This is a genomic window from Rhizobium rhizogenes NBRC 13257 (assembly GCF_000696095.1).
Classification (GTDB): Bacteria; Pseudomonadota; Alphaproteobacteria; order Rhizobiales; family Rhizobiaceae; genus Rhizobium; species Rhizobium rhizogenes.
In genome coordinates, this window is sequence record NZ_BAYX01000003.1 from 461,373 (window position 1) to 518,043 (window position 56,671).

The following is a 56,671-nucleotide window of genomic DNA, read 5'->3' on the forward strand; positions in this document are numbered from 1 at the left end:
TCCATCGTCGATGGTCCGATCATGAGATTATCGTCGTCCATCGTGACACCGGCTGCCGTAAGCGCGCTGCGCACGCCGTCCAATCTTGCCTTCACACGGTCGTTCTCCGTTTCCGGCTGGAATATCCCGGCAAACCGTTGGTGTCCGAGCGACAGGAGATGTTCGACAATTTGTTGGAACGCCGCTCCATTGTCGAAACCGATGCATGGATGCGGCGATGAGGGTCGGTAGGAATAGGTCAGGATATAGGGAACTTTTCGCTGCTGGAGCGCCGCGAATAATTCAGGGGGATGGTTCTCACCGACGATTGCCAGCGCCTCGACACCGCGCGCAAGCATGGCCTGGACCTGCTTTAGTCCCTCGTCCGGATCGTAGTTGGAGCAGCCAAGGAAAAGCGTAAAACCGCGTTCGGCGAAAACGCTCTGCATGCCGCTGATCTGGTGGGCGAAAATCTCATTGTCCAGGGTCGGGATGATGGCGCCGGCGATGTGCGTCCGACTGGATGCCAGCGCCCGTCCGGCGGCATTTGGGATCCAGTTTAGTGCCCGGGCAGCCTCCAGCACGCGTTCCCGCACGCTCTGAGATACTTTTTCCGGCTCGTTGAAGGCGCGTGAAACCGTTGCTGTCGAAACGCCCGCCCTTTGGGCCACTTCCTCAAGCTTCACACGGCCGCTGTTGCCGCGCGCGCGGCGCGCACCCAATTTCTGCGAGCTTTCAATCGGTTCGTTCATCTCTGCCCCTTCGCCATCTCTCTTATGGCTGCGGAAATTCTCGATGAAAAGTCATTTCGCATGCTTGACATGCAAACATGCTTTCTACATGTAAGCGCTTACATTTGTGGGCGTGGAAGAGCCCGCGATAAAACAGCAGGCCTTGAATAGGGCCGGTGGGATGGAGAATCGATTGAGCAAGACTGACAACACGACCGGCCCAACCCGAGGGCAGAAGACCGATCCGGCAGTCCTCGCCCGCGCGGTGTCGCGCGCAAAATGGCGTATCCTGCCGTTCCTGATCCTAATGTACATGCTGGCCTATCTCGACCGCGTGAACATCGGTTTCGCCAAGCAGTCCTATCAGGCGACGACCGGGGTGACGGAAGCCGCTTTTGCCTTCGGCGCCGGCGTGTTCTTCCTGACCTATGCCCTGTTCGAGCTGCCCAGCAACCTGATGCTGCACCGGGTCGGCGCCCGCAAATGGCTGGCCCGTATCATGGTCACCTGGGGCCTGATCTCCGCCCTGATGATGTTTGCGTATGACGACACGACCTTCTCGCTGATCCGGGTGGTGCTCGGCGCTGCGGAAGCCGGCCTTTTCCCCGGTGCGATCATGTATCTGACGCTGTGGTTCCCGCGCGAGGCGCGCGGCAAGATCCTGGCGATCTTCTACTTCGGCTCGCCATTGGCGTTGATCTTCGGCGGCCCGATCTCCGGAATGTTTCTCGATCTTGATGGATTGTTCGGCCTGCACGGCTGGCAATTGATGTTCCTGATTGAAGGCGGCATTACCGTTCTGGTCGGAATCTGGGCTTATTTCTATCTGACCGACAGCCCGCAGGAAGCCAAGTGGATGCCGGCGGACGAGCGGCAGGCGCTGGCCGCGACGCTTGCCGCCGAACAGGCCGAGAAGGCGCGAACAGGCGAAGTGAAGTTCGGCAAGGCGATCCGCAATCCGAGGCTGTTCTATTTTGCCGCGATCTATTTCCTTATCCAGATCACCGGTCTGGGCGTTGCCTTCTACCTGCCGACGCAGGTCGCAGCCCTGCTTGGCGTCAAGGTCGGCCTGCTCGTCGGCTTCGTCTCGGCCATTCCGTGGATCTGCGCGCTGATCGCAGGCTTCTTCTATCCGGACTGGGCCGTCCGTACTGGTCGGCGCCACATCTGCTTCCTGTTTTCGCTGGCAGCCATCGGCCTCGGCCTCATCGCCTCGGCTCACGCAAGCCCGGCGCTGGCGATTGTTGCCCTGTGCTTTGTCACCATGGGCATCATGACGGCGCAGCCGATCTTCTGGACCTTCCCGACGCAATATCTCGGTGGCGCCGCGGCGGCCGGCGGTTTTGCGGTGATCAACTCGCTTGGCGCTCTCGGTGGTTTCGTCGCTCCCAACGTCCGGGCCATGGCCGTCAGTTGGTCCGGCTTCGAACAGTATGGGATATACGCCATCGTTCTGGCGGCATTCCTTGCCTTCATCCTCGTCCTCTTCATCACCAAGGTCGGGAGAAAACAATTGGAAAATACGGTTTCAACCACCGCCGTCCGGACCTGATCCGGCGGCATCCCTCTGATATCGGTAAGATACGACATGACAAAAGCACGAAAGATCCTGGTCAACACCGAGCAGTTCAAGAACGGTGATGCGCTGTTCGAACCGCTGATTGCCGCTGGCTACAGCGTCGAGGTCAACGAGACCTTCCGCTTGCCGAGCGAAGCCGAACTGATCGAAAAGCTGAAGGACGGCGTCGTCGCCACTATCGCCGGCGGCGAACCCTACACGGCGCGGGTGCTGGAAACCGCGCCGGATCTGAAGATCGTCGCTCGCTGGGGCGTCGGCTATGACAAGGTTGACGTCGCCGCCGCCACCAAGGCCGGCATTCCCGTGGCGATGGCCTTCGGCGCCAATCATGAGAGCGTCGCCGAATATGCTTATGCGCTGGCGCTGGCGCTCGCCTGCCGCATCGGTCCGCGCGACGCGATGGTCAAGAGCGGCAAATGGTTCTTCGACGGCTTCCACCCGGGTCTCTGGGGCCGCACGGCGGGCATTATCGGTCTCGGCCGCATCGGTGGCGCCATGGCGCGCCGTTGCGTCGCGGGCGGCATGACGGTTCTCGTCTACGATCCCTTCGCCTCCGACGAGCAGCTTGCGAGCCTGGGTGCTCAGCGCGCCGAACTGAATGAGGTTTTCTCGAGAGCCGACCTGATTTCGGTTCATGCGCCCTCGACGCCCGAAACGCGCCATCTCGTCAATGCGGAGCGCCTAGCCTTGATCAAGCCGACCGCGATCCTCGTCAATACGTCACGCGGGCCATTGATCGACGAAACTGCGCTGGTAGCGGCCATCGATGCCGGCCGCATCGGCGGCGTCGGTCTCGACGTATTCGAAATCGAGCCGCTGCCGGAAGCCTCGAAGCTGCGCAGTTTCGACAATGTACTGTTCTCTCCGCATGTTTCCGGCATGGATCGCATGGCCGAACGTCTTGTCACAGAGCGCTGCGTCAGCAATATCCTCGAATATCTTGGCGGCCGCCCGCAGGCGATCGTCCCCTATGTCGTTAATCCGCAAGTACTGGCAGGCTGACACTATGCTCAAGAAGATCGAAGGTATCGTTCCCGTCATGATCACGCCGTTCACCGAGAGCGGCAAGATCGATTATCCCGGCGTCGCAAGGCTGGTGGAATGGTATATCGCCAACGGCTCCGATGCGCTCTTTGCCGTCTGCCAGTCCAGCGAGATGCAGTTTCTCAGCCTCGAAGAGCGCGTCGAGCTTGCCGCTTTCGTGAAGACAGCGGCAGCCGGCCGTGTGCCGGTCATCGCCTCCGGCCATGTGAGCGAGAGCCTGGAAGACCAGTGTGCCGAGCTGAGCGCGATCGCCGCCACCGGCGTCGACGGCATGGTGCTCGTCACCAACCGTCTTGATGCCAAGAAGGAGGGCGGCACGAAGTTCATCGACGATCTGAACTGGCTCCTTGAGCGCCTGCCGAAGGATCTGACGCTCGGCCTTTACGAGTGCCCGGCGCCCTATCGTCGCCTGTTGACGGACGATGAGTTGTTGTTCTGCGCCAGCAGCGGCCGCTTCGCCATCCTCAAGGACGTGTCCTGCGACCTCGAAACGGTCAAGCGCCGCGTGGCGCTGACCAAGGATACGCCGCTTGCCATCGTCAACGCCAATGCGGCGATCGCCTATGACGCCATGAAGGCGGGATCGCGCGGCTTCACCGGTGTGTTCACCAATTTCCACCCGGATCTCTACAAGTGGATGCTGACGAAAAGCGCCTCCAATCCGGCGCTGGCGGACGAGCTCTCTGTCTATCTCGCTCTCTCCGCCATGGCCGAGCCGATGGGATATCCGAAGCTCGCGAAGCTCTATCATCAGCGTCTCGGCACATTCTCTTGCGCCGATAGCCGCGTGATCAACTTCGATATCCGGGAGCGGTTCTGGGCGCTCGACGCGCTGATGGACAAGATCGTCGAGGGCACAGAGCATTTCCGTCGCCGGATCGCCGCCGGCTAAAGGCCTGACCAATCTGATCGACTTGCCTCCCGGCAGCTTGTAACCTGCCGGGAGCTGTTGTGCCTTTAGTTGCCGCGCTTGGCCGTTCAGGCTTCGAAATAGGCCGGATGATCGATATCGGCGATAAGTCCAGGCTGTGTCGGCTCCCAGCCAAGCAGTTGGCGTGTTCGCGCGCTCGACGCCGGAGCGTCCCTCCCCACAAAATGCCCGATCCAGCCGAAATGATCTAGCGCTTCCTCGGCGGTCTTGCTGACGACGGGTACGTTCAGGCGCCGGCCGATCACCTCGGCGATGTCCTTGAACGGCACGTCTTCTTCGGCGGTTGCGTGATAGGGGCCGTCTGCCGCGCCGCGTTCAAGCGCAAGCCGATAGATACGGGCGGCATCCAGCCGGTGTACGCCCGGCCAACGGTTCAGCCCTTCGCCAATATAGGCCGAAACGCCTTTCTCCCTGGCCGCACGGATCAGGATCGGCACAAAACCATGATCGCCGTGACCATGAACCGATGGCGGAAGACGCACGACTGCGGTGCGAATTCCGCGCAGCGCCAGAGCGAGCGCGGTCGCTTCGGAAGCGCGGGGGAAATTGTCGGATGGCTGAACAGCCGGATCGCTCTCGACCGAGGTGCGGCCCGGCGCCACCAATGCCGTTCCCGAGGTGACGATCAATGGACGGTCCGTTCCCTCCAGCGCGGCGCCAAGCGTTTCGATGGCGCGGCGATCCAACTCGCAATTTGCCGCGAATTTTGAAAAGTCGTGATTGAAGGCGGTATGGATGACGCTGTCGGCGGCGGTGGCACCCCTGCGCAGGCTCTCCAGATCCTCGAGCGAACCATGATGGACCTCGGCGCCTGCCGTGGCGAGGGCCGCAGCTCCCGCATCCGAGCGGGTAAGACCGAGCACCTCATGCCCGGCGGCAAGCAGCTCCTTGACGACAGCAAAGCCGACCCATCCGGTGGCGCCGGTGACAAAGACACGCATGATGATTTCTCCTGATTTTGGTCGATGACCGCGTTCGCAGCCAGCACGAGCCAAGCTAGGAGATTGAAGAAGAACGATCTATGCTATAAAGTTCGTATTATCTTCGCGATCGTTCGGAAAAACCATGGATCCGCTTTCAGATGTTCTGTCGCTCCTGAAACCGCGTAGCTATATGTTCGGTGGCTTCGATGCGGGTGGCGACTGGTCTATCCGGTTCGGCCAGCATGAAGGCATCAAATGTTATGCTGTTGTTTCCGGCCAGGGCTGGCTCCTGGTTGAAAGCGTTTCCGATGCGGTGCGGCTGACAACGGGAGACTGTTTTGTTCTGCCGCGCGGATGGCCCTTCGTTCTGACAAGCAATCCGTCTTTGTCGCCTATCGACTATCGCCAACTCTTTCCGACGCGACCGAACGGCAGCATGCGCGTCCTCAACAACGGCGGCGATTTCTCGATCGTTGGCGGGCACTTTACGCTGACCGGCGGGCATGTTGGTGTCCTCTTGGCGATGCTGCCGCCGATCGTCCATATCCGGACGGAGGCGGATAGGGAGTCTTTGCGCTGGTGCATGGAGCGCATGCGGCAGGAATTGCGTGAACGACAGCCGGGCGGATTCCTGATCGCACAACAGCTTGCCTACACGATGCTGGTGCAGGCGCTGCGGCTGCACCTGGCGGAGGGAGTGACGGGTGGCGTCGGCTGGCTCTTCGCGCTGGCGGACCGGCAGATGGCGGTGGCGATCACCGCGATGCACGAAGATCCGGCGCATCGCTGGACACTGGCGTCCCTGGCCGAGCGCGCCGGCATGTCACGAACGACTTTCACCCTGAAATTCAAGGAGACGGTCGGGACGTCGCCGATGGACTATCTGACGCGCTGGCGCATGATGGTGGCCGGCGAAAGGCTGACGCATTCCAGCGATTCCATTTCCGTTATCGCCTTGTCGCTCGGCTATGAATCCGAGAGTGCCTTCAGCACGGCTTTCAAGCGGATGATGGGCTGTTCGCCACGCCAATATGGCCGCGGTGCAGATCCTGCGGCCTCATTTCATGATCGGAGTGAGACCGTCGGTGCCGATCGCCGTGAAGCCATGGCGAGCTAGCTGAACTACAGCGCAAGCTTGTAGCCGATATGGCTGCCGACGAATCCCAATGTCTCGTAGAAGCGATGGGCATCGGGCCGTTCCTTGTCCGTTGTCAACTGGACAAGATTGCAGCCTTTGGCCCTGCATTGACCGATGGCCCATTCGAACATCTGCTGCCCCACGCCGGATCCCCGGTGCGCTACCGAGACCCTTACTCCCTCGATCTGGCCGCGCCAGGCGCCTTTGCGCGCCAATCCGGGGATGAAGGTGAGTTGAAGAGTGCCGATCACCTCTTCGCGCAGGATTGCAACCGCCTGAAGCTGGTTGGGGTCAACAAGAATGGCCTGGAAGGCGTCGACATAGCGCGGGTTCGGCGGTGAGCCGGGATCCTCCCGTTGCTGCCCCAGGACGTCATCGGAAAGGAGAGCAATGATCGCCGGAAGATCGGCGGCTTGCGCAGGGCGAAAAGTAACGTCTGTCATCGAGATCATCTCCACATGGGGATGGTCGCAGATATCATATCTTGAGCGCATCGCGCCAATGGTGGACGCCGGTTAACTCGACTTGCAGGTTGGCCCGCGACGAGATCGCGCAGGCGACCATCTGGCACCTTCAGGCAATCATGATCGCCCTGACATCGTTGACATTGGTGAGCGTCGGGCCGGTTTTGACGAGATCGCCGAGTTCCGCGAAATAGCGGTAGCTGTCATGAGCGGCAAGGTAAGCGCGCGTGTCCAGGCCAAGCAGTCGGGCGCGGACGAGCGTATCGGGTGTTACGATCGCGCCGGCGGCATCCTCCGTGCCGTCGATGCCATCGCTGTCGCCGGCGATTGCGTAGATGCCCTCCATGCCGGCAAGCCCGACCGCAAGGCCAAGCAGGAATTCCGTATTGCGCCCACCGGCGCCGGCCGGCCCCTTGCCGATCGACACCGTCGTCTCTCCGCCCGAAAGCAGCACCGCGGGAGCGCGGATCGGGAGTCCCTTTGTTTTCGCGGAGCGAGCGATGCCGGCCATGACAATGCCGGCCTCCCTTGCTTCGCCTTCTATGGCGTCGCCAAGGATGAGCGGCGCAAGGCCGTTTCGCCTGGCCTCTTCAGCGGCGGCAGTAAGAGCGAGGGAAGGGGCTGCAATGATCGTGATCTCGTTTGGCAGGGCCTCGCGTTTCGGCGCTTCATCGCCGGCCTCGATCACCGCGCGCGCTGCCGGGGGTAGATCGAGACCGTAGCGGCGGATGATATCGCGCACATCGGCCATGGTGCTGGCATCGCTGACCGTCGGGCCTGAGGCGATGGCGGCGGGATCGTCGCCAGGCACGTCGGAGATCACCAACGTCACGACGTGGGCAGGCTGCGCGGCTTGCGCCAATCGTCCGCCCTTGATGGCGGATAGATGCTTTCGCAGGGCGTTCATTTCGCCGATGGTCGCCCCACTCGCCAGCAGGGCGCGATTGACGGTCTGCTTGTCGGCAAGCGTCATGTTGCCGGCCGGCGCGACCATGAGCGCCGAGCCACCGCCGGAGATGAGCGCGACCACGAGGTCATCCGGCGTCAGGCCTCTGACCGCTGCGAGAATGTAGCGGGCGGCCGTCTCGCTCATCGTGTCCGGCACCGGATGTGATGCTTCCAGGATGCGGATGCGTCCGGCCGGAACGGCATGGCCGTAACGGGTGACGACGACGCCCGAGACATCGACCTCGGGCCATGCCGCATCAAGTGCCGCCGCCATGGCGGCCGACGCTTTTCCCGCTCCCACCACCACGCAGCGCCCCCTGGGCTTCTCCGGCAGGTGCCGCAGCACCGCGGCGGCGGGATCGGCACTTGCCACGGCGGCATCGAAGAGGCGGCGCAGGACCGCGCGGCTCTCTGCATCTGTCCAGCGCATATTCCTGCCCGCTAGACGTTCGAGGAGTAGATTGCGTCCACCACCGCGTCGGTGACGTCCTTGGTGGTTGCGGTTCCGCCGACATCCGGGGTCAGGATGCCCGCGCCCGTGACACGCTCGACAGCGCGCATCAGGCGGGCGGAAGCGTCCTGTTCGCCGAGATGATCGAGCATTTGTGCGGCAGTCCAGAAGGTTGCGACCGGATTGGCAATGCCCTTACCGGTGATGTCGAAGGCAGAGCCGTGGATCGGTTCGAACATGGAGGGAAAGCGGCGCTCCGGATCGATATTGGCCGTCGGCGCTACGCCGAGCGATCCGGCCAGCGCGCCGGCGAGATCCGACAGGATGTCGGCATGCAGGTTGGTGGCGACGATGGTGTCGAGGCTCTGCGGCTTCAGCGTCATGCGAACGGTCATGGCGTCGACCAGCATCTTGTCCCAGGTGACGTCGGGGAATTCTTCCGCGACCTCTGCGGCGATCTCGTCCCACATGACCATGCCGTGTCGTTGCGCATTGGATTTGGTCACGACTGTCAGGAACTTGCGCGGGCGCGATTGGGCGAGCTTGAAGGCATAGCGCATGATGCGCGTGACGCCGACACGGGTAAAGATGGCGACCTCGGTGCCGACCTCTTCGGGCAGGCCGCGATGCGCGCGGCCGCCATGGCCGGAATATTCGCCTTCCGAATTCTCGCGCACGATGACCCAATCGAGATCGCCGGGGCCGCAATTGCGCAGCGGTGGCGTGATGCCGGGCAGGATCTTCGTCGGACGGACATTGGCATACTGATCGAAGCCCTGGCAGATCGGCAGGCGTAGCCCCCAGAGGGTGATGTGGTCGGGGACATCGGGCGCCCCGACAGCACCGAAGTAGATCGCGTCGAACTTCTTCAGCTGGGAAAGACCGTCCGCGGGCATCATCACGCCATGCTTCTTATAGTAGTCGGAGCCCCAATCGAAGTTTTCGACGTTGAACCTGATGCCACCGTCACGCTTTTCGAGCGCGGCAAGAACGGTGGTGCCGGCGGCGATGACTTCCGGGCCGATACCGTCGGCGGGGATGGTTGCAATTGCATATTCGCGCATTTTTCTCTCCGTGAGATATGAAGTTTAGGACTGCTGGCCCGCAGCCTGGATTGCTGATGCTTTGGCCGCGGCGCGAGACAGGATGAGTGTGAGTGCCGCCGAGAGAACCAGGAGACCTGCGACGAAGCAGAGCCCGCCGGCAAAGCCGCCCGTCAGATCCTTGATCCAGCCGATCATCGAGGGGCCGACGAAGCCGCCGAGATTGCCGATGGAGTTGATGGTGGCGATGCCCGCTGCCGCAGCCGGCCCGGACAGGAACAGGGTCGGCATGCTCCACAGCGGCGGCTTCGAGCAGCTGATGCCGATATTAACGAGGGTAAGCGCGACGAGGACCGCAAGCACGCCGGTTGCCCTGGCGGCAAAGGCAAGCCCTGCTGCCGCCAGCAGGCAGGCGAGCACCACATGCCATGTGCGCTCGCCTGTCCTGTCGGAATGCCGCGCCCAGAGGACCATGGCGACGACCGCAAAGGTCGCGGGGATGGCGTTCAGGAAACCAACATCGAGCGAGGAAAGGCCGAATTCCTTAATGATCTGCGGCGCCCAGATGCCGAGCGTATAAAGACCCGCCGACGTGCCGAAATAGACCAGGGCGAGCGCAAGGACGCGTATGTCGACGAGGCCTGCCCAAATGCTGTGGCTTGCCTTGACGCCTCTGCTCTTCTGCTCGTCTTCCATTGTCTTCACCAGCCAGTTGCGCTCTTCGTCGGACAGCCATTTTGCCTTGGCCGGGCGGTCGGTCAGGTAGAACAGTACGACGACGCCAAAGATGAGGGCCGGAGCCGCCTCGATCAGGAACATCCACTGCCAGCCGGCCAGACCCATCAACCCGTGCATCTGCATCAGCGCGCCGGAGATCGGCGAGCCCAGCACCGTCGAAAGCGGCGCCGCGGCCATGAATAGCGCGGTGACCGCAGCGCGGCGGCGCGCCGGGAACCAGAAGCTCAGATAGAGGATGATGCCCGGAAAGAAACCGGCTTCGGCAACGCCGAGCAGAAAACGCAGGACATAGAAGCTGGTTGCTCCCTGGACGAAGGCCATCAGGCCCGAAACGATGCCCCAGGTGATCATCACCCTGGCGATCCAGATGCGGGCGCCGACCTTGTTGAGGATGAGATTGGAGGGCACTTCGAACAGGAAATAGCCGAGAAAGAAGATGCCGGCGCCGAAGCCGAAGACGGTCGATGAGAAGCCGAGATCCTTGTTCATCTCGAGTGCTGCGAAGCCGATGTTCACGCGGTCGAGGAACGCGATGAGATAGAGCAGCATGATGAAGGGAACGATGCGAATTGTTATCTTGCGCAGAACGCGTGTTTCCAGCTCATTGGTCACGGCCATTTCCTCCCAGAACGATGACATTGGCGCACCTCCTGCGCCGTCACCCAACGATGGGAGAGAAACCGCTCGTGGACAATGAAACTAAAATTATATAAATTATCGATATAATATGAGGGTAAATCTTTGGAATTGCAGCAGTTACGCTGTTTCGTTGCGGTAGCGCAGGAACTGCATTTCGGACGGGCAGCGCGCATGCTGGGCATCCTGCCGGCCTCGCTCGGGCGGCAGATCCGGCTGCTCGAGGATTTTCTTGGCACGCGCCTCATGGAGCGGACGACCCGCAACGTCATGCTCACGCGGGACGGAACGGAGCTTTTGAAGGAGGCGAAGCAGGTTCTTGCGCAGGCCGATGCGATGACCGAGCGTTTTCGTCATCGCCGGCATCTTCCGCGCACGGGGATCAGGATCGGCGCGATCGACAGTGCGGCGGCTGGGCTCATCCCACAGCTCCTTCATGATCTGAAGCTGGAACATCCCGAAATCTCCGTGCAGATTTCGGAGGAAAAGACCGTTCGCCTGCTCCCGAAATTGATATCTGGCCGGCTCGACCTCGTATTCATCAGGCCTCCCGAAATTGTGGACAGGAAGATAAAGCTGCTGCGGCTTTTCAACGAAACGGCCGTTGTCGCGATCTCCGACCGTCATCGGCTTGCCGATCGCAAGAACATTGCTGTCGAGGAACTGGAGGATGAACCGCTCATCGTCCCCGATCGCCGCTCGAGGCCGCATAGCCATGACATGACGATCAAGCTCTTCACCGAGGCTGGATTGACGGTCAGGATTGCGCAGATGGCCGACGAGAAGCAGACGATCGTCAATCTGGTGGCGGCCGAGATCGGCCTGGCGATCGTCCCCCAATGGACATCGCGGCTTGCGGTCTCGGGTGTCCGTTACATTCCGCTTCGCCCCGGTCGGGAACGGACGACGGGGCAGCTTCCCCTCTATGCGGCCTGGTTGAAGGGGGTGCGCGATCCCCTGCGCGATAGTCTGATCAGTATTCTTATGAAGCATCTGGCGGTCTATTCGGAAAACGCCTGATGAGCGCATGCATCATCTCGTGCCGCTCGCGATGCCCGCGCATTTGTTCTGCTCCTTTCCCCGATTGAAGACGTTGCAAGCCGGCTCGACATGGGGTAGTCAAAACATGATAATTAAACTCAAGAAATATGAGGGGTGCAGCGCGCGTGCCGCAAGCTTCAGGCGGATGCGGCGGATGCAGGACCCGATATGAGCTGTTGGATCACCAGGATCAGGACTTGAACATGTGATGACCGATATGTTGCATTCCCTTCACGCAGGCGAGGAAAAACGGCTTCATCGCTTTTTCCATCGACGGCTGAAGAACAGGGATGATGTTGCGGATGCGACGCAGGAAACATTCCTGCGGATGCTGGAAGCCTCGCATGCGACACTCATCGAGAATCCGCAGGCCTATCTTTTCCAGGTGGCACGGTCGGTGGCGCGGGTCATCCTGACCCGGCAGACCAGGGAGCAGGCGATGTTTGCCCCCGACGACGCGGGCATGGAAGAGCCGGACGATTTCCCCCTGCCGGACCGGATCGTCAATGCCCGGCAATGCCTGCTGATCATGGCAAAGGCGATCGAGGCGCTGCCGACGCGCTGCCAGCAGGTCTTCATTCTCAGCCGTCTGCGCGGACTTTCCAATGGCGAAATCGCCGCCGAGCTCGGCATATCCCGCAACATGGTCGAGAAGCATATCATCAAGGCGCTGCTGCATTGCCGGAAGGTCCGCGCCGAAATATTTTTCTGAACCGACGTCAGGAGACGGGCATCGTTTTGGCTCTTAGGAAGAGAGCCTGAACTGATGCACGCTTTTGTTGAGCCGAAGACAGGCCGATGGAACCATGAGCCGCAGTTACGACGAAGAAATCGACGACCGGTTGGCGGAAGCCGCAGCCGGCTGGGTCGCGCGGCTGCAATCCGCCGACGCGACGGATCTGGACAGGGCCGATTTCCAGTGTTGGCTGCATGCCGATCCCTCCCATGCGGCTGCCTATGATGAAATGAACGCGCTGTGGGGCAGCCTCAGGGATGCGCCGGTCTCTCTCGACAGCTTGAAGGCGCGGCGCTCGTCCGGGGCGAGGGCGGTCGGGTTGGCAGTGATGCTGGGCGTGATCGCGGCTTCGTCCTATACGATCCAACAGCTGGGCCTGATCGATCGCTGGCGCGCCGACTATTATACCGATGTCGGAGAGGTGCGATCAGTCGTGCTGGAGGATGGCACGCAGGTGGACCTCGATACCGACACGGCGATTGCCGTTCGCTATACGGCGGGGGAACGGCGTGTCGAACTGTTGCGCGGTCAGGCTTTCTTTGACGTCACCAAGAATCCGGCGCGACCGTTCGTCGTCGACGAAGGCCAGCTGAGCGCGACCGCACTCGGCACGCATTATTCCGTCCAGGCCCCGACCGGTTCGCTGCCTCAAATGGTCCAAGTCGAGGAGGGCATCGTCGAGGTCAAGACAGGCGACAACGATACGGTCCTCAGGGCCGGCGACGCCATGACGGTCGATGCTTCCGGCAAGGCGACGCTCGCAAAGGCGGATGTGGCGAATGAAACGGCCTGGCGACAGGGCAAGCTGGTGTTTTCAGCGACGCCGCTGAGCAAGGTGGCGGAAACGCTCGCCCGATATCGTCGCGGACGCGTCCTCGTCGTCGACGCACAGGCGGCGGACCGAAAGGTCTCCGGGGTCTTCGACCTGTCCAATACCGATGAGGCTCTTGCCATCATAGAAAGCAATCTGCCGGTATCCGTGACCCGGGTCACGGACGCGCTGGTGTTCATTCGTTCGAAATAATCGAGATTTTTTCAAACGCGACGTCAGGAGGTCCCGGCCGTTTTCACTCTTTGTAAAGGAATGGCGTGTCCGGGCGGCGCGGCGTTGTTTAAGCGTAGGGATGATCAAGGGGGCCCGTGTGGCATCGATGAATTGGAAAGTGAAACGCGGCGCGTTCGCGGCGACGGTTTTTGTGGGCATTTCGGCATTTGCGGGCGCCGCCCTGGCGCAGACAGCCAATAAACCCGAGGCGAATGCCGGACAGACGACCGTCAACGTCTCCATAGCGGCAGGATCGCTGGAAAGTGCCATTCTGGCCTTTGGACGCCAGGCGAATATCCGGCTGCTCTATCCGACGGCGCTCACCGTTGGAAAGACCACGCGCGGGGTGAGCGGAAATCTCCCTGCCAAGGCTGCGGTCGCGCAATTGCTTGCCGGTTCGGGACTTGTCTACAGCTTCACCGGCCCGAATACCGTCCGCATCTACGACCGTGCCGATCAATCGGCTCGGGCCGGTGGTGTTGCGGCGGATGGATCGACCGTGCTTGAGCCGCTGGTCATCCAGGGCCAGGATCAGGGCATTAAAGGTGTTCTCGAGACGGACGGCTACGTCGGGAAATCCGGCCGATCGGCGACGAAGACCGATACGCCGATCGCCGAGACGCCCCAGTCCATCTCCACGGTCTCGCAGAAGCAGCTGCAGGATCTGCGGCCGCAAAACCTCTCCGAGGCGCTGAACTATACGCCCGGCGCGCGCCTGGGCCAGTATGGCGCCGAGCCGCGATATGACGCGTTCAAGGTCCGCGGCATCGACCTCACCTATACCGGTATCTTCCGCGATGGGCTGCGTCAGATCGCCAGCCCCAACGGCCTGTTCCGATTGGAGCCTTACGGTGTCGAAGCGATTGCCACGCTACGCGGTCCTTCGGCCTCCGTCTATGGCGCCAGCAGCTCCGGCGGCATCGTCGACATCATTTCCAAGCGGCCGACGGAAGAAAAGCTGCGCGAAATCGAGGTCCAGTACGGCTCCTATGGCCGGCTTCAATCTGCCTTCGATTTCTCCGGTCCGGTCACGGACGACAATACGCTGCTCTATCGCGTGACGGGCCTGGTGCGCGACGGGCGCAACCAGATCGCGGCGATCAAGGACGATCGGCAGTACATCGCGCCGGCTCTTACATGGCAGCCTGACGAAGACACCAAGCTGACGCTGCTCGGCGAATACATGAACTCCACGATTGGCGGGACCTGGGGTTACATCAACAAATACGGGCTTGCCGGCACCTCGATCGGCGCGACGTCTGAATATGGTGGCGATGCCCGCTTTAACGATTTCAAGCAGAAGCAATGGCGGATCGGCTACGAGCTGGAGCAGGCGCTGAGTGATTCAGTCACGCTCTATCACAAGCTGCGCTATTCCGACATTTCCGCCAGGCAGGAGTGGGTCTTCGCTGATTACCCCGGCATCGTCCGCGAGGACAATAGCGGGCTTGCGACCGACACCTACCTGAAGACCGATTTCGACACCGGGCCGCTTCAGCATCAGCTGATCACCGGCATCGATTACAGCTACATGAAATACACCTCGCGCCAGGGCAGCGGTCCGGACCTGTTTACCGACAGCTACTCCTACATGCCGAATATCAACTACAGCGAAACCCAGAAGCAGAATTCGCTCGGTATCTATGTGCAGGATCAGATCGAATATGATGCCTGGCGGTTTACCGCCGGCCTTCGTCACGACTGGCACAAGAGCGATTACACGCCCGGCGGCACGAGTTATTCCCGCGACGATAGCGAAACGACGTTCCGCGTCGGCCTCGGCTACGTCACGCCATGGAACGTCATGCCCTATGTCAGCTATGGCACGTCCTACGTTGCCAATCCCGGCGTGATCCAGACCTTCAACAGCGTTGCGCAGCAGGCAGATCCCACGCTCGGCAAGCAGATCGAAGTCGGCGTCAAATACCAGATCCCCGACCGGAACGTTTCCATCACCGCGGCATTGTTCAATATCGATCAGGAGAACGCCACCGTTTACGAGACCTCTTCCGGCCTCAACCTGCTGCGGCAGCTCGATCTGAAATCCCGCGGCTTCGAACTTGAGGCAACGGCATCGCTGGACAACGGCCTGAAGCTGATTGCTGCCTATTCCTATAACGACGTCGAAATCACCAAGCTGACCTCGGAAACCAAGGGCAATACGCTCAATTCCTCGCCCTACCACATGTTCTCGCTGTGGGCCGATTACGAGGTGCAGAGCGGTGCGTTGGAGGGGCTGGGTATCGGCGCCGGGCTTCGCTATGTCGGTTCGAGCTTCGGCGACAACGTTCACACGCCGGTCCTCGACAACAAGGCGCGCACCTTCGTCGATGCCTCGCTTCGCTATGATCTCGGCAAGATCAATCCCTCGTTCGAGGGCGTGCGGCTGCAGGTCAATGCGACGAACCTGCTGAACGAAGTCAAGCAGGTTTGCACCACGGGCTTTTGCTACTGGGATGAAGGTCGCAAGGTTGTCGCCAGCGTGCGGTATCGCTTCTGATGACGACGGTTCCGTCCGTTTTGCGCTTTCCGTCTCCGGCCGCGGTCTTCATCGCGGTCGGGGGCCTCTATATCGCCCAAAGTGTCATCGGCGGCGTGATCATGCTCGGCCTGCCGGCGGTCTTGCGCGCGCAAGGACTGCCGCTGGACCAGATCGGCCTGCTCTATCTCACCGTCATTCCATGGGCGCTGAAATTTCTCTGGTCGCCCTATGTCGAGCGCTTCCGCCTGCCGGCGCAGGGGCACAACCGGTCCCGGTTGATCGTATTTGCCGGCGGATTGCTGTGTGCCGCCGGTCTCGCCGCCATCGGCCTCACTGGTCCTTATCCGCTGGCGCCGGTGCTGTGCGTGCTCTTGCTGGTCGCGCTGGTGACGTCGACGGTGGATATCGCCTGCGATGGTTATGCGGTCGAGACGCTTGCCAAGGAGCATCACGGTTGGGGAAACACCGCGCAGGTCGGCGGCTCCTATCTCGGCTCGGCGATCGGCGCGGGCCTGTTTCTCGTGTTGGTGGATAGCATAGGCTGGAGCTACGCAGCCTTTGCCATGGCATCCCTCGTCATCATCCTGGGACTGCCGTTCGTATTCGGGCCGGCAACCCGCGGCACGATTGAGACGCGGCCACACGCACCGTCGCTGCTTCTGGCTCTCAAGCGTCCGCAAGTACAGAAAGGCCTGATGATCGCCGCGATCTACGTGGCTGGCCAAAAATGGGGGCTCTCCATGCTCGGCCCCTTCCTGATCGATCGCGGTCTCGATCTGGCCACCATCGGTGCCCTGAACGGCATCGGCAGCATGGTCGTCGGCTTTAGCGGCGCGCTCTTGGGCGGCCTGCTGGTGCGGCTCTGGGGTGCCACCGCGGTGCTGATCCTTGCTATCCTGTTGCAGGCAGCACTTCTCGCGGGCCTGGCGCTCTTCAGTTTCGACGACAGCTTGCCGAGGGTGTTCATCATGCCGATAGCCATTGCCAGCTCGTCGGGGGTGATGTCGGTCGGCTTCGTTGCGCTCTATTCCCAGTTCATGGGTTGGTCGGATCCGAAGCAGGCCGGGGTCGATTTTACGCTTTTCCAGTGTGCCGATGGTCTGATCAGTATGGCTGGCGGTCTTGGCGCCGGCTGGATTGCCGAACATCTCGGCTACGCCGTCTTTTTCACCGTGGCTGCCATCATCGCGGTCCTCGCCGTGCCGGCTATCGGCCTGCTGATGCGAGGCGCCAACGGCAACGCTGTTGCGATAGTGCGACCTGCGGATGGCCTTTAGGAACAGAACCGGAGAACGAATTGCAAGCCAGCACCATCATCAGGAGTGACCGGGCAGGGGCACTTGTCACGGATTTCGCAGAGCGCTTTCGCGATGTCGCCAATGTCGAGGCTGAGGGCGGAAAAGCTACACTCATTTCCCGCTATGGCCGCGCCGATCTCACAGCGCAAGGCGACGCAATCTCGATTGCCGTTGCCGCAAAGGATCAAATCGATCTTTGCTATATCAAGATGGTCGTGGCGGAATATTTCTCTTCGGCCGCGGCCCCTGATGCGGTGCGCTGGTCCGGCGATGGCGAAGCCGAGAGCAGCCTGCCGCCGTTTTTCCGCGAGATGAGGGTCATTTCAGCGGAGAACGTGACGCCGCAAATGCGCCGGCTGCGTTTAAGCGGGGCGGAGCTGAACCGCTTCGCCGCCGATGGGCTGCATGTTCGTCTGCTGTTTCCCCCGAGAGGAGCCAAGCCGGTATGGCCGGCCTTGGGCGCGGACGGCAGGATCGTCTGGCCGGGCGGAGACGACAGGCTTGTGTCGCGTGTCTATACCATCCGCTCGCGGGACAGCGAGCGTGGCGAAATCGAGATCGATTTTGCCCTGCACCATCATGAAGACGGTAGAAGCCCCGGCGCCTCCTTTGCGGTGCACGCGCAACCCGGCGACCTTGTCGGATTGTTCGCGCCGGCCGGTGACGAGATCCCGAAGGCGCAGTCGCTCGTTCTCTGCGGCGACGATACCGCCCTGCCAGCGATCGCGCGGATATTGGAGGAAATTCCGTCGTCGGTCAGCGCCAGATTGTTCATCGAGATCGACAATCCGGATTGCCGATATGAATTGCGCAGCGGCGATAATATCGAGCTCAACTATCTCTACCGGCAAGGTCGGCCGGCGGGAACGACCGGTCTGCTGCCCGAGGCGCTGAGCCACCTCGATGCCGATAGTCTGGGAGAGGATACGTATTTCTGGGCCGGCTGCGAGTTCGGCGACTTCGTCGAGCTGCGCAAGCTCGCGCGGCGGACCTGGAAGCTGCCACGCGAGCGGCATCTGGTCGTCGCCTTCTGGCGACGGGGTTTTGCGGAAGGGGAATCGGCAAAGCAGGCCTGACGGAGGAGCGTCGCTATTGTCAAAGCTCTATCTCAAGAGTCCTGATGACGGCGCCTTACGCTACGCACGAAAAACCAGACGCTGACGACGATAATCGGCACGGAGATGCCCAGCGCGATCGAAAGCATCGGCTCCACAATATCGTGGCCTAATCCTTTAGCGGCGTAGTTGATGAGCCCAACGATGTAATAGGAGATCGCAGCCACCGAGAGGCTTTCGACTGTTTGTTGCAACCGGAGCTGAAGTTTCACTCTTCGATCCATCGATGTGAGCAGTGCCGTGTTCTGCCGTGCAAGTCCCACATCCACCCAGGTCCTTAAGAGCTCCGTAGTTCTCGAAAGCTTGATCGACAAGCTTTCCTGGCGCTCCTCGACAGATTTGCAAGTCCGCATCGCCGGAGCGAGCCGACGCTCCAGGAAGGAGCCCAGGGTCTCGCCCGCAATCGGTTCTTCCCCCAAAGTGGCGATCCGTTCGCTCACGATGAAATCATATGCCGTGCTCGCTCCGAAACGATAGAGCGATTGAGCGGCATTGGCCTGCAGTTCGGATGCGAGACGAGTGATTTCGGCGAGCATCTCATCCGCATTCTCCCATACCTGGCCCTTCATTCGTTGGGTGACCGCCCCGAGAGCTTCCTCGATCGCGCGTATTTCGGGCGACAATGATTGGGCGAGCGGCAGCGCCAGCATTGCCAGGGTGCGGTAGGTTTCGATGTCGAGAAGACACTGGACCGTTGCGCCACGACCGAGATCGGTTAGGCCTCGATCTATGAGCAGCATGCGGGTGAGGCCATCGCCGTCCTGGCGAAAGTCGGTGGCGACTTCCGCCAATCCGTCGCGAATCCGGCTGCGGCAGAGGCTGGCGCCGTCGAATGAGGTGAGTGCCGCTTCCGCCTGCGCCCCCTCCGGCCATATCTCCAGCCGGATACCGGAAATGAAGCTTCCCGGAGCGTGGAAGCTGCCGCCAAAGGGGTGCAACGCAATCGCGGTCCAGGGGGCCGCCATGGCTGGTCCATCCCAAAACCAAGTCGAAAATTCGGTATGGCGTTCCCAGCGCAAGGTCCCTTGGCCCCATTGCACGGTGCAATGCCTCGATGTTCGATCCGGCACGGACACACCTTGAGAGCGCGCCATAGTCTCGATAGCCTCATGATGACTTGTCTGGCCGGTCTCCATCAGGAACGCCAATTGGAGGATCACGCGCGGAGACGTTACGGCGACAAAAGGACGTGCATGTATTTCACCGAGCGCCTGGGCGCGATTTTCTGCCGGTGGGAATGATAGGGAGGCGGTGGACGGCTTCTTGCTCGCGGCCTTTTGCTCTTTCACCATCTATCTGCGACCTCCGACCTCATCGATACACCAAGTCAGCAGGGGCTTCGCAATCCTTGACGGCACCCGTGTCCCCTCCAGCTCAAAGAGGGATACGTGTTCGATGAGCATATATTCACCTTCCTTTTCGAGGTTTGAGACTGGTCGAGAGCGGCGCTGTTTTAACAAGGGCAACTTTACATAAGAGGAGCAGGGCGGGCCACAGGCATTCGGCAATGTTTTTCGGCGTAAGTCATTTAATCTACTATTTTTATAGACTAATTGCGCATTCGATGTTTATGTAACGGTCGCTGATCGTTCCGATCCGGCGTCCGTTTTTCCATTCCGAGATCCTCCCATGACCCAATCGAACACCATCACCAACGATGCTCCCGCTCCGAAGGTCATCGAGCGTATCGCGAGCTATGTCCCTGAACTCGTTGCGATCCGTCAAGACATTCATACGCATCCGGAGATCGGGTTCGAGGAGGTCAGGACCTCCGGCATCATCGGCGACAAGCTGGCGTCCTGGGGCATCGAAGTTCATCGCGGTATCGGCAAGACCGGTGTCGTCGGGCGTCTGGTCGGACGGCATCCGGGCAATCGGTCGGTGGGGCTCAGAGCCGACATGGATGCGCTGCCGATGCCGGAAGAAACCGGCTTGCCCTATGCTTCCATCTATCCGAACCGCTTTCACGGCTGCGGTCACGATGCCCATACCGCCATTCTCCTCGGCACCGCGCGTTATCTTGCCGAGACCCGAGATTTCGCCGGCACCGTCATCTTCATCTTTCAGCCAGCGGAGGAAGGTTTGGGCGGTGCCCGTGCGATGATCGCCGACGGACTGTTCGATCGTTTTCCCGTTGACGAGATCTACGGGCTCCACAATGCAACCTTTCTGGCGCCGGATCATCTGCATGTGACCGCCGGAACGGTGCTTGCCGGCGCAGACTTCTTCGACGTGACGTTCAAGGGCAAGGGCGCGCATGGTGCTCATCCGGATGCCGGACGTGATCCGATCCCGGCGATCACTGAGCTTGTCCAGGCGCTTCAGACCATCGTCAGCCGCAACGTCCCGCCGACCGAGCCCGCGGTTTTGTCGGTCACCAAGATAGGGGCCGGCTCGGCCTATAACGTGATCCCGGAGACGGCGAGCGTCGGCGGGACGATCCGCGCCTTTTCCGATGGGGTCAGAGAGCTGATCCGCTCCCGGCTCACGACCATCGCCCGGAATGTTGCGGCCGCCCATGATCTCACGGCCGAAATCGATATCCGCGATATTTTCTCTGTCCTGACCAACCATGCCGAACATGTCGATATCGTCGCCGACATCGGGCGCGAGGTTCTGGGGCCGACACGGGTTTCGACAGCGCCGAAGCGGGCGATGGGCAGCGAGGATTTCGCGGACTTTTTGTTGCACGCGCCCGGAGCCTTCTTCACGCTCGGCCATTCCGGCACTGTTCCGGCCCACAATCCCGGCTTCATCGTCGACGACGCCATCCTGCCGGTCGGCGCGACATTGTTCGCCCGCCTCGTGGAGAGCAGGCTCAAGGCTGCGTGAAAGCTCCGAGCGGACCAACGATGCGTGCTGCGTAATGCAGCCTCCAATTGCCCTGAACGGGAATTGCCCGAGGCCGGGACAGGCTGAAGGTTCATTCTCCGCAGCAACCCAAATATAGCATAGTAATTCCATAAACAATATTGATTGAGCCGGCCGGTGCGATACCCTCTCGATACATTCCAGTTCGAGGCATCAGATGACAATCGCACGTAATTTGAAGACATTGACGCTCTTGGGGTTCGTCTCATTGGCGCTTCCCCAAGCCGCCTTCTCGGCCGAGGACAATAAGCCGGTCCAGGGTGGGACGCTGATCTATCTGGAGCAGCAAGCCCACACGAATCTTTATCCGCCGGCCGGAGGCTTCTATCCGAACGGTGGTATCCTGAACCAGATCACCGACAAGCTGACCTATCAAAACCCCAAGACGCTGCAGGTCGAGCCGTGGATCGCCGAGTCCTGGGTCGTCAATGACAGCGCGACGGAATATACCTTCAAGATCCGCAAGGGCGTCACCTTTTCCGATGGCACGCCGCTTGACGCCAGCGCCGTCGCCAAGAATTACGATACCTTCGGCCTCGGCAACAAGGAGCTGAAGCAACCGGCTTCCGAAGTCATCAACAACTACGATCACAGCGAAGTCGTCGACCCCTACACCGTGAAGTTCTATTTCAAGAAGTCGTCACCCGGCTTCCTGCAGGGCACGTCCGTGATCGGCTCCGGCCTTGTTTCGTTGAAGACGCTGGCGCTGCCTTTCGATCAGCTCGGCGACGCGACGAAGATCATCGGTTCCGGCCCCTTCGTCGTCGAAAGCGAGACGCTCGGCAAGCAGCTCGCGCTGAAGGCTCGTACGGATTACAATTGGGGGCCAGCCAAGCTCGAACATCAGGGCAGGGCCTATCTCGACGGCATTAAATACATCATCACTGGCGAGGATAGTGTTCGCATCGGCGCGCTGCTGTCCGGCCAGGCCGACTTCATCCGCCAGCTCCAGGCCTATGACGAAAAGCAGGTGAGCGACCAGAGTTTCGCGATCTATGCCGCGCCGACGCGCGGCGTGAACGACAGTGTCGCCTTCCGACCGGACAATCCGTTCGTCGCCGACATCAAGGTCCGCCAAGCGTTGCTGCATGCCACGGATAACAAGGAGATCGTCGAAACGCTGTTTTCGGCGAATTATCCGCAGGCAAAGTCGATCATTTCGTCGGCCGCCGCCGGCTATGAGGATCTGTCCTCGAAGCTCACCTATAATCCGGCGCTTGCCGAAAAGCTCCTCGACGAAGCCGGCTGGACCAAGGGGTCGGGTGGCGTGCGGCAGAAGGATGGCAAGCCGCTGGCACTCGCCGTCTATGAATCCCTGCCGCAGCCGCAGAACAAGGCGGTGCTCCAGCTCGTCGCGCAGCAATGGGCCAAGATCGGCGTCAAGCTGCAGGTGCTTGCCGGCACCTCCGGCAATGTGGTGACCGACACTGTCGATCCGACAAAGACGCCGCTCGTCGTCGCCGAAGTCGGTCGCGCCGATCCGGATGTCATCAAGAGCCAGTTCTATCCGAAAAACCGCGACGCGCTGTTGCAGAAGGGCGGGCTCAATTTGAAGGCTACCTTCTTTGACGAAGAGCTGAACGGCATCCTCGAGACCGTCGCCTCTGAGACGGACAGCAGCAAGCGGCTGGCAGCCGCCAAGGCAGCACAGGAATATCTGCTGGATCAGGCTTATGTCATTCCCTTCTTCGAGGAACCGCAGGTGTTTGCCGGCGCCCCCTATGTGAAGGGGATCGCTTTTGAGGCCGTCGGCCGGCCGGCATTCTACAGCACCTGGCTCGCCGAGCATTGATGATGGCGTTTGGCCCGGCATTTCGCCGGGCCAACGTCTGTTGAAGGCATGGTAATCGGCATGACAAGATACATACTATCGAGGATTGGACAGTCCCTGCTCGTTCTCTGGGCGGCGTTCACCGTATCCTTCGTGCTGCTCCAGTCGATGCCGGGCGATGCGGTGCTCATCAAATTCCAGAGCCCGGACTATGGGCTCAGCCCAGAACAGCTTGCCGATATCAGGGCTGCCTATGGCGCCGATGGATCGATCCTGCAGCAATATGTCCATACGATCTGGAATTTCCTCACCGGTCATTTCGGCTATTCATTACAAGCAGGCGTTGCCGTCAGCACTCTGATCGCCACCAATCTGCCGTCGACGCTGTTGCTTGCAGGCTTCGGCTTCCTGGTCGCCGCCATTCTGGCCGTCCTCATCGCCGTATTGTCCAATCTCCCAGGGCTTGCCTGGCTACGCGGTGCCATCCAGTCGCTGCCTTCGCTTTTCATTTCCGTGCCGACCTTCTGGCTCGGCATTATGTTCATTCAGATATTCTCGTTTCGGTTCCGGCTGGTCCCGGTGATCAATCCGGGACCCTGGGAAGGACTGGTCCTGCCGATCCTCACGGTGGCCGTGCCGATTTCCGCGCCGCTTGCGCAGATCCTGTTGAAGAATATCGACGAGGTCCTGACGCGCCCCTTCGTGCCGGTGGCGCGCGCCAAGGGTCTTTCGCATATGCAGGTTCTCTGGCGGCATGTCGCCAAAAACACGCTCCTGCCGGTTCTGACGGTTGCGGGATTGTTGTTAGGACAGTTGATCGCAAGCGCGGTCGTCACCGAAACGGTCTTCGGCCTGAACGGTATCGGCGGGCTGACGAAACAGGCGGTGGATAGCCAGGACGTTGCCGTGCTGCAAGCGATCGTCGTCATCGCGGCGACAGCCTTCGTCACCATCAATCTCGTCGTCGATCTGCTCTATCCGGTCCTCGACCCACGCCTCAAGGCGAAGCTGGGAACGACGCGATGACGATCTTCGAAACCGCTGAACGTCATCATAATACCGACGCTGCTGATCCGATTGACAGCGCGCAGGTCACGCCGCTGGACGGCGGTGAAGGGCAGGCCGAGGCGCGCCGCTTCTCGCTACGCATTCAACCCGGCCTCGTTCTCGCTTGCCTGGTGCTTGCGCTGGTCGTGCTATGGGCGATCTTGCCTGGCGTTTTCACGGTCTATGATCCGGTGCAGGGACTGCCCGGGCAGCATCTGCGGCCGCCGAGCGCTACGCATCTCCTTGGCACAGATTCACTGGGCCGCGACCTCTATGCCCGTATCGTCTATGGATCGGTGCATTCGCTGTCAGGGGCGCTTGCCGCCGTCTGCATCGCTCTTGTCGTTGGAACGGCGCTGGGTGTTCTCGCCGGCTCGCTTGGCGGAAGGCTGGAGACCGCCATCATGCGGCTGGTGGATGTCATGCTGTCGATTCCGGACCTGCTGCTGTCGCTCAGCATCATCGTCCTGCTCGGCTTCGGCACGGTCAATGCGGCAATCGCAGTCGGCATCACCCTGATTGCGAAGTTCGCGCGGCTGGTGCGCTCGGAAGTCGTCACCGTGAGGCGAAGCGACTATGTCGAAGCCGCGTTCGGCAGCGGCGGCACTTTCTTCAAGGTGCTGTGGCGCCACATCCTGCCGAACTCGCTGACCTCGGTCATCGCTTTTGCCGCACTTCAGGCCGGCTGGGCTATTCTTCAGCTCTCGACACTCGGCTTTCTCGGCTATGGCGCGCCGCCGCCGACGCCGGAATGGGGTCTGCTGATTGCGGAGGGACGCAATTACATCGCGACCGCCTGGTGGCTGACAGCTGCCCCCGGCATCGTCGTCGTCCTGGTCGTGATCTCCATCAACCGCATCAGCCGGGCAATCGGGAGTGTCAATCGATGATGATTTCCGCAGGGAGCACATTAGGTAAAGCGGCCGTACCCGTTCTGGACGTCTCCGGCCTAACGATCGCCTATCGTGACCGGAGCGGGTCACGTCCGGCCGTTCATGGCATCGATTTCAAGGTGAATGCCGGGGAAGTCGTGGCGCTGGTGGGCGAATCCGGCTCCGGCAAGAGCTCGACAGCCCAGGCGCTGATCGGCCTGCTACCCGAGGGCGGCCTTCTGCAGCAGGGTAGCATCCGGTTGAATGGCCAGGATATTGCTGGCTGGCCGCAAAAGCGGCTGGACGGCATTCGCGGGTCGGTCATCAGCCTCGTTCCGCAGGATCCGGGTAATTCCCTCAATCCGGTGCGGACGATTGGCGATCAGGTTGCCGAGATCCTTATCATTCATGGCAGGGCGTCCGGGGCTGCCGCCTATCTTCAAGCGATTGAGTTGCTGGAGCGCGTTGGCCTCAACCAGCCGCGACTTCGCGCGAAACAATATCCGCACGAGCTGTCTGGCGGCATGCGGCAGCGGGTGCTGATCGCTATCGCTATCGCGCTGAAGCCTTCGCTGATCATCGCCGACGAGCCGACAAGCGCGCTCGACGTCACCGTGCAGAAACACATCCTCGATCTGATCGATGACCTGCGCCGGGAATATGGCACGGCCATCCTGCTGGTGACGCACGATCTTGGCGTTGCCGCCGACCGATCAGACCGGCTCGTCGTCTTGCAGCATGGCCGCATTCAGGAGCAAGGGCGTACTGCCGATATCGTCCGAAATCCGCAGAGCGCCTATACGCGTCGCCTGCTTGCCGATGCGCCGTCCCTGAACGCGCGTGTGCCCCGCGCCGCGCGCCCGGACACGACGGCGTCCAAGCCGGCTGACGACATCATTGTCGTCGACGGGCTGGTTCAGGATTTTGGTCCCGGCGGCAAAGGGGGCAGTTTTAGGGCCGTCGACGGTCTGTCCTTCCGCGTCAGACGCGGCACCACGCATGCGATCGTCGGCGAATCCGGCTCCGGCAAGACGACCGCCATACGCATCGTCTCCGCCTTTCAGAGGCCGACAGCCGGCAAGGTCTTCATCAACGGGATCGACCTGTCGTCGCTGCGCGGCGAGACGCTGCGGCTTTTCCGCAAGAAGATCCAGCTAGTCTACCAGAATCCCTTCAGCTCGCTTGATCCGCGCCAGACGATTGCGAAGATCGTCGAGGAGCCATTGCTGAATTTCGAGCGGCTGCCGCAGGCTGATCGACTGGCAAGGGTGACTGCGACGATCGAAAAGGTCGGCCTTCCCGCCGATGTCCTGCAACGGCGGCCGCATGCGCTTTCGGGCGGACAGCGCCAACGTGTCGCGATTGCCCGCGCGCTGGTGCTCGACCCGGAAATTCTCGTTCTGGACGAGGCGGTCTCCGCGCTCGATGTGACCGTTCAGGCGCAGATCCTGTCGCTTCTCGACGAGCTTCAGCGCGAGCTCGGCCTGACCTACCTGTTCGTCTCGCATGATCTTGCCGTGGTCCGGCAGATCTCCGACACGGTCTCCGTCCTCAACGATGGCAAGCTGGTTGAGGGCGGCCCGATTGACGACGTCTTCGGTAATCCACAGAACGCCTATACGCGCGAGCTGATCGATGCCGTTCCGGGTAAGAAATTTCCACGGCTTCTCGAGCCCACCCACAGCAATGCAGGATGATCCCATGAGCACGCCAGCGTCACCGAAAAGATTGGGTTTCTTCAGCCGTGTCCTCGACCAGGTGGATGTGGCGACCCGCTATAGGCTTGTCAGCGAGCAGATCATCCATGCCGAGGCGCAGGGCTTCGATAGCGCCTGGGTGGCGCAACACCATTTCAATGGCGAGGAGGGCGGTTTGCCGTCTCCTCTGGTTTTTCTGGCGGGACTGGCCTCGCGAACGTCGCGCATCCGTCTTGGAACGGGCGTCATCACCTTGCCGATGGAAGACGCGGTGCGTGTCGCCGAGGATACTGCCGTGCTCGATATTCTACTCGATGGACGGCTGGAGGTCGGTGTCGGCACCGGCGGCACGCCGCAAGCCTTCCTGCCATTCGGTCTTGAGAGTGCCGATCGCGGGCTGATCTACGGTCAGCATCTGACATTGGTTCGCGACGCATGGGCCGGCGGGGAACTTGCCGGTGGCAATCGCCTCTATCCCACAGCGCCGCATCTGCGCGACCGGGTCTGGCAGGCGACCTTCTCCGTCGGCGGTGGCGAACGCGCCGGCCTTGCCGGTGACGGATTGATGCTGTCGCGCACGCAACCACGGCCGCCGGAGACGCCGGATGCCGAACTCTGGGATTTGCAGAATCCGATCATCGACGCCTATCTCGCCGCACTGCCGGACGGGCGCAGCCCACGCATTCTCGGCTCCCGCAGCCTCTTCGTGGCCGATAGCCGGAAGCAGGCCCTGCATTTTGCCGAAATCGGCTTGAGGCGCAGCGTCGAGCGCTTTACCGCGAGCGGTTTCACGATCCGGGGCGAGACCACGACCGATCTGATCAAGGCCTTCGATGTCCATGTCGGCACGCCGGAGGATGTCATCGCATCGCTTCAGGTCGATACCGCGCTTGCGCGGGTAACCGACCTCGTCTTCCAGGTTCATTCCGTCGATCCGCCGCATGAGCATATTCTCCGATCCTTGGAGCTTATCGCCGCCCAGGTGGCGCCCGCCCTTGGCTGGACGCCGCGGGCGCCGGCCTTAAGTGAACGCCGTTTCGCGACCAAAGCCTGAAAACCGACATTTGAAGAGAAGGCTACGACCATGACTTCGCCGATCACTGACGTCATCGATCTTCTGGTGGGAATTACCGCCGGATCCCCGCTGGATCGCCTCCGTGCCGAAAGGCCGGAAACCCGCCTTAACGCACAGAAGAGCTATCAGGCACTGTTTGAACCGGCCCATCAAGGCGATGTTACGCAAGACGAGCGGCTTGCTATTGCCGTCTTCGTTGCGGACCTGCACGCGGCGACCGATATCAGCGGCTTCTATGCCTCCGGCCTGACGGATAAGGCGCTAGCCACAGCCGTTGGAGCCGAGGTGGAAAAAGGCCGCACCCACGGGCCATATGGTCGCTATCCGGCCGGCCCGCTTTCCAGCGAGGATCGCGCCGGTCTTGTCTATGAGGTGTCCGGCGATAGTCGCAATGCACTTGGACCGAAACTCGCCGCGGCGCTGGAACACAGCCATCTTCTCGTTTTCCGCCCGCGTGAGTCCAATGCCGGAGCCTTGCAGAAACTGCTGGACGCGGGCTGGACGACGACGGGTGTCGTCACGCTATCGCAGATCGTCGCCTTTCTGGCGTTCCAAATCAGGGTTGTCACCGGACTAAAGGCTTTGGCGACCGCCACCGCGCAGTCCCTGTCAGCTTAGCCGAACAGAAGGTAAATCCGTTATGACAGATACCGTCATTCATCCCGAGATCGAAAACCGTCCGAATGTCTTTACCCAAGCCGAAATCGGCTGGACGCCCTGGCTGGAGCCGCTTGTCGAAGGCGATCTGACCGAGCGCCATTGGGCGGGGCTTGTCGATGCATCTCGTTCAAAATCGCCCTATTTCATGCTGCTCGCGCGAGATCCCGAGATCCTGCAGGCGCGCACGAAAACGGACAAGGATATTTTCTACAATGTCGCGGCAGGCCTGCCGCGCGCCGACCGCGAGCTCGCCGCGACGGCGGCCTCGCGCACCAATGGCTGCATCTTCTGCGCCTCCGTGCATTCCCGCTTTGCTTCCCATCATTCGAAGCGAACGGAGGACGTCCAACGCCTGCTGGATGAGGGAACGGAAACCGATCTCGGCAGCCGGTGGAATGCGCTTGTCTCGGCCTCGTCGACCTTGAGCGAAACGCCTGCGGAGTTCGGCACGGCGGACATTGGCAAGCTGCGTGACGAAGGCTTGAGCGATCTCGAAATCGCCGATCTCATCCACGCGTCGGCCTTCTTCAATTGGGCAAACCGGCTAATGTTGTCGCTTGGAGAGCCGACGCCCGCAAAGTAACGGCTCGCCAGGTTTGCCTATCTCAAACGTCGGGTGTGATAGGTACCTGCCAAAGGGCTGTGGCTCTTCGAAGAAGCATGGCTTTCCATCGTCAGTAGAAATTCTGCCTTCCAATTATGACGCGCGAACGGGATCATCTCCATGCGGGGTGGGGCCCCGTTCGCGGCTTTGGCCGCTCTGACTTTTTCGGAGCAGAAGGCATGACCATCAATCGTCGTCAGTTCAATCAACTCTTGCTGCTCAGTGGCGCAAGTCTGGCATTCACCGGCATTCCGGATATCGGCGAGGCGGCTGGGGAGCCGCCTGTCAGGGGCGGTACGCTCAATTGGGCCTATTATCCCGACCCGACATCGCTGATTGCCATCAACACGTCGTCCGGCACCGGGCAGGCGATCGGGCCGAAGATCAACGAAGGTCTGTTCGATTTCGACTATGATCTCAACCCAATACCTCTATTGGCGACCGAATGGTCGGTGAGCGAGGATGGCCTGCGTTACACCTTCAAGCTTCGCCAGGGTGTGAAGTGGCATGACGGGCAGGATTTCACCTCCGAGGACGTCAACTTCACGATTTTCCGCTTGCGGGAGGCACATCCACGCGGGCGCATCACCTATCAGAATGTGACAGCCGTCGAGACACCCGATCCATACACCGCGATCATCGTTCTGTCGAAACCGGCGCCTTACCTGATCTCCGCACTGAGCAGCTCGGAATCGCCTATCGTTCCAAAGCATGTCTATGAAAAATTCAAGCCGGAGCAACAGCCAAACCTCGCACAGACGATCGGCACGGGGCCGTTCATCCTGAAGGAATGGGTGCCGGGCAGCTATCTGATCTTCGACCGCAATCCCGATTATTGGGATGCGCCGAAGCCCTATCTCGACCGTGTCGTGCTGCGCGTCATCCTCGATCCTGCGGCCCGTGCTGCGGCACTCGAAACCGGCGAGATCGACATCGGCGCCAATCCGGTGCCGCTCTCGGATATTGAGCGGTTGAAGACGAATCCGAATCTCGTGGTGGACACGACCACCTATGCCTATTCCGGTCCGCAACAGCAGTTGTTCTTCAACTATGAGAACGAAATCCTGAACAAGCGCGAGGTAAGGCTGGCAATCGCGCATGCCATCGACCTGCAGAAGCTCGTCGATATCGCCCTTTATGGATATGGCCAGGTGTCGCCCAGCCCAATCAGCACGGCATTGCCCAAATGGTACGATCCGAGCATCAAGGCTAGAGAACCCGATCCGAAGCTTGCGGAAAAGCTGCTGGATGAGGCGGGCTATCCGCGTGGCGCTGCGGGCAAACGCTTCAAGCTGCGCCTCGCCTATAATTCCTTCCTGACGCCGGCCTATGCCGATTTCATCAAGCAATCGCTGGCCGTGATCGGCATCGACGCCGAAATCCTGAAGCTCGACCTCGCGACGTTCCTGAAGACGGTCTATGCCGACCGTGCCTGGGATATCGTCATCGAATCCCTCTCCAACACCTTCGATCCGTCATTGGGCGTCCAGCGCGCCTATTGGTCGAAGAATTTCAAGATCGGCCTCGTCTTTTCCAATGCGAGCCACTATTCCAATCCAGAAGTGGATCGCCTGCTCGAAGCGGCGGCAACCGAGCCGGACGAGGGCAAGCGCCGGGCGCTCTGGTATCAGTTCCAGCACATCATCCACGAGGATGTCGTTTCCGTCGATCTGGTCGCGGCCGGCGCGCAGATCGTCGCCAACAAGAAAGTGCGAAACTTTGCGCCTGGCGCCCAGGGTATCAACAACAGCTTCGGGCAGATATGGCTCAGTCCAACTGCATGAAGCATCATTGATCCAGATGTTCGGGCCGCGGGGATTCCAATCCCGCGGCCCGAAGCGTCAGATCTGGCCGATCTTGTACTGCGCTGGCGGCGGCGTCCCGTTCACGGCGAAATCGCCGACGATGCGGTCGCGGTAAATGCGCGGATTGTGGGAGGAGATCGTTCTTGCGTTGCGCCAGTAACGGTCAAGGCCAAGGCCACGCTTGGTTGCCGAAGCGCCGAGCGCATCGAAGAGAAGCGTGGTGGCCTCGAGGATCAGGCTGGTGACGGCGTGAACCGATTGGTTGACCTCGATCTCGGCAATGGCGTTGGCGCGTTCGCTGATCGTTGGGTCGACATGGGAGCGCAATTCATATGCCCGCTGGAGCGCTTCGGCCGCCTTTAGGACGATCGTGCCCGCCGAATAGGCCGCGCCGCGCACCCGGCCGACGACCTGCAGGATCTGCGGGTCTTCGCTGACGCTTGAGGCATTGCCGTGGCTGTAGATGCGCTTGCGCTCGCTGACCAGCCGGGCAACATCGGTGGCGGCGGCGCGACCGATACCGGCGAGCGTGGCGAGATGCACAAGCTGGAAGAAGGCGGCGGAGTATTTGAACCGGCCGCCGGGAGGCGTCACCAGTTCAGCCTTGATGACCACATCGGAAAACAGCGCGGTGCCGCTTGCGGTCAGTGATTGCCCGAAGCCATCCCAATCATCGACGACGTCGACGCCTTGCGCCTGGCGGGGCACCAGCGCGCCGATCGGCTCGCCGTTTTCATCGTTGCCGCCGAGATTGATCCAGTCGGCAAATAGCGAGCCGGTGGTGTAGTATTTCGCACCGTTTAACAGCCAATGATCGCCGTTGCGGGTCAGCTTGGTCGAAAATGAACCGACTTTCGCCTCTCCGACTTCAGAGAAGCCGCTGCCGATCAGTTCCCGAGCGGCTATCCGCCGGAGCCATTCGGAACGCCAGGCGACGACAGACGAATTCAGAACATCTTCGGTGAAGCCGAAATGCGAGCGAAGGGCATTCGTCACATTCGAGTCGGCCGCCGACAGTTCGATCAGGAGATTGAAAAGCTCCGGCAGCGTCGCAGCAAAGCCGCCGTCGTCAGCGGAGAGCCGCAGCGTGGTGAAACCGCTCTCCTTCAGCCAACCGATCTGCTCATGCGGAAGCTCGCGAACGAGGTCGCGTTCTATGGCCGAGGATCGAATGCGAGCGAAAACGGGCCTGAACCGCTCTGCCAATTCATCATAGCGCAGCGTTGGGCCTGCACCCCACGCCAAATCAATCTGCGTCATCGGTATTCACCCACCTGTTGATATGGTCGTTGTATCGAAATGCCCGATCTCGATGATGTCGACATCGGTATGGGCGAGCTCATTCAACGAAAGCGCTGAAACCAGCCCTTTCAACGCGGTTGCGCATGAAATCGACAATGCCTTCGGATCGTGCGCGGATCGGCGGCAGGTTGGCGCCGTGGCGAAAAGACCAGCCGAGCGTGTGATCGAAATAACTCTGGCAGACGTCTCGATCCGGTGAATCGATGATGGAATTCAGCGTCACGCCGTCCTTGCGGAAGGTTTCTTCGAGATAGCCGAGTTGGGCTGCGAGGCCGACGGGTGTCGGGATGGGGCAGCGTGTGTACCAGATTTCGGAAATGGCATTGCTTGTCATGGTCGTGCCTTTCAGTTGCGCAGGCCCGCTTGCTTCATCAGCGGCAGGACATCGCTGCCAAAGAAGTCGAGGTCGTCACGGAAATCGAAGAAGCTGAGTTGAAGGCCGTCGACACCGGCCGCCTTCAACTTGAGGAATTGATCGACCACCTGCTCCGGCGAGCCGATGACGCGGATATTGCCGCCGACGGAGCGGTAGGGATCCTGTGCGTCACGGCCTTTCCAGGCGTGGGCGTCGGAATTCAGCGATTGGAAACCCTGTGGTGAACGTTGGTCGGCATGTGCAACGATCTTGTCGGCCAGCGCCCAGGCTTCCTTCTCGGTCGGCCTACAGATGACCATAGGGTTGAGGAGGGTGCGGATGCTGCGCCCAACGCTGATTGCCGTATCCTTGACCCGCTTGGTATGAGCGGGCAGGGATTGCAATGCGCTGTCGATATCGGCGCCCGTCGGGCTGGTGATGAAGACGATATCCGAATAGCGGCCTGCAAAGGCGATCCCGGCATCGGAGCCGGTCGCGTTCACCAGGATCGGCCGGCCGTAATTCGGCTTCGGCGTCACGAAGCCGCCGCCGAGCTTCCAGCTGCTTTCTCCCTCATAGGAGAAATTCTCGGTATCGCTCCAGAGCCGCTGCAGGACTTCGAGAAATTCAGCCGCGAGGTCATAGCGCTTGTCGTGCTCGATCCGCGGCCATCCGAACATCTCATGCTCGACGGCGCGATGACCGGTGACGACGTTGATACCCCAGCGCCCGCCGGTGATGTGGTCGAGCGTCGCACCGAACTTGGCGAGATGCAGAGGATGCCAGGGGCCGTAGAGCACATGCATGGTGGAGATCAGCATGATCTTCTTCGTGAGGCCTGCGAGCGCCGCGATCGAAACGAAGCTGTCGAGCGCTTGCCCATCGAACACACCGCCATACCCGCCCTTCGGCAGCCATTGCGATAGGGCAAAGACAAGATCAAAGCCCAGCTCTTCCGCCCGCAGCGTCAGCGCCTTGTTGTAGTCGAAGCGCCAATCGGTCGAGCGTTCCAGCGTCGATTGCGTCCAGCCACCTGCCTGGATCGGTAAGAAGAGCCCGAGCAATACGGGCTGCTTGAGTGCCTGCGACAGCGGGCTTTCGGGAAAATCGGTCGGCGCGGCAAATTTCGGTAGCCCGACGAAGGAGCCCGGTTGATGTTGGATGGACATGGCGTCTTCCTGTTTTCTCGCGTTTCAGTGTCGGTCAGGCCGTCGCGACATAGGCATAGGCCAGGCTGCCGGCGATGCCTTCGCCGTCGGCGGTGGAAGCGGGCAGCCGTGCTGCCATAGTCGCGCCAAGGGTTGCCGTAGCCAGGAGGACGCTGCGGCGGGTGGGGGGAGGGAGTGGGGTCATAAGCGTCAAGCCTTCACATTGCGGGCTTGTGACCCTCGGGCCAGCCCCTGCTGATTTCACTTTCTGCGGAAGTTTCTTGCGGTAGAGCTTTTTACCTCGACAGACATACGTGTTGATATTCTATGCTAGTAAATGCGTATATTTTGGATTTATGATGCGATGATGTCGCGGTTTCAGGATAGTCGAAAGAATTATTTGCTAAAGTAAATTTGACAAAATCCACAGATTTAGTCAACTATTATTGCAATGCCGCGAAGTGGTGGCGATAGCAGTTGCGAGGTGAAGCGCGGTGTCAGCCTATAGACGTATCGCACGAACAATCCGGCGGACGGTGATCCAGGCCGTGCCCACGATGCTCGGGATTGTCATTCTCAATTTCTTCCTGCTGAAGCTTGCGCCGGGCGACGCCGCCGATGTCATGGCAGCGGAAGCAGGCTCGGCGACGGTCGAATCCATGGCGGCTCTGCGGTCGCGCTTCGGCCTCGACAATCCTATCCTCGTGCAACTCGTGGACTACCTCAACAATCTCGCCCATTTCAGCCTCGGCTTCTCGCCGCGCTATGGCATGCCGGTCGCTGACCTGATCGGGCAGCGCATGCCCGGCACGTTGATGCTGATGCTGGCGGCGCTGGCGATTGCGATCACCGTCGGCTTGATCCTGGGATCGCTGATGGCGACCTTCGCGGGGCGGATTCCGGACCGGCTGATATCGATCGTGTCGCTGCTGTTCTATTCCATTCCCGGATTTTGGATCGGCCTGATGCTGATCCTGTTTTTCTCCGTCAAGCTCGGCTGGCTGCCAAGCGGCGGCGACAGCACCATCGGCTCGCGGCTGACTGGCCTGCCGGCGCTGCTTGATCGTGCCCGCTACATGATCCTGCCGGCGACATCACTCTCGCTATTTTACCTGGCGATCTACGCGCGGCTGACGCGTGCCTCCATGCTTGAAGTCAAGTCGCAGGATTTCGTCCGCACGGCTCGTGCCAAGGGCGTTTCGCCATTTTTCGTGACGACGCGGCATGTGCTGCGCAATGCGCTGATCCCGATCACGACCATGGCCGGCATGCATTTCGGCGGCATGCTTGGCGGCGCCGTGGTTGTGGAGACGGTCTATAGCTGGCCGGGCCTTGGGCGCCTTGCCTTCGAGGCCGTCATGGCGCGCGATTTCAGCGTGCTGCTCGGGATACTGCTTCTCTCCTCGTTCCTCGTGATCGTCGCAAATGCGGCCGTCGATCTTCTGCAAGCCTGGCTCGACCCCAGGATCGGAGCAAGCCGATGAATACGTACAAGCTCAGACCCTATACCGGAGAGCCGATCGAACTCGTCGCAGCGACGACTGAGCCTGAACCTGTCGCCGAGCCGCGTCCAGTGGCGCGCTGGGCTCATATCCATGCGCCCGATGCGCGTATAGCCTCGGTTGGCAAGCAGCGATGGCGTGGGGCACGGCGGGAGGTGAAGGTCTTCCTCGCCAATCCCAACGCACTATTCGGCCTTGCCTTCCTGGCGGCAGTGGCGCTTGCGGCTCTGCTGGCACCGGTTTTTTATCCCGGCGACCCGATGGAGATGGTCTCGCGTCCCTTCCTTTGGCCGGGCCAGAATGGCGCCTATCCACTCGGCACCGATTCCATGGGCCGCGATGTGCTTGCCGGCATCCTGCACGGCGCGCGCGTATCGCTGCTGGTTGGCATAGCGGCGACCTTGCTCGGACTTGGCGCCGGCATCACGATCGGCGCGCTTGCCGGCTATTTCGGCGGGCTGGTCGACGACCTGCTTGTCAAACTCATTGAGATCTTCCAGACCATACCAAGCTTTGTCCTGCTTGTGGTGCTGGTCGCGATCGCGCAGCCGACCACGACGACTGTTACGATCGCGATCGCTCTCGTCAGTTGGCCGACGGTCGCACGTCTGACGCGCGCCGAATTCCGTGCCATCCACGAGAAGGACTATGTGCTTGCCGCCCGCAGCCTCGGCTTCGGGCACACTCGCATTATCTTCCGCGAAATCCTGCCGAACGCGCTGCCGCCGCTGATCGTTACCTCCTCGGTGATGGTCGCAAGCGCAATCCTGATGGAATCGGCGCTATCCTTCATGGGGCTCGGCGATCCGAACCAGGTCTCCTGGGGCTCGATGATCGGTTCAGGCCGCGATGTCATCCGCACCGCTTGGTATCTGACCGCTCTGCCAGGCATTGCCATCGTCTTCACGGTTCTTGCGCTCAATCTGATCGGCGACGGCTTGAACGATGCGCTCAATCCCCGTTTTGCGGAGGAACGCTAAGATGCCGGCGCTTCTCGATGTTCGCGATTTCTCCGTCCGCTTTGCCGCCGCAGAGCCGGTAAAAGGCGTCAGCGTTTCCGTGACGCCGGGAGAGATGCTGGCGATCGTCGGCGAATCCGGTTCGGGCAAGTCTTTGACGGCGCTCGGGCTGATGGGCCTGCTGCCGCGCCAGGCGAAAGCCGGTGGCCAGATCCTTTTTGATGGTCAGGATCTCCTGACGCTGCCGGAAAAGGAACTGCGCCGTATTCGCGGCTGGGACATCGCCATGATCTTCCAGGAACCAATGACATCACTCAATCCGGTGCTGACGATCGGCGACCAGATTGTCGAAGTCTTGCGCATCCACGAGAATCTGAGCCGCAAGCAGGCGCGGGCGCGCGCCATCGAGCTGCTTGATCTCGTCAGCATTCCCGATGCCGCCCGTCGCGTTGACGATTATCCACATCAACTTTCCGGCGGCATGCGCCAGCGCGTGATGATCGCCATCGCCGTTGCCTGCGATCCGAAGCTTCTGATTGCCGACGAGGCGACGACCGCGCTCGACGTGACCATCCAGGCGCAGGTGCTGCAATTGCTCGACGATCTGCGCAGCAAATTGAACATGGCGGTCATCCTCATTACGCATGACCTCGGTATTGTCGCCCAGTGGGCCGACCGCGTCGTCGTCATGTATGCGGGCCGCAAGGTCGAGGAAGGCTTGCCGGATGTGGTCTTCGAGACGCCCTACCATCCCTATACGCAGGGCTTGCTTGCCGCCTCGCCGAGGCTGAATGCCAATTACCATTATCGCGACGGGCGGCTGTCCGAAATTCCGGGTTCGGTCGTCTCCGCGGCGGGCGAAACGGGCTGTTCGTTCCGGCCGCGCTGTCCGGTGGCGCGAGCTTCATGCTCCTCTTCCGTCCCGCCGCTGCTCCATCTTCCGGCCGGTCGGCAGGTTGCCTGTCCCTTTGGTTCCTCGTTGACGGAGGCCGCACATGCCGTTGCTATCGGTCGATAGGCTTTCGACCCATTATTCAGCCAACGCCGGCACGGTTCGGGCAGTCGACGACGTCTCGCTGGAGATCGGCGAGGGCGAAACGGTGGCGCTCGTCGGCGAATCCGGCTGCGGCAAGTCGACGCTCGGCAAGTCGCTGATGCGGCTCGTCAATCCGTCGGCCGGCCGCGTCACCTTCAAGGGACGTGATGTCTCGGCCATGTCCGCGAAAGAGTTGCGATCCATCCGCCGTAACATCCAGATGATCTTCCAGGATCCGTTCGCCTCGCTCAACCCGCGCCAGACGATCCGCGCGATCCTGACGGCGCCGCTTGCCGTCCACGGGATCGGCGATCGCAAGCGCCGCGATCAGATCGCTGCGTCCATGGTCGAGCATGTCGGCCTGCCACCGGATGCGCTGGATCGCTATCCGCATGAATTTTCCGGCGGCCAGCGCCAGCGTATCGGTATCGCCCGAGCCTTGATCCTGCAGCCGGAGCTGGTAATCTGCGACGAGCCGGTATCGGCGCTTGATCTTTCGATCCAGGCGCAGATCCTCAATCTCCTCGTCGAGATGAAGACGGAGCTGTCGCTTTCCTACCTCTTCATCTCGCACGACCTTTCCGTCGTCCGGTATTTCGCCGACAGGGTTCTCGTCATGTATCTCGGCCGCATCGTCGAGAGCGCATCGACCAGCGCGCTTTGGACCGGCGCCAAGCATCCCTACACGCAGGCGCTGCTTGCTGCCGTGCCCGATCCTTCCCGGCGCAGGCAGGCGGCTCCGATCACCGGCGACCTGCCGAGCCCGCACAATCCGCCGTCGGGCTGTCGCTTCCACACACGCTGTCCGCTGGCGACCGACCTCTGTCGGGCCGAGGACCCCGCCTTACGTCAATTCCACGGCGACCATGCCGTCGCCTGTCATCACGCTCAATAGAATGGAGAATGAAATGGTTGACTATCGCTATCTGGGGCGCAGCGCCCTCAAGGTATCGCCGCTGAGCCTCGGCACGATGATGTTTGGCGGCCCGACGCCGGATGATGTCGCCTTCCGGATCATCGACAAGGCGCGCGAGCAGGGGATCAACTTCATCGACACGGCCGACGTCTATCACGACGGCAAGTCCGAGGAAGTGGTTGGCCGCGGTATCAAGAACCACCGCGATCATTGGGTTCTCGCCACCAAGTTTGTCAATTCGCACAAGAAGGGTCCGAACCTCGGCGGCCATTCCCGCAAATGGGTGATCGAGACGGTCGAGAATTCGCTTCGCCGGCTCAAGACCGATTATATCGATATCCTCTATTTCCACCGAGCGGTCTTCGATGCGCCGCTCGAGGAGCCGGTGCGCGCCATTGCCGATCTCATCCGCGCCGGCAAGCTGCGCTATTTCGGTGTCTCGAACTTTCGTGGCTGGCGTATCGCCGAGGTCGCGCAACTGGCGGACCAACTTGGTATCGACCGCCCGGTCGCCAGCCAGCCGCTTTACAATATCGTCAACCGCACAGCCGAAGCCGAGCAACTGCCGGCCGCCCATCACTACGGTCTCGGGGTCGTCTCCTATTCGCCGCTCGCGCGTGGCGTGTTGACCGGCAAATACGAGCCGGGTCAGGCGCCTGGGAGCGACACGCGCGCCGGCCGTGGTGACAAGCGCATCCTGGAAACCGAATGGCGTCCGGAATCGATCGCCATCGCCAAGGAGATCGCGGCGCACGCGACCCGCAAAGGCATCGCCCCGACTGAATTCGCGCTCGCCTGGGTGCTGAACAACAAGCTCATCTCCGCTGCCATCACCGGTCCGCGCACGGAAGAGCATTGGGATAGCTATATTCGTGCCCTCGACGTGAAGCTTGATGCCGAGGATGAGGCGCTGGTTGATCGTCTGGTGACCACGGGCCATCCGTCGACGCCCGGCTTCAACGATCCGAGCCACCCCCTCGAAGGCCGGGTGCCGCGCAGCAATCTATCGGCGTCCGAGAATGTCGTGCCGCTCGCACGCGCCGTCGCCTGACGATCTCCCTCAGGGCTCGCCGGTCGCGAGCCCTGATATTCATCATTCCGGTGCCGAGAAAGTTCCTCCATGCCGACCATCGCCCCAGCCATCCAGCCCGTTCAGGCTGCGTCTCGTTCCAGCGATCTGACGGCGTTGCTTGCCAAGGTGCCCGAGCTTGCCACGGAAATTGCCAAGGAGGCAGCACGACGGGACTTGGAGCGTGAGCTGCCATTCGAGGCGTTCCGGCTCTTCAGGGAGGCCGGGCTCGGCACATTGCGCATTCCCGTTGATCTCGGTGGTCCGGGCGGCTCGGTCGTCGATTATATCGAAATGATCATGACGATCGGTGCTGCGGACTCCAATGTCGCCCATGCGCTCAGAAGCCATTTCAATTTCACGGAAGGGCTGCTGCTCAATCCCAATACGGCCCTCGACCGGACCCAGCTTAGCCGCGTCCTCTCCGGCAAGCTTTTTGGCGGGGCTCATACGGAGCAGGGCACCAAACGCCCCGGTGACGTGACGACCCGGCTGACGAAGTCCGGCGACAACTATCGGTTGAATGGCCGCAAATGGTATGCGACGGGAACGGCCTTTTCCGACTTTGCCTCCTTCAGCGCCAGGAACGACGACGACCAGCTTGTTGGCGTTCTCCTGCCCGTTGATCGCAAGGGCATCACGATTCTCGACGACTGGGATGGCATGGGCCAGCGGCTGACGGCAAGCGGCGGCGTGCTGCTGGAGGACGTTGAGGTCCTGCCGCATGAGATTTCCACCCGAGGGCTGAACACGCTCGTCGGCCGCCATGTCTCGACGCTGCGGCAATTGCATCTTGCCGCCTCGATGGCGGGCGCCGTGCGCGGCGTTCTTGCCGAGGGCATGGACTATGTGCGCAGGCAGGCGCGATCGACCGCCCATAGCGCCGCCGAAACTGCAAATGCCGATCCCTTCGTGCAGAAGATCCTGGGCGAGATCGCAGCCGGCTCCTTTGCCGTCGACACCCTGATCCGCGAGAGTGCGCGGGCACTCGACCGGACCGTGGCCGCATTCGCCGCTGGCGACCCGCAAAAACTGGAAGCGGCCCTGGTCGAGAGCGCGTTGACGACGGCGCGAACGCAGATTGTCACCTCACAGCTCGCGCTTGCCGCGGCAACCAATGTCTTCGAGCTGGGTGGCGGGTCGGCAACCTCCCGTCATCTCAATCTCGATCGCCACTGGCGTAACATCCGCACGCTCCTCAATCACAACCCGCTGCTGCACAAGGCAAGGGTGGTCGGCGACTATTACATCAACGGAACGACCACACATCTCGAGGAAGGCAAGGTCTTCTAGGGGCGGGGCGCATTGTTTAGAGCCAAAAGATACGCGTAGCAGCGATACAGATGGCGGAGAAGAATGTGTGTCCGCATCTTCAGGTACGTGGCGCCGATCATAATGCGGTCCGGTTTTATACCCGAGCCTGCCAAGGCCGCGAAGATGCGATCGAAGACGCCGAGACGGTTCCAGCGGATGAAGCGATTATAGAGCGTCTTGTACGGCCTGTGATCCTTTGGAACATCCTTGAAGCCGGACGCTATGCATCTTCCGGACCGGATTCGTCTTCGGTGGCACGAAGATGCAAATCATTGACATGATCCTCGCCCATGTCCGGCTGGTCGTCTTCAATAAGGGTTTTCGGCTTGATATTCTTGATCATAAGACCGCCGGCTCCAAAGAAAGCGCAGGTAATTATAGCAATAAAAATGTACCCGACAGCTCTATCCATTGGCTAATCCGCAGTCTCCATGATCTGTTAAGCGTACCCCTTAGATATAAGGAAAATAAATTAGTTTAATACTTACTACATGCGTTAGAAACAAACCAATAAAATCGATCTTGCAGCGCACGCGTGCTTTTAGTTCTTCCTTCAAGGAAATTCCCTATTAAAATCCTGTAGAATCCGCTTTGGTATTGGAAATACGCCGAAACGGGATAATGCCGTCGTTCCTTGGCCAAATAATAGCACTTTCGTGGTGGATTATTTCCCCAAGACCAACAGCGCTAACCGCCTGAACGCATCAGCAAATGTGTCGCCCAGCTCCATACCGCCAAATTCAATGACGCTGAGAGCATCCAAGCTATGAGCTTCCAGCTCTTCACGTCATCCGTGACGGGCCGCATCTTCGACACGTCCTCTTGAACCGCGGCGCTATTGCCCTCGACCCTGCTGACACGCTCAACAAGCATGATCCATATGTGTTGGTGCATTGAGGCCCGGCTACTGTCCGATTTGATCTCTGATCGTCGGAGTGCATCCCCCAGATTGCGGACTTCGGCTAAACCTTCCCCGTCTTCTGGTGAAGGCGTGGATCGTTCTCGGCTGGCGACATTATCGCTCTTTCGATGGGGAATAGACACTAGAGCGCTTCAGTGCTTCACGGAATCCCTGAAGCGCTCTAGCTTATTGTTTCTACGCAATTCCGGACGGAAAACCGCTACGCACTTTTCCTGGAATTGTTCTAGCCGGCGCTGACGACCCCTTGCTCGCGGCTGCTGCGGAAGCCAGTTCGATCCATTGCGATGGTTCACAAAACACTGCGAGCGGTCGACTTGCCGAAGATATCTTCGTGAGGCACTCTGCAAGCTCGGCTGTCGCGGGACCGCGTGCTTTTGTTACGTCGCAAAATTCCGCCTTAAACGGGGAGTTTTGCGGTGGAGGGTGTGAAAGAAGATGATCAAATTTGTCCTGGTCTTTTGGAGCATAGTCTGGCGTTCTCTCGTCATTATCATGCTAAGCGCTGGCATCACCTGGGGGCTGTCCGAACTGCTGCATTCGCTATTCGTCCAGTCTGAGTTTTCCATCAAGTTTCGGCTTTCGCTGACGTTTCTCCCCGCCGCCTTCATGTTCGCAATATTGGCCATGCGAACCAATGGCTTTCGTAATCTCCTGTTCGAACAACGATCGGTGATATCGAGCGCAAAATGGCGACAGACGTATGTTGGATTAGCGGCATGCGCGTTTAGCATTGTCGCAATCAGCTGCATTGCCGCTTTGACCACGAGTACCGACACATGGTTTGCCCTCCGGGCCTTGCTTCCCCTACCGCTGTTCGTGCTTTTTGGAGTTGGCCTCGCGATATGGCAGACGCTTGATGATCCTGCGGATCGTCTTCCCAAGTCAGGCCCTTAGGCGTTCTTGAGGAGGTAGGCGTTGGAGAGGCTGCCGGAGAGACCGTCGGCGACGACAGTGTGGTCGTGGACTTTCTTGTTGAAGATCGTCAGCTGCCGGAACGACACCAGGGTGATGTCGGGCAAGTCGGTGGCGATGATGACCTGCATCCGGTTGAAGAGTTCGACGCGCTTGGCATGGTCGTTTTCGACCGCAGCCTGTTCGAAGATGCTGTCGATCTCGGGGTTGTTGTAGCCGGAGCCGTTCGAGAAGGGCACACCCTTCTTGAAGTTCTTCGACCAGTAGAGACGCTGGACGCCGATGGTCGGATCGAAGGTATTGCCCATGCCGCCTGTCACGAAGGCAAAATCGCGGTCGGTATAGACGCGCTTCAGCCAGGTAGGCACATCTTGACCGCGAAGATCGACCTTGATGCCGATTTTTGAAAGTGCGTCGCGGAGGTAGTCACCGATCCGGGTATAGGTGTCGCCATAGGGCATGACGTCATGCGGCACCTCGAAGCGGACGCCGTCGCCGCCGCGCGGGAACCCGGCCTCATCCAGCAGCTTTTCCGCCTTGGTCTGATCGAAGGCATAGACCGGAGTATCGGGATTATAGAAAGTCTTCAGGTAAGGGCTGATCGGGCTCGGGGCCGGGATGGCGTAGCCGTAGAAGGCGATATCGGCGATCTTCTGCCGGTCGATCGCATGGGCGACGGCCTGGCGGACCTTGTCGTGCTGGAAATACTTGTTCGCGAGGTTGAACTCGATGCGATAGACGGTCGGCGAATAGTCGTTGCCGCGATCTTCGACTGAAAGCGTCGGCAGCGTCTTGATGCGATCGATCTCGCTCAGCGACACCGGCGTATCCGGGGCGATGTAAACCTCGCCGGTCTCCAATGCCGCGAGACGTGCGCTGGCATCGGGAATGAACTTGATGACGATCCGGTCGAGATAGGGCAGCCCCTTGTCCCAGTAATCGGGATTGCGGTCGAGGATGACATGGCTTCCAACCACCCATTCGCGAAAGATGAAGGGGCCGGTGCCAACTGGCGCGCGACCATTGGCATTGCCCGGAAGATCCGTGCTGCCCTCGTAGACATGTTTCGGCACGATGGGCGACTCGCTCGCCTGCAGCGCGCCGAGCAGATAGGGGGCGGGCTTGGAGAGCCTGATGATTGCGGTATGATCATCCGGCGTCGCCACCTCGGTCACGCTGGAGAAGGTGGCGCGGCCGCGCGGATGAACCTCTTTCAGAGCCAGGATCGAGAAGGCGACATCAGCCGAGGTGAAATCCTTGCCGTCATGCCATTTGACGCCCTGGCGCAGTTTGAACGTATATTGCAGGCCGTCGTCGCTGACCTGCCATTCCGTTGCGAGTTGCGGAATGGGCTTGAAGTCCTCCAGCCCATAGGCCAGCAGCCCCTCGGTCACCTTGCCGCTGACGCGCGTCGTCGGGCCGGCCGTGTGGGCGAGCGTGACGAGGGTTGGCGGTTCCGGCTGAACGAGCAGGGTCAGCGTTCCCCCGGCTGCCGGCTCGGCGGCTCGTGCAAAGCGGCCCAGCGGCGCTACAGTGCCGATGGTGGCAAAGGCGAGGACTTGATTGAACTGCCGTCTTCTGATGTTCATGAATTTCCCCAGGCTTGATCTCTCGGCAGTGACCTGCCGGTGCTATCTTCAGATCGGAAGCCGGAAATTCGGAAGAATGTTTTTCTCACCGTCTTTGAAAGAAAAGCTTCGCGCTACGCGCTGAGGCAGAGATGGTAATCTAGTAAAAATATAGACTATTCCGAAGTTTTAGTTTTTGCTTCCGCAAAGCGGGGCTTCAGGGAAAGAAAATGTTTCCATCGCGGCGGGCAAACGCAAAGCACGTTCTCGTCTAAGCCGGCATGATTGTGTTGCAATCGCCCTATGATGACGATCGCGAACCCCCGGAAAAAATCCATTCAGCCGACCCTGGCGCGTCTGCCTCCGCTGACGTCGCTTCGTGCTTTCGTCGCCACAGCGCGGCACCTGAATTTCCTGCGCGCAGCCGAAGAGCTGCATGTGACGTCTGCCGCGGTCGGGCAACAGATTCGCCTGCTCGAGGACTATCTCGGCCAGCCGCTCTTCCACCGTACGCGGGGGCAATTGCAGCTGACATCAGCCGGACAGGCGTTGGTGCCCGGTCTGACGGACGCCTTCGATGCGGTGCTCGGCGCAATGACGCAATTTGCCGCCAGTGATCACGAACAGCCGATCCGGGTTTCCGTGGCGCCGTCTTTTGCCAGCAAGTGGCTGATCCCACGGCTGGACGGTCTGCGCCGCGCCGCACCGGGACTGCAGGTTCTGGTCGATGCCTCCGCGCAACTGACTGATCTCGACAGCGGCGATGCCGATTGTGTTATCCGATATGGCAGCGGCGCCTATCCCGGTCTCGTGGTGGATCATCTGTTCTCCGAGGCGGTCATCCCGATTTGCAGCCCGGAATTCGCCGAGCGGCATTGGCTCCGCAACGGTCCGAAGGCAATCGAAGGGGTGCCGCTGCTGCATGAAGATGGCGCGGAGCACGATCATTCCTGCCCGGACTGGAATGCCTGGCTGAGGGCGGAAGGACTTTCCTATCGGCTGTCACAGGGCGGCTTCCGTCTCAGCCAATCGTCCTTGGTCATTGATGCGGCGCTGGCGGGGCAGGGGCTTGGTCTCGGCAAGGTCCGGTTGGCGGAAGCCGAGCTTAGGGCGGGGCGGCTCGTTAGCCCCTTCGGCAGTCCCCAGCCCGTCAGCTTTTCCTATTTCTTCGCGACAACGGCCACCAAGGCGCGCCTAACGCGCGTCGATCTCTTCCGCAACTGGCTGCAGGCGGAGGCGAAGACGCTGCAGGCGGTCGATGAGGTCCTGACATGGAATACACGCCCGGACCTCAGCATTATCGCCGCTGAATAGGGACAATCTCTACTTCAGCTTGAAACCGAGTTTGCGCACGGCAGCGCCGAGGAGATGACGCCCTTTCAGGGCCTCGACAGTGCCGATCCTGTTCTTCACCAGCTCCGTCCAGTCCGCGAGCGGCAAGGACTGTTCCGCCTGAAAGCTGCCGAGCGCGGCGTTATAATCCCTGAGATCCTCTGGACGAGGTGTCGTATCGTAATGTTCACGATGCAGGACAGTCGTCTGCGGCAATCTCGGCTTGACCCCGGCAGGAACGGCCGGATCGGGGTAGCCGACAGTCAGGCCGAAGACCGGGAACACGCCTTCCGGCAATTCCAGCTCGCGGGCGACCAGTTCCGGATCGTTGCGGATCGCGCCGATATAGCAGGTGCCGAGTCCCAGTGACTCCAGTGCCGAGACCGCATTCTGCGCGGCGAGTGCGGCGTCGATGACCCCGAGCAGGAAACTTTCGACATAGTCGAGACCCTCCGCCGATGAGCCGCCCTCGGCAGCTATGTTGCGCGGCCGGTTAAGATCCGCTAGCCAGATCAACAGGAGCGGTGCCTGCGTGATCTGCCGCTGCGTGCCGGCAACCGTGTTCAGCCTGCTCTTGCGCGCTTCGTCCTTAACGGCGACCACGCTCCAGGCTTGCAGATTGGAAGAGCTAGGTGCCGACTGGGCGGCGGCGATCGCCAGATGAAGCACGCTGTCCGGAACCGCCTTGGGCAGATAATTGCGCACGCTGCGATGTGACAACAGCGTGTCGAGCGTCTCGTTCCAATCGCCCGAAAGGCGCTGGTCGTTGCGATAGCGCTCGGTGGCAAGGACGGTCAGGCGATCATCCTCTTCGGTCCTGACGGGAGCTAAGGATGTCATAGGGTCTTCTCCTTCATTCGGCGGCAGCTATGGCATAGGGATTGGCGGGACGTGCGAGGCCAAGATGATCGCGGAGCGTCCGGCCGGCATAGTCCTGCCGGAAAAGTCCTCGGCGGCGCAGGATCGGCACGACTTCGTCGACGAAGACCTCCAGTCCATGCGGCAGAACATCCGGCATCAGATTGAAGCCGTCTGCGGCGCCTGAGCGGAACCATGTCTCGATGTCGTCGGCGACCGCCTGCGGCGTGCCGATGATGGTGCGATGTCCTGTCCCGCCGTTGAGCGCCCGGATGAGGCCACGCACGGTCAGCTGGTCGCGCCGGGCAAGCGCGAGGGTTGCCTGAAAGAAGGTGTGCCCGCCATCAGGTGGCAGTGGAATATCGTCCGGCAAGGGCTCGTCGAGCGTCAGCCGTTTCGGGTCGATCTGCAGTACGCCGGACAGCCGCGCAAGACTATATTCCAGCGGAATGAGTTCGCGCAGCTCTTCCTGTCGCCGTTTGGCTTCCGCCTCCGTGCTGCCGATGATGGTGGCGAGACCGGCGAGCACCAGCAGGCTGTCTGGCGCACGGCCGAAGCGTGCTGCTCGGGCCCTGAGATCACCGGCATAGTCCAGCGCTTCCTCGAAAGACTGGGACGCCGAGAACACAGCTTCGGCATGCTCGGCCGCGAGTTGCCGCCCGTCGTCGGAGCCACCGGCCTGAACGAGAACGGGGTGACCCTGTGGTGGGCGCGGGATGTTGTGCGGGCCATGCACGGAAAAATGCTTGCCGCGATGAGCGATCGCATGCACCCGCGTGGGATCGACGAAGCGCCCGGTGGCGACATCGCCGAGAAATGCCTCTTCCTCCCAACTGTCCCACAATGCTTTCACGACCGTCGTGAATTCGGATGCCCGCTCGTACCGGCTGCCATGTGCCACCGGCTTCTCGAGGCCGAAGTTCCGGCTTTGCGAGAGATCGGCGCTGGTGACGATGTTCCAGCCCACGCGACCGCCGCTCGCATGATCCAGCGTCGCGAAGCGGCGGGCGATGTTGTAGGGCTCGTTATAGGTGGTCGACGCCGTGGCGATGAGGCCGATGCGGTCGGTATGGGCCGCGACGGTCGCCAGCACGATCGTCGGTTCCAGCGATGTCAACGGACGGAAATCGACGCGATCGGAAATGGCCGCCTGGTCGGCAAGGAAGATCGCATCGAAGGTGCCGCGCTCGGCGACGCGGGCAACGTTGACATAATGGTTGATATCGAAGGAGGCGCGGGGATCGCTTCCCTCCATTCGCCAGGCCGCCGGCGAAAAGCCGGAATGCAGGATGTTGATGTTCAGGTGCAACTGCCGTTTCGCGTTCATTGGAAGATCCCCGGCTCAGGAAACTCGCCGGTCAGAAACCAGTTTCCGACGTTACGCGTCTTGTATTCAGCGGGGTTGTGAAGTGTGTGGATGCGGACGTTGCGCCAGAAGCGGTCGAAGCCATAGGGCCTGACGGCCGAGCGTGCGCCCATCACCTCGAAGATCTCGCTGGTCACCTCCAGAGCGACACGGCCTGCCAGGACATTGGCTGAAGCAACGGCGATCGTCGTCTTGCCGCGATCCTCGGCCGTTAGATTCGTCCCCTTGGCATAGGCGTCGTCCAGTGCCGTCAGTGCCCGGTCGGCAAGCGCCGTTGCCGCCTGTACCTTGATCCAGAGTTCGCCATATTGCCGCTTGATCCAGGGGTCGTCCTGATGGCGTTCGACGCCGGAATGGATCCAGGGCCGCGATTTGGTGATGGTATAGTCGCGCGCCGCAATCAAGGCACCCTGGGCGCTGCCGATGAAGACGTTGAGCAATACGCTCTGCTGTTGCATCGGCGTCAACAAGGCGATTGCGTCACGCGGCCGCTCCGGCAAAATCTCGTCGGCCCTGATCTTCACGTCCTTGTAGAAGACCTTGCCGCTGCCCGTCTGCCGTTGGCCGATGCCGTCCCAATCGTCGGCAATGGTGATCCCTTCGCGGCTTGGCGGGATATAGGCGGTGCTGCGCTGGTTCGTCTCCTCATCCTCCCAGGCGACCGTCAGGTAATCGGCGACATGTGATCCGGAAGCAAAGGGTCGGAAGCCGTTGAGGACGACCCCGCCATCCGATTCCCGCCGGCCGAAAAGGCTCTTGGAGAAGCTGTTGGTCGTATTGCCCCAGAACCATCGTCCCGCCGCAGAGCGGCGCAGAATGCCCGCTGAATAGCTATCAGAACTGGCGGTAACGGTGTTCTGCAATGGGCTGAAATGATAGCCGTAGAGGTGTCCGATCGACCCATCCACCTTGGCGAATTCGCGGACGATCCGCATGGCCGTTGAATAGCGCTCGCCGATCCCACCGAATTCCCTGGGGATCAACAGATTGACGAGCCCGCTTTCCTTCAGGAGCCTGACCTGCTCTTCCGGCCTGCCACCCTGTTGGTCCCGCTCGATCGCATCGCGGGCGAAGATGTCGCGTAGTTCCACCGCCTTGGCGAGGTACGGGTTCGTCGTATCCGGTGCGAAGAGAGTTGGCGAAAGGAGGGGCAGTTCGAAGCCGGCGGGTTTCACGGTCATGCTTCATTCCCCTTCACTTATGGAGACGCGGAAAACCGTGCCGCTCGGACAACAACTCTAGAATGCGATCCGTCGCGCTGACGAAGCGGGTTCCATTCCGATCTCCGGCGTCGGCAGGTGCTTCGCCCGCAAGAATGAGAACCGGCAGGGACTGGTTTTCCTCGCCGATGGCATCGATCACCTTTTGGCGTGGCCGGGCGAAGGGAACGCGCTCAACATCGATTCTGGCTGCGAGATCGGGAAAGCTGGCGAGCAGACCCTCGATCGCGTTGCAATGGGGGCAGGCGAAGGTGGTGCCGGGGTGTTTGGGATCGGAAAACCCCGGTGAAATCAGGAACAGCTTGTCACGCGCCATTGGTCTTCTCCTATTCTGCTGCGACCGCATTGCCAGCGGAAAAGCGATTGGGCGGGCGCTTCAGCCCGAGATTTTCGCGTAGCGTCGACCCCTCGTATTCCTGGCGGAACAGGCCACGGCGGCGCAGTTCCGGCACGACGAGATTGATGAAATCGGCCAGACCGCCCGGCATGATCGGCGCCATGATGTTGAAGCCGTCGGCGCCATAGTTTTCGAAGCGCTCTTCCAGCACGTCGGCGATCTGCGTCGGCGTGCCGACGACCTGCCAATGGCCGCGCGCCCCGGCGATGCGCAGATAGAGCTGGCGAATGGTCAGGTTTTCGCGTCGGGCAAGATCAAGCAGTAGTTCCTGCCGGCTCTTGCCGGCATTGGTGACCGGCGGGTCGAGCGGCACAGGGCCGTCGAGCGGATAAGATCTCAAATCGACACCACTCAACTGCGACAGGAGATTGAGGCCGACCTCCGGCTGGATCAATTCCTGCAGCGCCTCGAATTTCTCTTGCGCCTCCGCTTCGCTTCGTCCGATCACCGGGAAGATACCCGGCAGGATCTTGAGGTCGTCGTGCGAGCGGCCGAATTTGGCGAGCCGTCCTTTGACGTCCGCGTAAAAGGCGGTGGCTTCCTCAAGGGTGATCTGTGCGGCAAAGATCGCTTCCGCCGTTCGGGCGGCGAGCTCCTTGCCTGGTTCGGAGGCGCCGGCCTGCACCACGACCGGCCGACCTTGCGGCGAGCGCGGAATGTTCAGCGGCCCGCGAACCTTGAAATGCAGGCCCTTGTGTTCGAGCCGATGCAATTTCTCGGGGTCGAAATAGCGGCCGCTCTCACGATCGCGGACGAAGGCGTCGTCGTCCCAGCTATCCCAGAGGCCAAGCACGACGTCGGCGAATTCCTCCGCGCGGTCGTAGCGGTCACCATGCAGGATTTGCGTATCGTGGCCGAAATTATAGGCGGCGTCGGGATCGGACGACGTCACCAGATTCCAGCCCGCACGCCCGCCGCTCAACCGGTCGAGCGATCCGAACTGCCGCGCCAGATTATAGGGATCGGAGTAGCTGGTGGAGGCAGTTGCGATCAGCCCGATATTCTTGGTGACGCTGGAAAGCGCCGAAAGCAGCGTGATCGGCTCGAACGGATAGACGCCGCTATGCGCCTTGCGGCTCGCCGCATCAACATCCTTCAGCCGCGCGGCCACGCCGTCGGCAAAGAAGATCGCATCGAACTTCGCAGCCTCCGCCAGCTTGGCGAGCTCGATATAGTTCTCGAATTCGGTGCCGACCGATGCCTGCGGATGCCGCCAGGCGGCTACATGATGGCCGGTGAACAACAGGAAGGCGCCGAGCTTGATCTTGTCCTTGCGTCTTGCCATGGAGGGTCCTTTCAGCGGTACATTGCCGGTATGGGAAACTCGCCGGTCAGCAACCAGGTGCCGACGGTGCGTTTCTTGTATTCGGCGGGATTGTGCAGGGTGTGGGTGCGGACGTTGCGCCAGAAACGGTCGTAGCCATTGGCGTTGGTGGCCGAGCGCGCGCCCATGACCTCGAAGATTTCGCTGGAGACGGCGAGCCCGATTTCGCCCGCATAGACATTTGCCGTGGCGACGTCGATGGCCGCGATACCGCGATCCTCGTGCGATAGGCTTGGCCCCTGATTGAAGGCTTCATCCAGGCTCCGGGCCGCCTTGTCGGCAAGTTCGGTTGCCGCCAGCGTCTTGATGTAGAGATCGCCATACTGCCGCTTGATCCAGGGATCGTCGCTGTGCTTCTCGACGCCGGAATAGATCCAGGGGCGTGACGATGTCGTCGTATAGTTCTGCCCCTCGTCAAGCGCGCCCTGGGCGCTACCAACGAAGACGTTGAGCAGTACGCTCTGCTGCAACAGGGAGATCAGCGACGTATAGGGCGTCAGCGGTACATTCGGCGCACTAATCACCTCGTCGTCGAGGACTTCGACATTGTGGAAGCTGACCGTGCCGCTGCCAGTCTGGCGCTGGCCGATCCCGTCCCAATCGTCCTCGATGACGATGCCATCACGGCCGGTCGGAACGGCGGCGGTGATGCGCTCGCCCTCCGGGTTCTCCCATGAGATCTGAATATAGTCGGCGATATGGGAACCGGAAGAAAAGGGGCGCTTGCCGCTGACGATCCAGCCATTGTCGATGCGCCTTCCCGACGATGTCTTCGACATGGCATTGCCGGAATTGCCCCAGATCAGGTTCCCTGCGGCCGCGGCGCGCAGCCAATGATCCTTCTGCGCGCTCGAGCCGCGAAAAAGAACGAGATTGAGCGGAAGATGGTGATATCCGAAAAGATGGGCCAGCGAGCCGTCGGTGCGGGCGAATTCCCGCACGACCCGCAGGATGGAGAGCCAGGACGCTCCCTGTCCGCCATAGTGCCGCGGAATTTGCGCCGATGGCAGCCCGCTTTCCTTCAATAGGCGGATCTGTTCGACGGGCCTGCCGCCTTGCTTGTCGCGCTGAACGGCGTCGCGATCAAATATTCGCCGCAACTCGACGGCCCTGGCGACCAGGGGATCTGTTGTATCCGGTTCGAAGGACATGGTTGCCTCACGCATCTGGCCCTGGCGGTCCTGCTTTGCATCATGTGTGAGGGTTCGGCGACTGATGCCGCAAGTCCAGCAATATCTATTTGATCTCGTGAGAAGAAATTCTTTCCTGATCGCCATGTTGAGCTCAAGACGCGTGCACGCATCCGGCTCCTGATCAATCCTCATGGAACATTGTCCGTGCTGTGGGCGTCGCCAGCGATGACAAAATCCGAAGCGGCTCGCTTAAATAGAATATAATTTCTATAGATTATAATATTTACTGCTAGCCTCTCCTGACTCTACTGGGGAGAGAACGATGACTGGCAAGAAACGCCAGCTCAGGCGCAGAGCCTCCCTTTAGCCGACCGGCCATCGCCGCCGAATGGGGGACAGGGAAGAATGAGCGATCCTTTGCATCTGAAGATCAGCCATGTGACGCGGCGGTTCCAGGTCAATGGCGAAAGCCTGACGGCGCTCGACGATGTCAGTCTCGACATTGCCGAGGGCGAGTTCGTCACCATTGTTGGCGCCAGCGGCTGCGGAAAATCGACGTTGCTGCGTCTCGGTGCCGGGCTGGATACCGCCACCTCCGGCTCGATCACCCATGCGGGAAAGCCCGTCACCGAACCGAGCCTCGATCGTGGCATCGTCTTCCAGGAGCCCCGATTGTTCCCGTGGCTGACGGTTGCCCGCAATGTGGCGCTCGGTCTGGAAAATTCCGGACACAGCAAGGCGGACAAGAAGAGGCTCGTCGAAGAGCATCTGGAGCTGGTCGGGCTTTCCGGTTTCGCCAAGGCCTATCCGCACCAACTTTCGGGCGGCATGGCGCAGCGTGCCGGCATTGCCCGCGGTTTGGTCAATCGTCCTGATGTGCTGTTCCTCGACGAACCCTTCGGCGCGCTCGATGCCATCACCAAGGCGCGGCTCCAGGACGAGTTGCAGGAGATCTGGGCGAAGGAGCGCATCACCATGGTGCTGGTGACACATGATGTCGACGAGGCGGCCTATCTCGGTGATCGCGTCGTCGTCATGTCGCCGCGACCCGGCCGCATCCGCGAGATCGTTCCGGTGGATTTGCCGCGACTGCGCGCGAGGACCTCGCCAGCACTGACCGAGGTGCGCAACCGCGTTCTGGAAAGCCTCAATGCGACGACGCATTCCTCGCCAAGTCTCCGTGCGGTTTCGCCGGGGGGAGGGCAACGCCCGGCAGATGCCAGACCGGCCATCGCCGCCGTCAGATAAATCAGGAAACGGAGTAGCTTTATGAAACTGGTATCTATTTCCCGCCTTGCCGCTGGCGTGGCCCTTGCATTGGGCATGTTTGCCGCATCCGCCCAGGCGGAAGAGCCGCTGGTCATCCATATCGGCTACGCCGCAATCGGCGTCGACAACCGTCCCTATTCGGAAGGGACCTCGGCGGCGACGGCGCGTGCCGGCGAATATCTGGAAAAGGAATTCGCCAACGATCCCAACGTCAAGATCGAATGGACTTTCTTCAAGGGCGCCGGCCCGGCGGTGAACGAGGGGTTTGCTAACAACCAGCTCGACTTTGCCTATCAGGGCGATCTACCAGCGCTGATTGGACGGGCCACCGGTCTCAAGACCAAATATCTTCTCGCCAGCGGGGCGCGCAAGCCGCTCTATCTGGCCGTTGCCAAGGATTCCGGCATCAAGAAGATCGAAGATCTGAAGGGCCGCAAGATCGCCCTGCAGCGCGGCACCAACGGCCACCTGGCCGCGATTAAGATTCTGGAGGCGCATGGACTGAAGGAGCGTGACCTCCAGGTGATCAATCTCGATAGTGCCGGAACGGTGGCAGCGCTTGTCAGCAAGGATATCGATGCCGCCTTCGGCGACACCCAGCTCATCAATCTCGCCGCCAAGGGCAGCGCCGACCTCATCTATACGACGAAGGGCGACGATCCCCGCTTCGGCCGCAATGCCGGCATCGTCGCGCGCGAAGCGTTTATCGACGCTCACCCCGAAATCACACAGCGGGTCGTCGATGCTTTCGTCAAGGCGGCGCAATGGTCCTCGGAGGAGCCCAACCGAGCAGCCCTTTTTGAGCTCTGGCACAAATCCGGCACGGAAATCCCGATCCTTGAGGAGTATTTCCGCAACGATACGCTCGTCTACCGCAATTCGCCGCTGATCGATGACCTGCTGGTCTCGCAGTACAAGGAGCAGGCGGTGAAGAGCAAGGAATACGGCCTTATTCGTCGTGATGTCGATCTCAATGGCTGGTTCGAGCCCAAATACCTCAATAATGCGCTGGAAAAGCTCGGCCTGAAGACATTCTGGCAGCCCTATGGCGCTGACGGAAAGCCGGTCGCGTCCTGATCGCGGGCCTTGAAAACAGAGTAAAGGGAGCGGGCATGGCCGCGTTTTTCGAGACTGCCGCGCATGCCGGCATCCGGCTTCCCGCTCCATGGCGCAGGCGTCTTGCGATCGGGACTACGGCTCTAGTTGTTCCGCTTGCACTGTTGGTCCTCTGGTGGGTCGCCTCCGCCAGGGGCTGGCTGCCACAACAGATCCTGCCGCCGCCCGACTATGTCTATCAGGCGGCACGGGACCTGATCGTCAGCGGCGAGCTTCTCTACCATACGGGGGTCAGCCTGCGCCGCGTTATTATCGGCTTTGCCATCGGCGCCAGCGCCGGCCTGGTTCTCGGCATATCGATGGGCCTTTCGGAACGGGTCGAGGATTATGTCAAGCCGCTGTTCTTAGCCTTCGCGCAGATTCCGACACTCGGCTGGATCCCGCTCCTCATGCTGTTCGTCGGCATTGACGAGACCCTGAAGATCATCATCATCGCCAAGGGCGCGATCGTGCCGATGACGTTGAACACGCTGACGGGCATTCGCGGCGTTTCCCCTAGGTATCTTGAGGTCGGCCGTGCCTTGCGTTTCAGCCGTTGGCAGACCTTGCGGCTGATCGTGCTGCCGGGTGCCGTGCCTTCGATATTCACCGGCATCCGCTACGGCCTCACCCATTCCTGGACCTCGCTTGTCGGGGTGGAACTTCTGGCTTCTTCCGAAGGGCTTGGCTACCTGCTGGTCTGGGGACGGCAGATGTTCTGGCTGGATACCGTCATCGTTGCGATGATCGCCATCGGCCTCGTTGGTTTCATCATGGACAAGAGCCTGGATCGCACCGAGGTGCTGCTTCAGCGCTGGAAGCGGCAGGAGATCTGACCATGGCCACCGCAAGCAGGGCAGTCCGGTTTCGCCGTGGCATCACCTTGCCGATCCTGATGTTCGTTGCCTGGGAAGTGTCGAGTCGCACCGGTCTTGCCGACCCACGCTTTCTGCCATCACTGGAAGAGGTTGCCCGCACCGCCAAGCGCGAGTTGTTCGACAATGATCTGATCGGCGAACTCGGCTTCAGCCTGATGCGCAATATTGCCGGATTTCTAATCGGCTGCGTTATCGGGATCGTGTTCGGCACGTTCCTGGCGCTCTCGCGCATTGCCGACAGGCTGCTGACGCCAACCTTCAACGGCTTGAAACAGATCTCGCTTCTCGCCTGGATCCCGCTGATCTCCGTCTGGTTCGGCTTCGGCGAGCAGGCAAAGATCGTCTTCGTGGCGCTGGCATCTTTCATTCCCATCGCCCTCAATACCTATGACGGCATGCGGGATGCGCCCGAGGACCTGATCGAGGTCGGCCGCGCTTTGAAATTCAACGCACGGCAGCGGGTGCTGCGCATCTATCTTCCGTCCGCCATGCCATCGACCGCAACGGGCGTACATCTCGGGCTGATCTATGCTTGGCTTGCGACGGTCGGGGCTGAATATTTCCTTGCCGTCGGACGCGGCGTCGGCGGTCTGGTCATCGCCGGCCGAGAACGGTTCGACATGGCCCTCGTGATGGTCGGCGTTCTCGTTCTAGGCCTTGTCGGGTTCTCGTTAAATCGTCTGGCGCATGTCCTGGAATCCTATCTGCTTCGCTGGCGGCCGAAACAGACGCCTTGAAGGGCAGTGTCAGATAGGCCGAAAGACATTCTTCGCCACCCGCTTATATTGGAATTTCGTTCCTCGGCAATTTAGACCATTAAACATATAGATTAAATAGATAATTGAAAAGTTTGATGGCGGATTAGATGAGTTACGCGTTGAGTTTGCTCGACAAAAGTCCGATTGATGGACCGGAGGAAGCGAGTACGGCATTGGCCCGGACGCTTATCCTGGCGCAGCAGGCCGAGCGCTGGGGCTTCCATCGTTTCTGGGTCGCCGAACATCATAACAATGCGCGACTTGCGAGCTCTTCCCCGGAAGTGCTGATCGCATTCCTGCTCGCACATACATCCCGCATCAGGATAGGCTCCGGCGGCGTGATGCTACAGCACTACAGCGCTTATAAGGTTGCCGAAAACTTCAATCTCTTGGCAACGCTGGCTCCTGGCCGCGTCGACCTTGGCGTCGGAAAAGCACCCGGCGGCCTTCCTTTATCGACCCGGGCGCTGCAGGGCGCCTATGATCCGGCGCGCAAGCCGACATTCGCCGAGCAATTGGCCGAACTCGGTGCCTTCCTTGGCGATGAGGCGGCCGAGGACGATCCGAAGGCTGGCCTTCGAGCCTACCCGGTGCCGGTCACTCCGGTGAAGCGCTTTCTGCTCGGTGCCAGCATCGAGAGTGCGGAGCTGGCGGCTACTCACGGCTGGGAGTTCGTTTATGCGGGGCATCTCAACGGCGACGAAGCCTTGCTCGACAAGGTGCTCGCGACCTATCGCGACGCGAGCGGCGGAAAGATCCCGCTGCTTGCCATTGGCGTGATCGCCGCCGAAACCGATGCGGCGGCAGAGCGTCTTGCCGGCGACCTCAGACGCTTCAAGGTGGAGGTGACGAACGGTCAGAGCGTCACGGTCGGCAGCCTTGGCCAGGCGGAAGAATATATCCGGCAGGCCGGCGTGACCGACTACCGGATCGAGGAGAAGATGCCTGGTGTCATTCGCGGCACCGCCACGCATATCCATGGCGAACTCGATCGGCTTCACCGACGCTATGGGATCAGCGAATTTATTCTCGATTGTCCCGTCGCCGAGGCGCAAGCGCGCCTCATCTCGATCGACCTTCTGGCGGCGACCCATCTCGCTGTTGCCGCATGACGCATCTCCTCCAACAGCAAGCCGACTTTTGGGATGGCCGCATCCGCTTCATTCGCGGCCGCACCAGCGTCGGTGACAGCACAATCCACGCGGCACGGGAGGCCGTCCAACGATGAGTGACAGCATTCGCATCGCCACGGTCGACGACGCGCCGGTCTTGCATCGCCTGTTGCAGGCCGCCTATCAGCCATTGCGCGAGATG

General features: G+C 60.9%; 52 protein-coding genes and 2 pseudogenes (2 of these 54 only partly in view). 33 read left to right on the top strand and 21 right to left on the bottom strand.

Annotated features, from left to right (window positions below; genetic code table 11):
- A protein-coding gene (locus tag RRH01S_RS09030) for a LacI family DNA-binding transcriptional regulator (RefSeq protein WP_012649440.1) crosses the window boundary here: on the bottom strand, positions 1-731 show its 5' portion. 340 nt of this gene lie to the left of the window's left edge; only the first 731 of its 1,071 coding nucleotides appear in the window; its start codon is at positions 729-731; the stop codon falls past the left edge of the window.
- 172 nt (positions 732-903) lie between these two features.
- Between RRH01S_RS09030 and RRH01S_RS09035 the strand changes: the two genes are divergently transcribed.
- From RRH01S_RS09035 to RRH01S_RS09045, 3 genes are read left to right on the top strand one after another with little or no spacing between them, the layout of a single operon-like run.
- Complete coding sequence (locus RRH01S_RS09035) at positions 904-2,262, top strand: MFS transporter (RefSeq protein ID WP_234711671.1); 1,359 nt, start codon at positions 904-906, stop codon at positions 2,260-2,262.
- Between the two features lie 36 nt (positions 2,263-2,298).
- On the top strand, positions 2,299-3,291 hold the full coding sequence (locus RRH01S_RS09040) for a phosphoglycerate dehydrogenase (RefSeq protein WP_037222648.1): 993 nt from the start codon (positions 2,299-2,301) through the stop codon (positions 3,289-3,291).
- A gap of 4 nt (positions 3,292-3,295) precedes the next feature.
- Complete coding sequence (locus tag RRH01S_RS09045; RefSeq protein ID WP_012649443.1) at positions 3,296-4,225, top strand: dihydrodipicolinate synthase family protein; 930 nt, start codon at positions 3,296-3,298, stop codon at positions 4,223-4,225.
- A gap of 86 nt (positions 4,226-4,311) precedes the next feature.
- Here the strand turns inward: RRH01S_RS09045 and RRH01S_RS09050 are convergent, their stop codons facing one another.
- Positions 4,312-5,205 carry an SDR family oxidoreductase gene (locus RRH01S_RS09050; RefSeq protein ID WP_012649444.1) on the bottom strand — a complete coding sequence of 298 codons (894 nt, stop codon included), beginning with the start codon at positions 5,203-5,205 and terminating at the stop codon, positions 4,312-4,314.
- Positions 5,206-5,329: 124 nt separating this feature from the next.
- On the opposite strand from RRH01S_RS09050, the gene RRH01S_RS09055 reads away from it, so the two are divergent.
- Complete coding sequence (locus RRH01S_RS09055; RefSeq protein ID WP_042470996.1) at positions 5,330-6,304, top strand: AraC family transcriptional regulator; 975 nt, start codon at positions 5,330-5,332, stop codon at positions 6,302-6,304.
- Positions 6,305-6,309: 5 nt separating this feature from the next.
- On the opposite strand, the gene RRH01S_RS09060 is transcribed toward RRH01S_RS09055, so the two are convergent.
- The 4 genes from RRH01S_RS09060 to RRH01S_RS09075 form a co-directional block, all read right to left on the bottom strand.
- Complete coding sequence (locus RRH01S_RS09060; protein WP_037222649.1) at positions 6,310-6,768, bottom strand: GNAT family N-acetyltransferase; 459 nt, start codon at positions 6,766-6,768, stop codon at positions 6,310-6,312.
- Between the two features lie 130 nt (positions 6,769-6,898).
- A complete protein-coding gene (locus RRH01S_RS09065) occupies positions 6,899-8,167 on the bottom strand; it encodes a glycerate kinase type-2 family protein (RefSeq protein WP_042470998.1) in 1,269 nt (422 codons plus the stop codon).
- 11 nt (positions 8,168-8,178) lie between these two features.
- Positions 8,179-9,252 carry a tartrate dehydrogenase gene (locus RRH01S_RS09070; RefSeq protein WP_007690526.1) on the bottom strand — a complete coding sequence of 358 codons (1,074 nt, stop codon included), beginning with the start codon at positions 9,250-9,252 and terminating at the stop codon, positions 8,179-8,181.
- 24 nt (positions 9,253-9,276) lie between these two features.
- Positions 9,277-10,608, bottom strand: a complete 1,332-nt coding sequence (locus RRH01S_RS09075; RefSeq protein ID WP_042471002.1) for an MFS transporter — start codon at positions 10,606-10,608, stop codon at positions 9,277-9,279.
- Between the two features lie 102 nt (positions 10,609-10,710).
- On the opposite strand from RRH01S_RS09075, the gene RRH01S_RS09080 reads away from it, so the two are divergent.
- The 6 genes from RRH01S_RS09080 to RRH01S_RS09110 all read left to right on the top strand — a co-directional run bounded on the left by RRH01S_RS09080 (position 10,711) and on the right by RRH01S_RS09110 (position 18,283).
- Complete coding sequence (locus tag RRH01S_RS09080) at positions 10,711-11,625, top strand: LysR family transcriptional regulator (RefSeq protein ID WP_012649449.1); 915 nt, start codon at positions 10,711-10,713, stop codon at positions 11,623-11,625.
- Positions 11,626-11,854: 229 nt separating this feature from the next.
- Positions 11,855-12,358 (top strand): RNA polymerase sigma factor, encoded by a 504-nt coding sequence (locus tag RRH01S_RS09090; protein ID WP_034522278.1) that lies wholly within the window; start codon positions 11,855-11,857, stop codon positions 12,356-12,358.
- Between the two features lie 94 nt (positions 12,359-12,452).
- Positions 12,453-13,406: a FecR family protein gene (locus tag RRH01S_RS09095; protein ID WP_012649451.1), complete on the top strand. Its 954-nt coding sequence runs from the start codon at positions 12,453-12,455 to the stop codon at positions 13,404-13,406.
- 127 nt (positions 13,407-13,533) lie between these two features.
- Positions 13,534-15,927: a TonB-dependent siderophore receptor gene (locus RRH01S_RS09100; RefSeq protein ID WP_042471009.1), complete on the top strand. Its 2,394-nt coding sequence runs from the start codon at positions 13,534-13,536 to the stop codon at positions 15,925-15,927.
- Positions 15,927-17,186: an MFS transporter gene (locus RRH01S_RS09105; protein WP_174010460.1), complete on the top strand. Its 1,260-nt coding sequence runs from the start codon at positions 15,927-15,929 to the stop codon at positions 17,184-17,186. Before RRH01S_RS09100 ends, RRH01S_RS09105 begins: the two co-directional genes overlap by 1 nt.
- A gap of 20 nt (positions 17,187-17,206) precedes the next feature.
- Positions 17,207-18,283 (top strand): siderophore-interacting protein, encoded by a 1,077-nt coding sequence (locus tag RRH01S_RS09110; protein WP_042471015.1) that lies wholly within the window; start codon positions 17,207-17,209, stop codon positions 18,281-18,283.
- A 32-nt stretch (positions 18,284-18,315) separates the two neighbouring features.
- On the opposite strand, the gene RRH01S_RS09115 is transcribed toward RRH01S_RS09110, so the two are convergent.
- Positions 18,316-19,614, bottom strand: a complete 1,299-nt coding sequence (locus RRH01S_RS09115) for a DUF3422 domain-containing protein (RefSeq protein WP_012649455.1) — start codon at positions 19,612-19,614, stop codon at positions 18,316-18,318.
- 337 nt (positions 19,615-19,951) lie between these two features.
- Here RRH01S_RS09115 and RRH01S_RS09120 point away from each other — a divergent pair, with 337 nt between their 5' ends.
- From RRH01S_RS09120 to RRH01S_RS09160, 9 genes are all read left to right on the top strand, one after another.
- A complete protein-coding gene (locus RRH01S_RS09120) occupies positions 19,952-21,154 on the top strand; it encodes a M20 aminoacylase family protein (RefSeq protein ID WP_042471018.1) in 1,203 nt (400 codons plus the stop codon).
- Positions 21,155-21,350: 196 nt separating this feature from the next.
- On the top strand, positions 21,351-22,985 hold the full coding sequence (locus tag RRH01S_RS09125) for a TIGR04028 family ABC transporter substrate-binding protein (protein ID WP_042471021.1): 1,635 nt from the start codon (positions 21,351-21,353) through the stop codon (positions 22,983-22,985).
- A 60-nt stretch (positions 22,986-23,045) separates the two neighbouring features.
- Positions 23,046-23,990 carry an ABC transporter permease gene (locus RRH01S_RS09130; RefSeq protein WP_012649458.1) on the top strand — a complete coding sequence of 315 codons (945 nt, stop codon included), beginning with the start codon at positions 23,046-23,048 and terminating at the stop codon, positions 23,988-23,990.
- On the top strand, positions 23,987-24,901 hold the full coding sequence (locus tag RRH01S_RS09135; protein ID WP_042471024.1) for an ABC transporter permease: 915 nt from the start codon (positions 23,987-23,989) through the stop codon (positions 24,899-24,901). Before RRH01S_RS09130 ends, RRH01S_RS09135 begins: the two co-directional genes overlap by 4 nt.
- Positions 24,898-26,580, top strand: coding sequence for a dipeptide ABC transporter ATP-binding protein (locus RRH01S_RS09140; protein WP_042471027.1), 1,683 nt, complete (start codon positions 24,898-24,900; stop codon positions 26,578-26,580). The genes RRH01S_RS09135 and RRH01S_RS09140 overlap by 4 nt, the downstream gene beginning before the upstream one ends.
- 4 nt (positions 26,581-26,584) lie before the next feature.
- Positions 26,585-27,634, top strand: a complete 1,050-nt coding sequence (locus RRH01S_RS09145) for a putative FMN-dependent luciferase-like monooxygenase (protein WP_042471032.1) — start codon at positions 26,585-26,587, stop codon at positions 27,632-27,634.
- 30 nt (positions 27,635-27,664) lie between these two features.
- Positions 27,665-28,273, top strand: a complete 609-nt coding sequence (locus tag RRH01S_RS09150) for a CMD domain protein (RefSeq protein ID WP_012649462.1) — start codon at positions 27,665-27,667, stop codon at positions 28,271-28,273.
- Between the two features lie 22 nt (positions 28,274-28,295).
- Complete coding sequence (locus tag RRH01S_RS09155; RefSeq protein WP_007690479.1) at positions 28,296-28,898, top strand: alkylhydroperoxidase domain protein; 603 nt, start codon at positions 28,296-28,298, stop codon at positions 28,896-28,898.
- Positions 28,899-29,098: 200 nt separating this feature from the next.
- Complete coding sequence (locus RRH01S_RS09160) at positions 29,099-30,703, top strand: ABC transporter substrate-binding protein (protein WP_042471036.1); 1,605 nt, start codon at positions 29,099-29,101, stop codon at positions 30,701-30,703.
- Positions 30,704-30,760: 57 nt separating this feature from the next.
- On the opposite strand, the gene RRH01S_RS09165 is transcribed toward RRH01S_RS09160, so the two are convergent.
- From RRH01S_RS09165 to RRH01S_RS34350, 4 genes and pseudogenes are all read right to left on the bottom strand, one after another.
- On the bottom strand, positions 30,761-31,984 hold the full coding sequence (locus tag RRH01S_RS09165; protein WP_042471039.1) for an acyl-CoA dehydrogenase family protein: 1,224 nt from the start codon (positions 31,982-31,984) through the stop codon (positions 30,761-30,763).
- A gap of 45 nt (positions 31,985-32,029) precedes the next feature.
- Positions 32,030-32,360 (bottom strand): annotated as a pseudogene (locus RRH01S_RS09170) (ABC transporter substrate-binding protein); the annotation flags it as partial.
- An 11-nt stretch (positions 32,361-32,371) separates the two neighbouring features.
- Positions 32,372-33,550, bottom strand: coding sequence for an LLM class flavin-dependent oxidoreductase (locus RRH01S_RS09175; RefSeq protein WP_007690473.1), 1,179 nt, complete (start codon positions 33,548-33,550; stop codon positions 32,372-32,374).
- Positions 33,551-33,584: 34 nt separating this feature from the next.
- Positions 33,585-33,734, bottom strand: coding sequence for a hypothetical protein (locus RRH01S_RS34350; RefSeq protein ID WP_007690472.1), 150 nt, complete (start codon positions 33,732-33,734; stop codon positions 33,585-33,587).
- A 289-nt stretch (positions 33,735-34,023) separates the two neighbouring features.
- Between RRH01S_RS34350 and RRH01S_RS09180 the strand changes: the two genes are divergently transcribed.
- From RRH01S_RS09180 to RRH01S_RS09205, 6 genes are all read left to right on the top strand, one after another.
- Complete coding sequence (locus RRH01S_RS09180) at positions 34,024-35,013, top strand: ABC transporter permease (protein ID WP_042471046.1); 990 nt, start codon at positions 34,024-34,026, stop codon at positions 35,011-35,013.
- Complete coding sequence (locus tag RRH01S_RS09185) at positions 35,010-36,011, top strand: ABC transporter permease (RefSeq protein WP_042471049.1); 1,002 nt, start codon at positions 35,010-35,012, stop codon at positions 36,009-36,011. Before RRH01S_RS09180 ends, RRH01S_RS09185 begins: the two co-directional genes overlap by 4 nt.
- 1 nt (position 36,012) lies before the next feature.
- Positions 36,013-37,008: an ABC transporter ATP-binding protein gene (locus tag RRH01S_RS09190; protein ID WP_042471052.1), complete on the top strand. Its 996-nt coding sequence runs from the start codon at positions 36,013-36,015 to the stop codon at positions 37,006-37,008.
- Positions 36,986-37,921, top strand: coding sequence for an ABC transporter ATP-binding protein (locus tag RRH01S_RS09195; protein ID WP_007690468.1), 936 nt, complete (start codon positions 36,986-36,988; stop codon positions 37,919-37,921). The genes RRH01S_RS09190 and RRH01S_RS09195 overlap by 23 nt, the downstream gene beginning before the upstream one ends.
- 13 nt (positions 37,922-37,934) lie before the next feature.
- A complete protein-coding gene (locus RRH01S_RS09200) occupies positions 37,935-38,993 on the top strand; it encodes an aldo/keto reductase (protein ID WP_012649469.1) in 1,059 nt (352 codons plus the stop codon).
- A 69-nt stretch (positions 38,994-39,062) separates the two neighbouring features.
- On the top strand, positions 39,063-40,304 hold the full coding sequence (locus RRH01S_RS09205; protein WP_007690466.1) for an acyl-CoA dehydrogenase family protein: 1,242 nt from the start codon (positions 39,063-39,065) through the stop codon (positions 40,302-40,304).
- 77 nt (positions 40,305-40,381) lie between these two features.
- Here RRH01S_RS09205 and RRH01S_RS35220 read toward each other — a convergent pair.
- The 3 genes and pseudogenes from RRH01S_RS35220 to RRH01S_RS09210 form a co-directional block, all read right to left on the bottom strand.
- Positions 40,382-40,510: pseudogene (locus tag RRH01S_RS35220) on the bottom strand (IS5/IS1182 family transposase); the annotation flags it as partial.
- 35 nt (positions 40,511-40,545) lie between these two features.
- Positions 40,546-40,737, bottom strand: coding sequence for a hypothetical protein (locus RRH01S_RS34170; protein WP_131597829.1), 192 nt, complete (start codon positions 40,735-40,737; stop codon positions 40,546-40,548).
- A 275-nt stretch (positions 40,738-41,012) separates the two neighbouring features.
- Complete coding sequence (locus RRH01S_RS09210; RefSeq protein WP_234711672.1) at positions 41,013-41,369, bottom strand: DUF1515 family protein; 357 nt, start codon at positions 41,367-41,369, stop codon at positions 41,013-41,015.
- Positions 41,370-41,682: 313 nt separating this feature from the next.
- Between RRH01S_RS09210 and RRH01S_RS09215 the strand changes: the two genes are divergently transcribed.
- Positions 41,683-42,141, top strand: coding sequence for a hypothetical protein (locus tag RRH01S_RS09215; RefSeq protein ID WP_042471056.1), 459 nt, complete (start codon positions 41,683-41,685; stop codon positions 42,139-42,141).
- On the opposite strand, the gene RRH01S_RS09220 is transcribed toward RRH01S_RS09215, so the two are convergent.
- Positions 42,138-43,748 (bottom strand): ABC transporter substrate-binding protein, encoded by a 1,611-nt coding sequence (locus RRH01S_RS09220; RefSeq protein WP_042471059.1) that lies wholly within the window; start codon positions 43,746-43,748, stop codon positions 42,138-42,140. The genes RRH01S_RS09215 and RRH01S_RS09220 overlap by 4 nt on opposite strands.
- A 282-nt stretch (positions 43,749-44,030) precedes the next feature.
- Between RRH01S_RS09220 and RRH01S_RS09225 the strand changes: the two genes are divergently transcribed.
- A complete protein-coding gene (locus RRH01S_RS09225; protein ID WP_042471062.1) occupies positions 44,031-45,041 on the top strand; it encodes a LysR substrate-binding domain-containing protein in 1,011 nt (336 codons plus the stop codon).
- A gap of 9 nt (positions 45,042-45,050) precedes the next feature.
- Here RRH01S_RS09225 and RRH01S_RS09230 read toward each other — a convergent pair whose 3' ends face one another.
- The 6 genes from RRH01S_RS09230 to RRH01S_RS09255 are packed head-to-tail and all read right to left on the bottom strand — an operon-like array spanning position 45,051 to position 51,375.
- On the bottom strand, positions 45,051-45,899 hold the full coding sequence (locus RRH01S_RS09230; RefSeq protein WP_012649474.1) for an NADPH-dependent oxidoreductase: 849 nt from the start codon (positions 45,897-45,899) through the stop codon (positions 45,051-45,053).
- Between the two features lie 13 nt (positions 45,900-45,912).
- The gene (locus RRH01S_RS09235; protein WP_012649475.1) at positions 45,913-47,244 is read right to left on the bottom strand and encodes an LLM class flavin-dependent oxidoreductase; all 1,332 of its coding nucleotides are present in this window, start codon (positions 47,242-47,244) and stop codon (positions 45,913-45,915) included.
- Complete coding sequence (locus RRH01S_RS09240; RefSeq protein WP_012649476.1) at positions 47,241-48,464, bottom strand: acyl-CoA dehydrogenase family protein; 1,224 nt, start codon at positions 48,462-48,464, stop codon at positions 47,241-47,243. Before RRH01S_RS09240 ends, RRH01S_RS09235 begins: the two co-directional genes overlap by 4 nt.
- 13 nt (positions 48,465-48,477) lie before the next feature.
- Complete coding sequence (locus RRH01S_RS09245) at positions 48,478-48,819, bottom strand: DUF3088 domain-containing protein (protein ID WP_012649477.1); 342 nt, start codon at positions 48,817-48,819, stop codon at positions 48,478-48,480.
- Positions 48,820-48,829: 10 nt separating this feature from the next.
- On the bottom strand, positions 48,830-50,185 hold the full coding sequence (locus RRH01S_RS09250; RefSeq protein WP_034522253.1) for an LLM class flavin-dependent oxidoreductase: 1,356 nt from the start codon (positions 50,183-50,185) through the stop codon (positions 48,830-48,832).
- An 11-nt stretch (positions 50,186-50,196) separates the two neighbouring features.
- Positions 50,197-51,375 (bottom strand): acyl-CoA dehydrogenase family protein, encoded by a 1,179-nt coding sequence (locus RRH01S_RS09255; protein ID WP_034522251.1) that lies wholly within the window; start codon positions 51,373-51,375, stop codon positions 50,197-50,199.
- 387 nt (positions 51,376-51,762) lie between these two features.
- On the opposite strand from RRH01S_RS09255, the gene RRH01S_RS09260 reads away from it, so the two are divergent.
- From RRH01S_RS09260 to RRH01S_RS09285, 6 genes are all read left to right on the top strand, one after another.
- On the top strand, positions 51,763-52,605 hold the full coding sequence (locus RRH01S_RS09260; RefSeq protein WP_034522250.1) for an ABC transporter ATP-binding protein: 843 nt from the start codon (positions 51,763-51,765) through the stop codon (positions 52,603-52,605).
- A gap of 21 nt (positions 52,606-52,626) precedes the next feature.
- The gene (locus RRH01S_RS09265) at positions 52,627-53,703 is read left to right on the top strand and encodes an ABC transporter substrate-binding protein (protein WP_042471068.1); all 1,077 of its coding nucleotides are present in this window, start codon (positions 52,627-52,629) and stop codon (positions 53,701-53,703) included.
- 35 nt (positions 53,704-53,738) lie between these two features.
- Positions 53,739-54,557, top strand: a complete 819-nt coding sequence (locus RRH01S_RS09270) for an ABC transporter permease (RefSeq protein WP_034522247.1) — start codon at positions 53,739-53,741, stop codon at positions 54,555-54,557.
- Between the two features lie 2 nt (positions 54,558-54,559).
- A complete protein-coding gene (locus RRH01S_RS09275; protein ID WP_034522245.1) occupies positions 54,560-55,336 on the top strand; it encodes an ABC transporter permease in 777 nt (258 codons plus the stop codon).
- A 128-nt stretch (positions 55,337-55,464) separates the two neighbouring features.
- On the top strand, positions 55,465-56,469 hold the full coding sequence (locus RRH01S_RS09280; protein ID WP_042471071.1) for an LLM class flavin-dependent oxidoreductase: 1,005 nt from the start codon (positions 55,465-55,467) through the stop codon (positions 56,467-56,469).
- A gap of 112 nt (positions 56,470-56,581) precedes the next feature.
- Positions 56,582-56,671, top strand: the 5' end (the start) of a protein-coding gene (locus RRH01S_RS09285; protein WP_012649486.1) for a GNAT family N-acetyltransferase. The gene runs 468 nt beyond the window's last position; 90 of the gene's 558 nt are visible here — the first part of the coding sequence; its start codon is at positions 56,582-56,584; its stop codon lies off the right edge, out of view.

Coding starts and splice junctions, on each gene's coding strand:
- RRH01S_RS09165 (WP_042471039.1), bottom strand. CDS start 31,984: ATGACGCAGATTGATTTGGCGTGGGGTGCAGGCCCAACGCTGCGCTAT.
- RRH01S_RS09275 (WP_034522245.1), top strand. CDS start 54,560: ATGGCCACCGCAAGCAGGGCAGTCCGGTTTCGCCGTGGCATCACCTTG.
- RRH01S_RS09090 (WP_034522278.1), top strand. CDS start 11,855: ATGACCGATATGTTGCATTCCCTTCACGCAGGCGAGGAAAAACGGCTT.
- RRH01S_RS09270 (WP_034522247.1), top strand. CDS start 53,739: ATGGCCGCGTTTTTCGAGACTGCCGCGCATGCCGGCATCCGGCTTCCC.
- RRH01S_RS09195 (WP_007690468.1), top strand. CDS start 36,986: ATGCCGTTGCTATCGGTCGATAGGCTTTCGACCCATTATTCAGCCAAC.
- RRH01S_RS09105 (WP_174010460.1), top strand. CDS start 15,927: ATGACGACGGTTCCGTCCGTTTTGCGCTTTCCGTCTCCGGCCGCGGTC.
- RRH01S_RS09125 (WP_042471021.1), top strand. CDS start 21,351: ATGACAATCGCACGTAATTTGAAGACATTGACGCTCTTGGGGTTCGTC.
- RRH01S_RS09220 (WP_042471059.1), bottom strand. CDS start 43,748: ATGAACATCAGAAGACGGCAGTTCAATCAAGTCCTCGCCTTTGCCACC.
- RRH01S_RS09240 (WP_012649476.1), bottom strand. CDS start 48,464: ATGACCGTGAAACCCGCCGGCTTCGAACTGCCCCTCCTTTCGCCAACT.
- RRH01S_RS09040 (WP_037222648.1), top strand. CDS start 2,299: ATGACAAAAGCACGAAAGATCCTGGTCAACACCGAGCAGTTCAAGAAC.
- RRH01S_RS09070 (WP_007690526.1), bottom strand. CDS start 9,252: ATGCGCGAATATGCAATTGCAACCATCCCCGCCGACGGTATCGGCCCG.
- RRH01S_RS09200 (WP_012649469.1), top strand. CDS start 37,935: ATGGTTGACTATCGCTATCTGGGGCGCAGCGCCCTCAAGGTATCGCCG.
- RRH01S_RS09065 (WP_042470998.1), bottom strand. CDS start 8,167: ATGCGCTGGACAGATGCAGAGAGCCGCGCGGTCCTGCGCCGCCTCTTC.
- RRH01S_RS09050 (WP_012649444.1), bottom strand. CDS start 5,205: ATGCGTGTCTTTGTCACCGGCGCCACCGGATGGGTCGGCTTTGCTGTC.
- RRH01S_RS09255 (WP_034522251.1), bottom strand. CDS start 51,375: ATGTCCTTCGAACCGGATACAACAGATCCCCTGGTCGCCAGGGCCGTC.
- RRH01S_RS09265 (WP_042471068.1), top strand. CDS start 52,627: ATGAAACTGGTATCTATTTCCCGCCTTGCCGCTGGCGTGGCCCTTGCA.
- RRH01S_RS34350 (WP_007690472.1), bottom strand. CDS start 33,734: ATGACCCCACTCCCTCCCCCCACCCGCCGCAGCGTCCTCCTGGCTACG.
- RRH01S_RS09250 (WP_034522253.1), bottom strand. CDS start 50,185: ATGGCAAGACGCAAGGACAAGATCAAGCTCGGCGCCTTCCTGTTGTTC.
- RRH01S_RS09185 (WP_042471049.1), top strand. CDS start 35,010: ATGAATACGTACAAGCTCAGACCCTATACCGGAGAGCCGATCGAACTC.
- RRH01S_RS09145 (WP_042471032.1), top strand. CDS start 26,585: ATGAGCACGCCAGCGTCACCGAAAAGATTGGGTTTCTTCAGCCGTGTC.
- RRH01S_RS09280 (WP_042471071.1), top strand. CDS start 55,465: ATGAGTTACGCGTTGAGTTTGCTCGACAAAAGTCCGATTGATGGACCG.
- RRH01S_RS09100 (WP_042471009.1), top strand. CDS start 13,534: ATGAATTGGAAAGTGAAACGCGGCGCGTTCGCGGCGACGGTTTTTGTG.
- RRH01S_RS09155 (WP_007690479.1), top strand. CDS start 28,296: ATGACAGATACCGTCATTCATCCCGAGATCGAAAACCGTCCGAATGTC.
- RRH01S_RS09055 (WP_042470996.1), top strand. CDS start 5,330: ATGGATCCGCTTTCAGATGTTCTGTCGCTCCTGAAACCGCGTAGCTAT.
- RRH01S_RS09190 (WP_042471052.1), top strand. CDS start 36,013: ATGCCGGCGCTTCTCGATGTTCGCGATTTCTCCGTCCGCTTTGCCGCC.
- RRH01S_RS09095 (WP_012649451.1), top strand. CDS start 12,453: ATGAGCCGCAGTTACGACGAAGAAATCGACGACCGGTTGGCGGAAGCC.
- RRH01S_RS09150 (WP_012649462.1), top strand. CDS start 27,665: ATGACTTCGCCGATCACTGACGTCATCGATCTTCTGGTGGGAATTACC.
- RRH01S_RS09120 (WP_042471018.1), top strand. CDS start 19,952: ATGACCCAATCGAACACCATCACCAACGATGCTCCCGCTCCGAAGGTC.
- RRH01S_RS09230 (WP_012649474.1), bottom strand. CDS start 45,899: ATGACATCCTTAGCTCCCGTCAGGACCGAAGAGGATGATCGCCTGACC.
- RRH01S_RS09130 (WP_012649458.1), top strand. CDS start 23,046: ATGACAAGATACATACTATCGAGGATTGGACAGTCCCTGCTCGTTCTC.
- RRH01S_RS09205 (WP_007690466.1), top strand. CDS start 39,063: ATGCCGACCATCGCCCCAGCCATCCAGCCCGTTCAGGCTGCGTCTCGT.
- RRH01S_RS09175 (WP_007690473.1), bottom strand. CDS start 33,550: ATGTCCATCCAACATCAACCGGGCTCCTTCGTCGGGCTACCGAAATTT.
- RRH01S_RS09225 (WP_042471062.1), top strand. CDS start 44,031: ATGATGACGATCGCGAACCCCCGGAAAAAATCCATTCAGCCGACCCTG.
- RRH01S_RS09075 (WP_042471002.1), bottom strand. CDS start 10,608: ATGTCATCGTTCTGGGAGGAAATGGCCGTGACCAATGAGCTGGAAACA.
- RRH01S_RS34170 (WP_131597829.1), bottom strand. CDS start 40,737: ATGGATAGAGCTGTCGGGTACATTTTTATTGCTATAATTACCTGCGCT.
- RRH01S_RS09260 (WP_034522250.1), top strand. CDS start 51,763: ATGAGCGATCCTTTGCATCTGAAGATCAGCCATGTGACGCGGCGGTTC.
- RRH01S_RS09045 (WP_012649443.1), top strand. CDS start 3,296: ATGCTCAAGAAGATCGAAGGTATCGTTCCCGTCATGATCACGCCGTTC.
- RRH01S_RS09235 (WP_012649475.1), bottom strand. CDS start 47,244: ATGAACGCGAAACGGCAGTTGCACCTGAACATCAACATCCTGCATTCC.
- RRH01S_RS09215 (WP_042471056.1), top strand. CDS start 41,683: ATGATCAAATTTGTCCTGGTCTTTTGGAGCATAGTCTGGCGTTCTCTC.
- RRH01S_RS09060 (WP_037222649.1), bottom strand. CDS start 6,768: ATGACAGACGTTACTTTTCGCCCTGCGCAAGCCGCCGATCTTCCGGCG.
- RRH01S_RS09115 (WP_012649455.1), bottom strand. CDS start 19,614: ATGGTGAAAGAGCAAAAGGCCGCGAGCAAGAAGCCGTCCACCGCCTCC.
- RRH01S_RS09140 (WP_042471027.1), top strand. CDS start 24,898: ATGATGATTTCCGCAGGGAGCACATTAGGTAAAGCGGCCGTACCCGTT.
- RRH01S_RS09160 (WP_042471036.1), top strand. CDS start 29,099: ATGACCATCAATCGTCGTCAGTTCAATCAACTCTTGCTGCTCAGTGGC.
- RRH01S_RS09135 (WP_042471024.1), top strand. CDS start 23,987: ATGACGATCTTCGAAACCGCTGAACGTCATCATAATACCGACGCTGCT.
- RRH01S_RS09245 (WP_012649477.1), bottom strand. CDS start 48,819: ATGGCGCGTGACAAGCTGTTCCTGATTTCACCGGGGTTTTCCGATCCC.